The organism is Lentzea sp. HUAS12, assembly GCF_024125735.1.
Taxonomy (GTDB): Bacteria; Actinomycetota; Actinomycetes; order Mycobacteriales; family Pseudonocardiaceae; genus Lentzea; species Lentzea albida.
This window is the reverse complement of the sequence record NZ_CP099738.1, coordinates 5,966,127-6,023,797: the sequence shown is the minus strand read 5'-3', so window position 1 is coordinate 6,023,797 and position 57,671 is coordinate 5,966,127. Positions and strand designations below refer to the sequence as shown.

Here is a 57,671-nt window from a genome sequence, read left to right as displayed (position 1 = left end):
CGGGGAAACCGGTGTCACGCCTCATCGCGTCCTCCTGGGACGTCGAGCACCTTCAGCGGAACGACGTTGACCACGCGGGTGGTGCCCAACGAGCGGTCTGGGCGCACGTGGCCGTGCGGGTGGATGTGGCCGTGCAGCATGAACGAGGGCTGCAAGCGCGAGACGAGCGCACCGAGACATTCGAAGCCGCGGTGCGGCGCGTCGGGTTCGTCGCCGCAGTCGCGCGGCGGTGAGTGGGTCAGCAGCACGTCCACGCCACGTCCGTCCCGCAGCCTGCGCCAGCCGGCCAGCCGGGACACCCGGCGGGCGCGGCGGGCCTGCTGCCGTTCCGTCCACTGGTTCGGGCCTTTGTTGTAGCGGATCGAACCACCGAGACCGGCGATGCGCAGCCCGGCCACGTCGACCACGCGTTCGTCCGCGTTCACCGCACCGGTTGGACCTGGCCAGCGCACCGGCACGCCCGCCTTGGTCCACAGGCCGCGCACGTTCGAGTAGCCGGACAGGTCGGCGTCGTGGTTGCCCGGCACGAACACGACGGGCTTCTCCAGCGCGTTGGCCAGGTGTTCCAGGTAGTCGAACGGCAGGTCGCCCGCCGCGAGCACCAGGTCCACACCCGCGTACTGGTGCACCTGGTCGGTCCACAGCTGCTCGACCACCTCGTCCGCGACCGCCAGAATCCGTGCCATCCCAGCAGCGTAATGAGGTCTTTCACCACATGACGGGCGGCGGAGCTGCCGTTAGCGTGAACACCGTGCTTGCCGAGCTGTTCGCCGCGGCCGCCCACGGCTGCCGCGACCGCAGTCCGCTGACCCAGCGACTCCTCACCGACGCCGCCGCCGACCTGGAGCGGGGCGGTGTCACCGCCAGGATCATGGCGGGCTCCGAACGCGACCGGGAGGGCACGGTGCCGGGCCTGCGGTTCGCGGGCGCCGTCCACCGGCTCGTGCTCGAAGGACGCGCGCCGGCCCTCGCGAAGCACTACCCGACCGCCGGTGGCCGCCCGGACCTGCCCGCGTTGTGGGAGGACGCGGTGCCCGCCCTCACCGAGCACACCGACCTGCTCCGGCAGCGGATCCAGGCCACCGTCGTGCAGACCAACGAACCCGGCCGCAGCGCACCCCTCTACGGAGGACTGGCGGTCGCCGCGCAGGAGGCCGCGAAGGCCGCCGGCCGGCACGTGCCGTTCTGCGTGCGGCTGCTGGAGGTCGGCGCGAGCGGCGGGCTCAACCTGCGCCCGCACCACGTCGGCTACCAGCTCCCGGACAGGGTTCTCGGCGATCCGGACAGCCTGCTGGTGCTCGACCCCGGGTGGACCGGCAGGCCGCCCGCGGACCTGGACCACCGGCTGCGCGTCGTCGGCAGGGCGGGCTGCGACCTGCACCCGGTCGACGTGTCCACAGAGGACGGACGGCTGCACCTGAGCTCGTTCGTCTGGGCGGACCAGGTCGACCGGTGGAACCGCCTGCGCGACGCCCTCGACCTCGCCGCGACCGATCCGGTCCGCGTCGAGCGGTCGCCGGGCCCGGAATGGCTCGCGAAACAGCTCGCCCGGACCGAACACGACGTGCTCACCGTCGTGTGGCATTCCGTGGTGTGGCAGTACGCCTCGCCCGCGGACCGGGCGATGGGCAGGGCCGTGCTGGCCGACGCGGCCGCGAAGGCGACGCCCACGACACCGTTGGCACTGCTGGTCTTCGAACCCCGCAGGAGCGACGACCCGGCCGAGGTGTACCGCTTCGAGCTGCTGCTCAAGCTGTGGCCCGCCGGGCTCTCGCTGAACCTCGGCCACGGCGCGGGGCACGGCACGCCGTTCACCTGGGACGTCACCCCTTGGGAGTGACCACCGGGTTCACCACGTACCGCCCGTCCTGCAGTTCCACGGGCAGCCGGAACTCCGCGCGCGTGCCGGCGTGCGAGTACGCGACGACGATCGCTCCGTCGCGGTAGGTGCCGCTTTCCACCTGCGCGGTCTTGAAGTGGTCGACCGTCGACTTGGCGACGTCCTCACCACCGACCGCGAGCAACGGCTCCAGCCGGTGGAAGTCGTGTGCCCGCAGGGCGTTCGTCACCTCGGCGGCGAGCCGGTCCGGCGACTCCTCGCCGGGCTCCGGCCAGAACGCGATGGACGCGAAGACCATCAGCAGCCAGCCCACGGCGAACACCATGATCCAGAACCGCAGGTTGGTCAGCTGCCTCCGCACGTCAGGGCGTTCCGCTGATCAGCACGAACACGGTGGTGATCCAGCAGAGCAGGAACGCGAGGATCCAGAAGCGGATGTTGGTCAGGATTCTGGTCATGACAGGGCCCTCCTACAACGAACAAAGCGAGCGAAAACGGGGCTACAGCCAGCGATTTCGGCGCAGTATTCGGTAGAGCGTGAGGCAGGCGACGAGGACCAGGCTCATCACCAGGGGATAGCCGAACTTCCACTTCAGCTCGGGCATGTAGTCGAAGTTCATGCCGTACACGCCGACGACCATGGTGGGCACGGAGATGATCGCGACCCACGAGGTGATCTTGCGCATGTCGGTGTTCTGCTGCAGCGTGATCTTCGCGAGCGTCGCGTCGACCAGCGTCGTCAGCAGTTCGTCGAACGCGGTGACGCGCTCGGAGACCTCGGTGAGGTGGTCGTCGACGTCGCGGAAGAACGCCCGCACCTGCTCGGGGATGAGCGGCGTGTAGCCCTCCGCCAGGCGGCGCAACGGGTTCGCGAGCGGCATGACCGCGCGGCGCAGCTCCACGACCTCGCGCTTGAACATGTAGATCTGCTCCGCGCTCACCTCGGTGCGCGGTGCGAAGACCCGTTCCTCCATGCGGTCGATGTCGTCCTCGATGTGGTCGGTGACCTCGAGGTAGTTGTCGACCACCTGGTCGGCGATCGCGTGCATCACCGCGGACGGGCCGATCTCGAGCCGCTCCGGGTCCTCCTCCAGCACGTGCCGGAGCTTGGACAGGCCGGAGTGGTTGCCGTGCCGCACGGTGATGACGAAGTCCTTGCCCAGGAACACCATGATCTCGCCGGACTCGACGATCTCGTTGGCGGTGTCCGGGTGCTCGTTCGTCACGTAGCGCACGGTCTTGAAGACCATGAAGAGCGTGTTGTCGTACCGCTCGAGCTTCGGGCGCTGGTGCGCGTGCACCGCGTCCTCGACGGCGAGCTCGTGCAGTCCGAACGTCTCGGCGATGCCCTCGATCTGCTCCGCGTCCGGCTCGTGCAGGCCGATCCAGACGAAGCCGTCCTTGCGCTTGCGCACCTCTTTGACGGCGTCGGTGTGCGTCCAGCGGCCCGGCAGGCGCTTGCCGTCGACGTACACCGCGCAGTCGACGACGTAGTGCGACAACGGCACGGGGACGTGCGGCACTTGCCCGACGGGGCCGCGCTGGGAGCCTCGTCCGCGGATCGAGGGCAGGCTGGGCATGGTGAGTTCCTCCAGGTACACACGCCGACGTGTTGTGCGGAAGCACGACGGGCGTCCTGACCCGGTGGAACTGGAACGTTCTAGACGAACCTAGAAGGCCACCTCGGTGAGGACGCGCTTGGTACTGGCAGGGTGGGGGTCCTTGCTCATTTAGGGGTCCTCACCTCCTCGGGGCGAAGTCACTGGTGGTGGAAATCCTCACACACCGGTTGCCGAGGGTACTCCCCCCGCGTAAAGACTGTCTCCCCACCTGACACAGATCTCGATCACACGTAGCTGGAGGCGCGGTGCAGTTCGGTCGGTACTACGAGGAGTTCGAGGTCGGCGCGGTCTACAGGCACTGGCCCGGCAAGACGGTGACGGAGTACGACGACCACCTGTTCTGCCTGCTGACGATGAACCACCACCCGCTCCACATGGACGTGAACTACGCGGAGAACACGACGGACTTCGGCAAGAACGTCGTCGTCGGCAACTACATCTACTCGTTGCTGCTGGGCATGTCCGTGCCCGACGTCTCCGGCAAGGCGATCGCCAACCTGGAGATCGAGTCGCTGCGGCACGTGAAGCCGACGTTCCACGGCGACACGATCTACGGTGAGACGGAGGTGCTCGACAAGACGCCGTCCAAGTCGAAGGACGACAGGGGCGTCGTCTACGTGGAGACTCGCGGTTACAAGCAGGACGGCACGGTCGTGTGCATCTTCCGGCGGAAGGTCATGGTGCCGAAGCAGTCCTACGGCGAGGCTCGCGGAGGCGAGCAGCCGGGGCGCCCTGAACCCAAGGAGTGAAGTGACTTCTCTGGATCTGGCACAGCGACGTCTGCGTGAGTTCGCGGAGGAGGCCGCGGCGATCTCGCCGCTCTACAAGCACCTCGCGTCCCGCGCCGCCGCCGATCCGGAGGTCGCCGGCCTGCTCACCGCCGCCAGCGAGGACAACGCCACGGGCGAGCTCCTGCTGGCGGCGGCGCACCGGCTCGTGCAGGCCGAGCCGTTCCATCAGCTCTCGAACTACTACCCGTCGCTCGGCGGGACCTACGGCGCGGACGAGAGCACCTGGCCGTTGTTCCGGGACTTCCTGCTCCAACGCGCCGACCGCGTGCGGGCGCTGGTGAGCTCGCAGGTCGTCCAAGCGAACGAGGTGCGGCGCGCGGCCCTGCTCTACCCGGCCGTCGCGGCCGCGGCGAAGCAGGCGGGCGGGCCGATCGGGCTCGTGGAGGTCGCGACGACGGCCGGTCTGCTGCTCGGGCTCGACCAGTACTCGTACCGCTACCAGACCGCGGAGGCCGGGCAGGTCGTCGCCGGGCCCGCGAAGGCCGCCCTCGGCCTGCACTGCGCCCTGGAGCTCGCTCCCGGCGCCGCGCTGCCGAAGCTGCCCAAGACGGTCAAGGTCGCCGCGAAGGCCGGGATCGGGGAGGCCCCCGCCGACCTCGCCGACGAGGACGCCTACGCGTGGCTGGAGGCCTGCGTGTGGGCCGACCAACCGGAACGGCTGCGTCTGTTCGGGGTGGCGTCCGGAGTCCTGCGCAAGAACCCGCCGCGCCTCGTGGCCGGTGACCCGGTCGCGGACCTCGCGAAGGCCGTCGAGCCGATCGACGCGCCGCTCGTCGTCATCACGAGCGGGTCCGGCCTCGACCTGGTGCCCGCATTGTCGGCTTTGGGCAGACCTGTCTGGTGGGCCGCGCACGAGGCCGGTGAGCTGCGGTTGGTCCGAATCGGTGATTCGGGCGCGGAGACGACCGTTCTGGCGACGACCGAGGCCCACGGGCAACGTCTTGTTTGGCGGTGAACGCCCGTCCCCGATCGCGTGAACCCTGATCAGGCCCTGGGCAGGCAGTTCCAGTCGGAGAGCGCTTCCACGAGCCCGTCGGTGGTCGGAAGTGTGTCCAAGGTCGCACCGTCGACCCAGGCGACATCCGATGCGTCGTCGCCCGCTCGGAGCACACCCGACGTGACCTGGCATTCGTAGTCGAAGATCTGGAAAACCCCGTTCGGGGCCGGTCGCTCCACGTGGCCGACGAGGCGTCCGACGGTGACGGAGAGTCCCGTCTCCTCGACCAGTTCCCTAGTCACAGCCGCCTCATCGGTCTCACCCGGCTCCACGCGCCCACCCGGTATCGACCACATGCCCTCACCAGGCGGATTGGCACGTCGCACGAGCAGCAGTCGCCCGAACGAGTCATGAACGACGGCTCCGACGCAACGGATCGTGCGCTTGCTGCTGGGCGTCACGATCACGAAGCGTAGTCACACCGGAACGGCGGTGCAGTTCGCTACCCCGGCTGCGGTACAAATCTCCCAAGGTGCTGAATCGTGCTGTACAACGGTCACGAACGGCGCCAAACGGGTGCGACGCGGACGGGGTGGACACCGTGAACTTGAAGAAGATTCTCACTTTCGCTGGAATCGCCTTGCTGCTCTTCTTCCTCATCGCGGAGCCCCAGCAGGCGGCCCAACTCGTGCAGAACATCCTCAACTCGCTGCGAACTGCGGCTGAGGCCCTGATCACCTTCGTGCGACAATTGTTCTAGGCCCCACGGGTTCGCCCGGGGCAGGACTGAGCACTGGCTGGCATCGGGAAAGGGCTGGTAGCGCATGTTCGCACCACGTGATCCGGACGACTACCTCCTGCCGAGCGAGCGTCGGGTCATCCGTGTGCGCAGGCACTGGTCCTACCTGATCTGGGACGTCCTGGAGGCGGCGGCGCTGCTCGCCGGCTTCATGATGATCTCCTACCTGCTCCCGGCGGACGCCGGGTTGCTCCAGAACGTGCTCTGGTACGGGGCTCTGCTCGTGCTGCTGCGCGTGGCGTACTTCATCATCGAGTGGTGGGTGGAGCGCATCGTCGTCACCGACAAGCGCTTCATGCTGACCTCGGGCGTCTTCGAGACCAAGGTCGCGATGATGCCCATCACCAAGGTCACCGACCTCACCTACGAACGCACCGTGGGCGGGCGCATGCTCGGCTACGGCACGCTCATCGTGGAGTCGGCGGGTCAGATCCAGGCGCTGAACCGCCTGGAGTTCCTGCCGAACCCCGAAGAGGTCTACGACGCCATCTCGGAGCTGACCTTCGGCGACAAGAAGGCGCAGGCCGAGCGGTTCTCGATGATCAAGGCCCAGCGCGCCGCGCGCGGCAAGAAGATGGTCCCGTAACACCGGTCGTGCACCACGTCGTCCACACTGGACGACGTGGTCATCGATCTGCACACCCATTCGTCCGAGTCCGACGGCACCGACAGCCCCGCAGACCTGGTGAGGGCCGCGGCCCTCGCGGGGCTCGACGCGGTGGCGATCACGGACCACGACACGGCGGCCGGGTGGGCCGAGGCCGAGGCGGCGCTGCCGTCGGGCCTGCGGCTGGTGCGCGGCGCCGAGCTGTCGTGCTCCTCGGCGGACGGCTACGGCCGCACGATCACCGTTCATCTGCTGGCGTACCTCTACGACCCGACGCACGCCATGTTGATGAAGGAGCAGTCACGCCTGCGTGAGGAACGGCGCGCGCGGCTGCAGAAGATGGCCGAGATGATGCAGGCCGACGGCTTCCCGATCGACCCGGTCGACCTGATGTCCCGCCTGCCGTTCGACGCGCCGGCCGGACGCCCGCACCTCGCCCAGGCGCTGATCCGCGCCGGCGTGGTCACGTCGGTCGACGAGGCGTTCGCGACGTTCCTGACCGGCGGCCAGTACTACGTGGGCCGCACCGACACCCCCGTCGAGCGCGCGATCGAGATGATCACCGAGGCGGGCGGCGTGACCGTGCTGGCCCACCCGTTCGCCCGCTCCCGCGGCCCCGTCGTGGCGCCCTCGGTCGTGCAGTCGCTCGCCTCGATCGGCCTGGCCGGCGTCGAGGTCGACCACCCGGACCACGACCTCGAGACCCGGCGGTCGCTGAGGTCGCTCGCGGACTCGCTGGGGCTGATCGTCACCGGGTCGAGTGACTACCACGGCACGAACAAGACCGTGCGGCTCGGCGCGGAGACGACGGCGCCCGAGATGCTGGATGCTCTGGCCGAGAGGGCGACGGGCTGCAAGATCCTCGTCGGATAAGGCGGTGTTCGCGTGTTCAACCTGCGGCTCTTCATCGAGGCCTCGATCACCCTGCTGGTGATCATGGACCCGCCCGGCACCGTGCCCGTGTTCCTGGGCCTGGTGGGGCGCAAGTCCCGCGAGGCCCGCAAGAGGGCCGCACGGCAGGGCGTGCTGGTGTCGTTCCTGGTGATCACGCTGTTCGCCGTCGCCGGCAACTCGATCCTCGCGTACATGCACATCGGCATCCCCGCCCTGCAGGGCGCGGGCGGGCTGCTGCTGTTGCTGATCGCGCTCGACCTGCTGACAGGCAAGGGCGCGACCAACCACCCCGAGGTCGAGGACGTGAACATCGCCCTCGTGCCGCTGGGGACGCCGCTGCTGGCCGGGCCCGGTGCGATCGCGGCGACGATCGTGTTCGTGCGCCAGGCGGACGGTGCGTGGGGTTCCTACTTCGCGCTGGCCGCGGCGATCGTGGCCGTGCACCTCGTGCTGCTGGGGACGCTGCGGTCCGCCGGCCTGCTGATCAAGGTGTTCAAGGAGAGCGGCATCCTGCTGATGGCCAAGATCGCCGGTCTGCTGCTGGCCGCGATCGCCGTGCAGCTCGTCGCGTCGTCCGTGCAGGGCTTCATCACGTCGGGCGTCTAGCGCTCGATGCGCGCGCTGTCGCCGTCGATGATGATCGGCCGTTCGATGAGGCTCGGGTTGGCGACCATGTGTTCGATCCACTTCGCGCGGTCGTGTTCGAGGGTCGCGGGGTAGGCGGCCTCCTTCTTGCGCGCGATCTCCCAGGGCTGCTTGTTCAGCAACTCGAGGACGTGGTCGAGCTCGTCGGGGGTGGGCACGTCGTCGAGGTAGCGCCGTTCGGTGTACTCGACGTTGCTCTCGTCGAGGCGCTGCTTGGCCGCGCGGCTCTTCGAGCAGCGGGGGTTGTGCCAGATCTCCATGCGGTTGATTTTCTGTCAGGGTGGCTGAGTAACTTGGCCGGGGTGGAACAACTCGGCTTCGACTTCGGCACCGCGGCACCACGTCGGCTCGTGCGCGTCACGCCCGCGAAGCTCGCGACGTGGACGGACTGCCCGCGCCGCTTCCGGATGACGTACCTCGACCGCCCCTCACCACCCCGAGGCGGCGCCTGGGCGCACAACACGCTGGGCGCCGTCGTGCACAACGCGCTGAAGGCCCTGTTCGACCTGCCGGCCGAGCGCCGCACCCCGGACCAGGCCGTGGCCTTGGTCAGCCGCCAGTGGAAGTCCGAGGGCTTCCGCGACGTGGACCAGGCCGCCGAGTACCGCACCCGAGCCCAGGGCTGGGTCCACGAGTACGTCTCGTCCCTGGACGTCGACTTCGAACCACTCGGCGTCGAACGCTGGGTGTCCTCCCCGACGGAGCGCATCGTCGCCGAGGGCCGCGTGGACCGCATCGACCACCGCGACGGCGAACTGGTCATCGTCGACTACAAGACCGGCCGCCACGTCCTGACCTCCGACGACGCCCGAGGCTCCCAGGCCCTGGCGCTGTACGCGCTGGCGGCCCGCCGCACGCTGCGCAAACCGTGCCGCCGCGTCGAACTGCACCACCTGCCGTCCGGCTCGATCGCCGTGTGGGAGCACACGGAGGAGTCGCTGGCGCGGCACGTGCGGCGGGCGGAGGAGGCGGCCGACGAGATCGACCTGGCGACGGAGACGTTGAAGGCGGGTGGGGACCGGGAGGTGCTGTTCCCGCCGGTGACCGGGCGGCAGTGCCAGTGGTGCGACTTTCGGCGTAGTTGTGCGGAGGGGCAGGCGGCGGCTCCCTCGTTGGAGCCTTGGGCGCTGTTGGCGCCTTAGTTTGGTGGCGGTCTCCGGCTCGCTGCCGCTCCGCTTGGCTGCCGCTCCTTCTGGGCGGTCGTCCCGGCTTGCCGTCGTGTGGCCCGGAAGGGTGCCTGGAGTGCGGCTTTTGCCGTAGCCGCGGCGGGGGCCGTCCGGGTCATGCCTGCCCGCGCACCCCCAGCCCCGTAGGGTGGCGGGAGTGGACGTGGAAGCAGCAAAGCGGCCGTCGCGGACCTACGGACTCCTGCGCGCCGTGAGCGGTGTGCTCGCGGTGGGCTTGGTGCTGCTCGCCCTGGGGAACATCGGCGTCCAGTTCTACGCGAACTCCCGCGACCTGCCGGGGCCCGGCACGTTGTCCGTGGTCGCGCACGTGGTGGCGGCGTTGCTGGTGGTCGCGGCGCAGATCGTGGCCGACCGGTACGCGGACTGGAAGGCGCCGGTCGCGTCCGTCGTGGTGCTCGTGGTCACGGGCGTGACGTTGTGGACGTTCTGGTGGGCCTAGCCCGAGGTTGAGTCGCGGCGCGCCGCCGGCCGAGGCCGCGCCGCGCCCCAGCAGGTCGGCTCAGGACGTCAGCCACGCCCGCCAGGTCGGCAGGAGCGTGGCGATGAGGTCCAGCGGCGCCTCGGTGTTCGGGGAGTGCATCACGCCCGGCAGCACGGCGAAGTCCGCGTCCAGGCGTTCCGCCATGTCCCGCTGGGCGGCTGGGGTCCAGGCGTCGTCCGCGTCGCCGCACACCACCAGGCACGGCGTGCCCGAGGAGCGGAGGGCTCGGGCCAGTTTGGCCACCTGGTCCGGTTCGAAGCGCAGGCCGTTGGCCATGCCCAGGAGGGCGGCGGCGTTCGACTTGAGGAACCTCGCGCGGTAGAAGTCGCGCAGCTCCTGCGGTAGTGCGGCGTAGGCCGGGTTCTGGTGCGACCGCAGTTCGTTCAGCCTCTGGGTGCCCTCCACGCCCTGTTCGGCCAGGACGTGCTCGCCCACTTCCAGGACGGTGCGGCGTTCGCCTGCCGGGATTTCCGCGGGGCCCGACGACATCAGGGTCAGGCCGGTGATCGGGGCGCCCGCGAAGACCGCGGCGCGTACCACCAGGCCGCCGTAGGAGTGGCCCAGCAGCAGGACTTTCCGGCCGTCCGCGGCGATCTTGCCGATCAGCTCGGCGATGACCGAACCGAGTGGGCCGGGGCGGTAGAGCGCCTCGTCGTCCGGGCCCGCCGAGTCCTGCTGGCCCGGCAGGTCCAGGGCGACGACCTCGAAGCCCGCGTCGGCGATCGGGTCGATCATCGGTGCGAAGTCCTCTTTGGACCCCGTGTAGCCGGGCACCAGCAGCACGGTGGTGCGCATCGCGTCGTCGCCCATCGCGGGCGCGCGCAACGCGGCGATCGTGCCGTGGCGGCCCTGGAAGTCGACGCGTTGCGCTCGGTGCGGACTGATCTGCGAGTACACGAGCTGAACTATCGCAGCGCGACCAGGGTTTCGCCACGCTGCTCGAGGACGACGGAACCCGCTGTGGCGAGTTGCACAGGGCCCGTGTGGCCTTCGCGGTCCAGCTTGACCGTGCCGACGACGGCGCCGGTGGCCTGCTCGAACACGCGCAGGCCCTCCTGCACCGGGATGATCGCGCGGCCCGCGAGAGTGGTGCCGGCGCCCAGCGTGCCGTTGGCGGTCCACAGTGGAGTGAGCGTGTCGAGCGACAGCGCGATCGTGCGCGATCCGGTGAACCAGAAGGCGTTCGTCTTGGTGTTGAAGACGCGGGACACGTGGTTCGGCGGGTCGGTGAAGTCGGCGGCCGGCACGTCGATCGGGGCCTCGTTGACCTGGTTGCCGGTCTCGGCGTCGTAGATCAGCAGCCTGCTCGGGTTCGGCACCGCCACCGCGACGAGCTTCTCGGTGACGGCGACGACCTGCGCGCCCTTGGCGCCGGTGACGGAGCTGCCGAACACCTTGGGCTCGTCGGACTTGTCCGGGTTCGGCTTGAGGATCGTCACGCGGTCCGACGCGTCCTCGGGGCAACGCTCGATCATCGCGAACCTGCCGGACGTGACGGCCACCGAGCCGTACGTGCAGCCGACGCGCGGCTGCTTGCCCGGGTTCACGATCGCCCGCAGGCCGCCGTACTCGAGGGAGCGCACCAGGTCGTCACGCCGGTAGACCTCGACGAACTTCGAGCCCGTCGTGATCAGGTGCGACCCCTCGTTGAGCAGTGCCGTGCCCGGTTCCGCGTCGCCGTTGCGCTGCGCCCGCCGCTCGCCGGTCACGCCGTCGAGCGACGTGAGCTCCGAGCAGTTCTCGCCCTTGGAGTACAGCGCCATGGCCCGGCCCCACGCCGAGCTCACGACGCACAACGGCAGATCGCGCCTGTACGTCCACCGCACGTCCCCGGTCAGCGGGTCGCGCCCGTTGACCTCGCCGCCGTCGCCGGTGACGACCGTCGAGGGCTTCTCCTCGCCGGTGTCCTTCGACGGCGTCAGCACGACCACGGGCGACTGCGACGCGCCGCTGCGCGCCCGCCACACCTCGGAGAGCGACGGCGGCAGCGCGGCCGCCTCGGGCAGCGGGGCCCACGACGACGGCCCGGTGATCGACGTCGTGGCGCGGGCATCGCTGAAGGCCCACGTCAGCACCGACGCCACCACCGACACCACCGCGATCACGGCGACCGCGATGAAGTCGGCGCGGGTGCGCCAGGACCGGGCGGGCGGACGTTCCTCGACGGGCGGCGCTGTCTCGTGCGCGGGCTCGTCGAGGACGTCCTCGACGTCGGTGACGTCGGAACCGGGGGACGACATGTGATCAGTCTGCCGAAGGAGCGGCCTGTTCGGCAGAGCTTCGGCGACGACGGCGCCGGCGCGGCTTGTCCGAGGCGGACTTCTCGGCGCCCTCGGACGCGGACTGCGCCTGCTCACCGGACTCCTGCGACACGCCGGCACGGCTGCGCGTGCGCGAACGGGTCCGCTTCGGCCTGGTCTCCTCGTTGTTCGCCTCCGCGGCCTGGTCGCCCTCGGAGCGGGACGAGCCGGGACGGCGGCTGCGGCGCTTGCGCTTGCCGGCGTCGAGCTGCTCCTCCTCTTCGGCGTCGAGGCCCGCGCGGGTGCGGTGGCTCAGCGGCAGCCGGCCGGTCGAACCGGACGGGATGCCCATGTCGGCGAACAGGTGGTCGGACGTCGAGTACGTCTCCACCGGCAGCGGCGCGCCCAGGCCGAGCAGGTCGTTGACGACCTGCCAGCGGTTCGTCTCGTCCCAGTCGACGAACGTGACCGCGATGCCCATGCGTCCGGCACGGCCCGTGCGGCCGATGCGGTGGACGTAGGTCTTCTCGTCCTCGGGGCACTGGTAGTTGATGACGTGCGTCACGTCGTCGATGTCGATGCCGCGCGCGGCGACGTCGGTGGCCACGAGCACGTCGACCTTGCCGCTGCGGAACGCCCGCAGCGCCTTCTCGCGCGCACCCTGGCCCAGGTCACCGTGCACGGCGGCCGCGGCGAACCCGCGCTCGGTCAGGTCGTCGGCGACCTTCTGCGCGGTGCGCTTGGTCCGCGCGAACACCATCGTCAGACCGCGGTCGCGGGCCTGCAGCACGCGGGCCAGCATCTCCGGCTTGTCCATCGAGTGTGCGCGGTAGACGAACTGCGAGATGTTCTCGTGCGTCTGCGGAGCGTTGTTCTCCTCCGCGCGGATGTGCGTCGGCTGGTTCAGGAACGTGCGGGCCAGCGTGATGATCGGGCCCGGCATGGTCGCGCTGAACAGCATCGTCTGGCGCTTGTCCGGGACCATGGTGAGGATGCGCTCGATGTCGGGCAGGAAGCCCAGGTCGAGCATCTCGTCGGCCTCGTCGAGCACCAGCATGCGGACCTTGCCGAGCACCAGGTGCTGCTGTTCGGCCAGGTCGAGCAGGCGGCCGGGCGTGCCGATGACGACGTCGACGCCCTTGCGGAGCTGCGCGATCTGCCGCTCGTACGGGATGCCGCCGTAGATCGCGGCGACCTTCAGGTCGAGGTGCTTCGCGGCGTCGGTCAGGTCGTGCGAGACCTGGAGGCACAGCTCACGGGTGGGCACGACCACCAGGGCCTGCGGGGTGCCGTCGCCGGGCAGTTCGGTGCGGTGCAGCAGCGGCACGCCGAACCCGAGCGTCTTGCCGGTGCCGGTGCGCGCCTGGCCGATGACGTCGTCGCCGGCGAGCGCGATGGGGAGCGTCAGCTCCTGGATGGCGAACGTGCGTTCGATGCCCGCCTCGCTGAGCGCCTTGACGATCTCGTCGCGCACTCCGAGCTCGGCGAACGTGGGGGATTCGGGTGCCACCGGCGCGTCGGCCAGCAGCGGGTGGGACGTGTCCTCTTCGGGCACTCCGGCCTCGCTGTGCTCCAGCAGGACCGGGTCCAGATGTGCTTCTACTTCAGCGGTCAGGGTGATCAGCCTCTCTCGTACCAAGCGCGTACGAGCCCTGCCGGGCCTCTCGACCGCGCTTGGGAATCAGCTGCGGGAAAGGTGTACGCGCACCATTTCGTGCGCCTCGCGGCGGTTCGTCACACTCGTCACGCCGGGCGTCCAGGCCCATTCTACCTGCCCAGACGCATTTGACCACTAGGCTTGCGTCTCATGGGTGTTGCGGAGGGTGTTGTCGATCTTCTGGGAGCGCTCGCATATGGCGAGCTCTCGGCTTTCGACCGGATGACGGAGGACTCGCGCACGGCGCCGACCCTGGCGGGCCGCGCGGCGCTCGCGCAGATGGCGGCGGCCGAGATCGGGCACTTCACGCTGTTGCAGAAGCACCTCGCCGCCGAGGGGATCGCCGTCGAGGACGCGATGGCGCCGTTCGTGAAGGGTTTCGACGCGTTCCACGAGTCGACGAGCCCCAAGTCGTGGCTCGAGTCGCTCGTGAAGGCGTACGTCGGTGACGGGCTCGCGGCCGACTTCTACCGCGAGGTGGCGAACTGGCTCGACGAGCCGACGAAGGAGCTCGTGCTCCACGTGCTCGCCGACACGGGTCACTCGGCGTTCGCTGAACGCGAAGTCCTGGCCGCCGTCGAGTCCGATCCGCGGGTCCGCGACCGGCTCGCGCTGTGGGGCCGCCGGCTCCTCGGAGAGGCGTTGACGCAGGCCCAGTACGTGGTGGCGGAGCGGGACGGGCTCTCGGAGCTCATCGTGCGGGGGTCGGGAGACCTCGCCGGGATCGGTCAGCTGTTCCGCCGGCTCCAGCAGTCGCACGCGCGGCGCATGACGCAGCTGGGTCTGGGCTAGGTAGGCTCGGCCCTGGATTTTTCTCTTGAGCACGGAGGTCAGCGTGGAGGTCAGGATCGGCGTCGCGGACAGCGGGCGCGAACTCGTCGTGACCAGTGAGCTCAACCCGTCCGAGGTCGAGTCCCTGGTGGCGGACGCGGTGTCCGGCAAGTCCAGCGTGCTGACGCTGGTGGACGCCAAGGGCGCGCGGTTCGTCGTGCCCGCTGGCCGCGTCGCGTACGTGGAGATCGGCCCGCAGGACTCGCGCAAGGTCGGGTTCGGCGCCTGAGTCGTCAGAGCGGAGAAGGGCCCCGGTCGTCACGACCGGGGCCCTTCCCGTTTCGGGAACGGCGCAGTATCGGACAAGGTCCGGCAACCCGCATCCCCGCCGTGCGTCGAGGTCGCCTGAAGCGGTGATTGCGCTGGTAGGAGCGTTTGAGCGCACCTAGCGTGACGGAGTCGTCACGCTGTTGAGGAGTGTTATGCGCGCCGCCCTGCTGGCCCTGTTGCTCGTGGTCTCGGCAACGACCTTCTCGCTGCCCGCGCAGGCGTACCAGTCGCACGCGGCCGGGTCGTGGTCCACGTCCTCCGCGCTGCCCGCGACCAACGCCTCCGCGCGCTCGACGCTGTCGTCCGGCACGCAGGTCACCGCCTCCGTGTCGGGGGCGAACCTGCGGCTGACCACGCTGAACTCCCCTCCCGGCGACCGGGGGGCGGTGCCCGGCAACTTCCGGCCGCAGATCCCGGCGAACACGGCGCTGATCGGCCTGACGGCGGCGGCCGCCGGGTGTGCGGCGTTCGTCGACTGCTTCAACCGGGGCACGCTCACGTTCTCGTTCAACCGGCCGGTGCGCGACCCCGTGCTGCACATCGCGGGCAGCGGCGCGACCGTCGGCAACACCGGCAGCACGCACGTCGCCCACACGCTGACCACGCCGGGGATCACGCTCGACGGGCCCCTCGCGGGCGCGACCAACATGACGATCGGGCAGAGCGGCACCCGCATCGAGGCGCCGAACCGCAACCTCAACGTGCTGTGCAACTCCAACGGCGCGAGGCTGGCGCCCGCGTCGTGCGGCAGCGTGAAGCTCAACGGCACGATCAGCTCCGTGAGCTTCCAGATCGACATGCTCACCAACAGCAGCACGCCGACCGACGACTTCTACGTCGCGGGCGTCTCCGTGGACGAGGACTTCGGCGACGCGCCCGCGAGCTACGACGCCGGTTCCGCCGCGAGCCACACCATCAGCGATCTGGTGCTGGGCTCGGGCGTGTCGGCCGACAACCCGGCGACGATCAACACCGGGTCCGTGACGCCGAGCCCGAAGGCCGTGGCGGCGGGCGCGGACAACAACCTGCCGGGCGGCGACGACCTCGACGACGGCGTGGCGGCGTTCCCGCGCCTCGCCAGGTCGGACGCGGGCGAGGACTACTCGGTGCGGGTCGCCTTGTCCGGCGCCTCGCAACCAGGTCGAACCTGCGCGTGGATCGACTTCAACGGCAACGACACGTTCGACAGCGGCAACGAACGCGCCTGCACGGACTTCCCGGCCGGTGCCACCTCGGTCACGATCACGTGGAAGATCCCCGGGAGCATCAGGTGCGGCACCACCTACGCGCGCTTTCGGGCGAGCTACAACGTCGACCAGGTGCGCAACGAGAAGGGCCTCGCGGACAGCGGTGAGGTCGAGGACTACCGCCTGCCGGTCGAGTGCCTGGACATCAAGAAGTCCACGACCAGGACCACGGCGAACCCCGGTGAGCAGGTGCCGTACACGGTCACCATCACCAACTCCGGCGCCACCGACGTCACCGGCCTGAGCGTGTCGGACGACCTGACGCAGGTGCTGGACGACGCGGCGTTCAACAACGACCAGGCCGCGACCTCCGGCTCGATCTCCTACACCGCGCCGAAACTGACGTGGTCCGGTGACATCGGCAAGGGGAAGACGGTCACCCTCACCTACTCCGTCACGGTGAAGAACCCGATCACCGGCGACCACCAGCTGCGCAACGCCGTCGTCAGCAGCGCGGGCAACTGCCTGGCAGGCTCGACCGACCCCGACTGCTCGACCACGGTGAACACACCGGGCGTGAAGATCGAGAAGTCCGTGGACCGGCAGTCCGCCAACCCCGGCGACACGGTGAAGTACACGGTCAAGGTCACCAACACGGGCAAGACGCCGCTGAACGCGATGTTCGCCGACGACCTGACGAAGGTGCTCGACGACGCGACCTGGGGCTCCGCGACGGCGTCCAGCGGCACGGCGGACTTCGTGTCCCCGACGCTGACCTGGACGGGCGCGCTGGCCGTCGGCGCGTCGGCGACGGTCACCTACACGGTCGTCGTGACCGGCAAGGGCGACAAGCAGCTGACCAACGTCGTCACCTCGGACACGCCCGGCAACAACTGCGTGCCGAGCTGCACGACCGACACCCCGGTCTCCGGCATCACCTTCGAGAAGAAGGCCGACAAGCAGTCGGCGAACCCCGGTGAGACCGTCACGTACACGGTCACCGTCACGAACACCGGCAAGACTCCTTGGCAGGGCGCCACTTTCACCGACGACCTGGCGCGCGTCCTCGACGACGCCGAGTGGGTGTCGGCGGCAGCGTCGTCGGGCACCGCCGAGTTCACCGCGCCGAAGCTGACCTGGACCGGCAACCTGCCGATCGGCGGCTCCGCGACCGTCACCTACGCGGTGAAGGTCACCAACCCCGTCCAGGGCGACTTCCAGCTGGCCAACGCGATCACGTCCACCACGCCGGGCGGCAACTGCCCGCCGGGGTCGACCGATCCGAAGTGCGGCACGACCACACCGGTCGCCGGCTTGAAGATCGAGAAGGCCGTCGACCGGCAGTCCGCGAACCCCGGCGACACCGTCACGTACACGGTGAAGGTCACCAACACCGGCAAGACCGCGCTGAACGCCACGTTCGCCGACGACCTGTCGAAGGTGCTGGACGACGCCGACTGGATCGGCAGCAGCGCGGGCACGTTCACCTCGCCGGTGCTGACGTGGACCGGTTCGCTCGCGGTCGGTGGCTCGGCCACCGTCACGTACTCGGTGAAGGTGACCGGCAAGGGCGATCACCTGCTGGACAACGTGATCACCTCGACCACGCCCGGCTCCAACTGCCCGGAGGGGTCCGCGGACGCGGACTGCCGCACCTCCACGCCCGTGTCCGGGGTGGAGATCAAGAAGGACGTCGACCGGCAGTCCGCGAACCCCGGCGACACCGTGAAGTACACGGTGACCGTGCGGAACACCGGCAAGACGGCGTTGACCCCGTCGTTCACCGACGACCTGACGCAGGTCCTCGACGACGCGACCTGGGGCGGCGTGACGGCGTCCACCGGCACGGCGAGCTTCGCCTCTCCGACGCTGACCTGGAACGGCGCGCTGGCCGTGGGGGAGTCGGCGACCGTCACCTACACGGTCGTCGTGAACGGCAAGGGCGACAAGCAGCTGACGAACGTCGTCACCTCGGAGACGCCCGGGAACAACTGCGTGCCGAACTGCACGACCACCACCCCGGTGTCGGGTGTGGAGTTCGAGAAGGCGGTCGACCGGCAGTCGGCCAAGCCCGGCGACACCGTCAAGTACACGGTGACCGTGCGCAACACGGGCAAGACCCCTTTGCAGGGAGTTACGTTCACCGACGACCTGACGAAGGTGCTGGACGACGCCGAGTGGGTTTCCGCTGAAGCCTCAACGGGTTCGGCGACCTTCACGGCTCCGAAGCTGACGTGGACCGGTGATCTCGCGGCCGGCGGCACGGCGACCGTCACCTATGCGGTGAAGGTCGGCGACCCGGCGGACTTCAGGCTGGACAACGTCATCACGTCGACCACGCCCGGCGCGAACTGCCCCGGCGGCGACAAGTGTTCGACCAGCACGCCGATCGCCGGGCTGCGGATCGAGAAGTCCGACGACCGCGACCAGGTCGTGCCCGGTGACACCGTGACCTACACGATCAAGGTCACCAACACCGGCCAGACCGTCCACACAGGAGCGTCGTTCACCGACGACCTGACGCAGGTCCTGGACGACGCGCGCTACAACGACGACGCGCAGGCCTCGATCGGCGCCGTCACGCTGGTGTGGCCGAGGCTGGAGTGGAAGGGCGACCTGCCGATCGGCGCCACCGCCACGATCACCTACACGGTGACGGTGAAGGACCCGAACCCCGGCGACAAGAGGCTCAACAACAGGATCACCTCGGACACGCCCGGCACCAACTGCCCGCCGGGGTCGAAGGACCCGTCGTGCAGCACGGAGACGCCCGGCCGTGAGCTGACGATCGAGAAGAAGGTGGACCGGCAGTCCGCGAACCCCGGTGACCCGGTCACCTACACCGTGACGATCACCAACACCGGCCAGGTGCCGCTGACCGGCGCGAAGGTGACGGACGACCTGTCCGGCGTGCTCGACGACGCCACGTGGGTGTCCGGGCAGGCGACTCCGGGCGCGGTGGCGCTGGTGGCACCGACGCTGACGTGGACCGGTGACCTCGCGATCGGGGCCACGGCGACGGTCACGTACGTGGTCCGCGTCGACGACCCGATCAAGGGCGATCACGCGCTGGTCAACCGCGTCAGCACCGAGATCCCCGGCAACTGCCCGCCCGGCTCGACGGATCCCCGTTGCGGCACCACGACCCCGTTGCCCGGCATGGAGATCGTGAAGGAGGTCGACCGGAAGTCCGCGAACCCCGGCGACACCGTCACCTACACCGTGACCGTGCGGAACACGGGCAAGACCGAGTTGAACGCGTCGTTCCGCGACGACCTCACCCAGGTCCTCGACGACGCGACGTGGGGCGGCGCGGACGCGGGCACGTTCACCTCGCCCGTGCTGACCTGGAACGGAACGCTGCCGGTCGGCGGGACCGCCACGATCAGGTACTCGGTCGTCGTGACCGGCAAGGGTGATCACCAGCTGACGAACGTCGTCACGTCCGACACCCCCGGCAACAACTGCGTGCCGAACTGCACGACGACCACCCCGGTGTCCGGCGTGGAGATCACGAAGACCGCCGAGCCGTCGTCGGCCAAGCCGGGCGACACCGTGAAGTACGCGGTGACCGTGCGGAACACCGGCAGGACCGTGCTCGACGCGTCGTTCCGCGACGACCTGACCGGTGTGCTGGACGACGCCACGTGGATCGGCGCGAGCGCGGGCACGTTCGCCTCGCCCGTGCTGACCTGGTCCGGACAGCTCGCGGTGGGCGGGACGGCGACCGTCACGTACACGGTGAAGGTGACCGGCGCCGGCGACAAGCGGCTCAAGAACGTCGTGACGTCCGAGACGCCGGGCAACAACTGCGCCGACGGCTGCACGACCGACACGCCGGTCGCCTCGCTGAAACTCGTGAAGAGGTCCGAGCCCGCCACGGCGAAACCCGGTGACACCGTCAAGTACGTGGTGACGATCTCCAACACCGGTCAGACGGTCCACAGTGGAATCTCCGTGGTGGACGACCTGACCGGGGTGCTGGACGACGCGACCTGGAACGGCGATCAGGTCCCCAGCGCGGGCACGCTGTCCTTCGCGGCGCCGAGGCTGACGTGGACAGGTGATCTCGCGGTCGGGGCGTCGGTGACGGTCACGTACTCGGTGAAGGTCACGGGAGCGGGGGACAAGCGGCTGAAGAACGTGGTGTCGTCGGAGACTCCGGGCACCGACTGCTCGGAGGGTTGCACGACCGACACCCCGGTGGCGGGCCTCGCGATCGAGAAGGAGGTCTCGCCGGACAAGCCCGTGCCGGGTGACGTCGTGACCTACACGGTGACCGTGAAGAACACCGGCCAGACGGCCCAGAAGGCGTCGTTCCGCGACGACCTGACCGGCGTGCTGGACGACGCGACCTGGAACGACGACGCGGCGGCGACGGTGGGCGAAGTCGCCTACACGGCTCCGGCGCTGACGTGGACCGGTGACCTGCCGATCGGCTCGCAGGCCGTCATCACGTACTCGGTGAAGGTGACCGGCGACGGTGACCACAGGCTCACCAACGTCGTCACCTCGGACACGCCCGGCGGCAACTGCCCGCCGGGGTCGACCGATCCGCAGTGCTCGACCTCGACCCCGTTGCCCGGCATGGAGGTCAGCAAGTCCGTCGACGTGAAGTCGGCCAAGCCGGGTGACACCGTGACGTACACCGTCAAGGTCGTGAACACCGGCCAGACCGACCTGCTCGGAGCCTCGTTCTCCGACGACCTGGGCAAGGTGCTGGACGACGCGACGTTCGGCACGTGGTCGGCGTCGGGCGGCACGGTGGCGGTCGCCGAGCCGACGCTGACGTGGACCGGCGATCTTCTGGTCGGCACCTCGGTGACCGTGACGTACACGGTCGTCGTGAAGAACCCGGTGACCGGCGACTTCAGCCTGGACAACGTCGTGACGACGAAGACACCGGGCGGCAAGTGCGTCGAGTGCACGACGGTGACGCCGATCGCCGGTCTGAAGCTGGTGAAGAAGTCCGAGCCGGAGTCCGCCAAGCCGGGTGACACCGTCCGGTACACCGTGATGGTCACCAACACCGGCAAGACGGTCCACAGTGGAATCTCGGTCACCGACGACCTGTCCGGTGTGCTGGACGACGCCACCTGGATCGGCACGGACGCGGGCACGTTCACCTCGCCCGTGCTGACGTGGACGGGTGACCTCGCGGTCGGCGCGTCGGTGACGATCACGTACTCGGTGAAGGTGACCGGCGACGGCGACAAGCGGCTCAAGAACGCCGTGACGTCGGACGTGCCGGAGACCGACTGCTCGGACGGCTGCACCACGGACACCCCGGTCGCCGGCTTCCAGATCGTGAAGAAGGCGGACCGGACCGAGGCGAAGCCCGGCGAGAAGGTCACGTACACGATCGTCGTCAAGAACACCGGCGCCACGGTGCTGCAGGACGCCGCGTTCGTCGACGACATGACCGAGGTGCTCGACGACGCCACGTACAACGGCGACGCGGCTTCAACCTCGGGCTTCGCGACCTATGCCGAGCCGAAGCTGACGTGGAAGGGCACGCTCGGGCAGGGCGCCGAGGCGACGGTCCGGTACTCCGTGACGGTCACGAGCAAGGGCGACCTGCGGCTGAAGAACGTCGTCACGTCCGACACCCCGGGCTCGAACTGCCGCGACGGCTGCGCGGTCGAGGTCCTCGTGCCGCGACTGGAGATCGTGAAGAAGGTGGACGTGGCGTCGGCCAAGCCCGGCGACCTCGTCACCTACACCGTGACGGTCACGAACACGGGCCAGACCGCGTTGCCGGCGGCGAGCTTCGTCGACGACCTGAGCGGCGTGCTCGACGACGCGTCCTTCGTGGACACGAGCGCCGGCGCGTTCACCGCGCCGAAGCTCACGTGGACCGGCGAACTCGCCGTCGGGGCCACGAAGTCCGTCACGTACCGGGTGCGGGTGAACGACCCGCCGACCGGTGACTTCCGCCTCCGCAACGTGGTCACGTCCGACACGCCGTCGAACTGCCCCGGCGAGCAGTGCGGCACCGAGACCCCGGTGTCGGGCCTCGAGATCGTCAAGAAGGCGGACCGGACCGAGGCGAAACCGGGCGACCGGATCACCTACACCGTGACCGTCCGGAACACGGGCCGGACGCCGGTCGACGCGTCGTTCAGCGACTCGCTGGCCGACGTGCTGAAGCACGCGACCTGGGACGGCACCGACGCGGGCACCTTCGCGTCACCCGTGCTGACCTGGTCCGGCGAGCTGGCGGTCGGCGCCACGGCCACGGTCACGTACCGGGTGACCGCGACCGGGCCCGGCGAGCTGCGCAACGTCGTGACCTCGGACGTGCCGGGCTCGAACTGCAAGCCGGGCGGCTCCGACCCGAGGTGCTCGGCGACGGTGAAGGTGCGGCAGGACCCGCCGATCGCGTGGACCGGTTTCCCGGCGCTGCCCCTGGCGGCGTTCGGCCTGGTCCTGGTGCTCGCGGGCGTGCTGCTGAGGAGGAGGAACGCGTAGCCGTGGTGGCCCGGCGCTCGTCCGGGCCTAGTGCTCGACCGGCTCCTCGATCTTGTACGGCGGGGTGGACGTGCCACCGACCCGGTACCGGCCCCACGGGTCCTGGTCGGTGAGCGTCCCCTCCGCCTCGCCGGTGGGGGTGCGCAGCACCGCCTTGCGGGCGCCCCCTTCGACGCGGCTCGTGACGTCGTCGCTGGCCTTCACGCGCCCGTACCAGTGGTAGCGGCCGTCGATCGGCTGGAAGTAGCCCCGGAGGTCGACCTCGACCGGGACCTCGTCCTCGCCGAACACCAGGACCGCGGAGCCGCTGTAACCCTCTTCGTCGTGCTCGTGCTCGCTCATCAATCAACCAATCGCAGAGGGGTGAGGGGCTGTCCGGGGTCCGCCTGGATGCCCGCCGACCGCAGCAGCCCGTCGATGGCGTGCCAGATCAGCGTGGCGAGGTAGTCGCTGAGGTTCGCGCGGGACATGGTCTGGCGGTCGAGCCACCAGTCGCCCGCGTTCTGCACCATGCCGACGAGCGCGTGCGCCCAGGGCTCGGCACCGCCGGAGTCCATGTCGAACGAGCGCAGGTAGTCGCCGAGGATTCGGGCCAGGGTCGTCGCGATGAGGTTCTTGTCCTCCGCGACCAGGTCCTTCTCCACCGGCCGGTCGACGAACGAGCCCTTCACCACGAACTTGTAGAGGTTCGGGTTCTCCTCGATCACCGACAGGTAGGCGTCGACGATGCCCGCGATGCGGCCGCGGATCGGCCCGTCGGCGACCAGGGCCGGGCCCATGCGGTCCATCAGCAGTTCGGTGGCCTTCTGGCCCACTGCCAGGTAGAGGTCGGACTTGTCGGTGAAGTGCCGGTACAGCACCGGCTTGCTGACGCCGGCCTCGGCGGCCACGTCGTCCATGCCGACGTCCGGGCCCTTCCTCGCCACGGCGGCGATCGTGGCCTCCACGAACTCCGCCCTGCGCTGTTCGCGGTGACCCTTCCACCGCTCACGTCGCGCGTCCGGCCCCTTGACAGTACGTGCCATGTGACGCACGCTACCAGAAGTAACCGTTACCTCAAGTAACACTTACCGGGGAGGGCAACCGATGAGGGTCGCCGATCGGGAGAAGACCGCGGAGAGGCTGCTCAAGTCGTCCGCCGAGAAGTTCTACGACCCCGAGGTGGACATCGACTGGTCCGCACCTCTGGCCGAGGGCCTCTTCTACATCCCTGAACAGCGCATTTCGCTCTACGGCACGCCTCTCTACGACTCGCTCACGCAGGAGCAGCGCATCGAGCTGTCGAAGCACGAGCTGGCGTCCATCGCGTCCGTGGGCCTGTGGTTCGAGCTGCTGCTCATGCAGATGCTGGTCAAGATGGTCTACAACACCGACCCGACCTCGCGGCACGCCCAGTACGCGCTGACCGAGGTCGCCGACGAGTGCCGTCATTCGACGATGTTCGCGCGCCTGGTCGAGCGGATCGGCTGCCCGGCTTACGGGCCGACGAAGCACACGCACCGCATGGGCAAGCTGCTGCCGGTCATCGGCTACGGCCCCGCGATGTACGGCTCGATCCTGGTCGCCGAGGAGATCCTCGACCGGCTGCAGCGCGAGGCGATGACCGACGAGACCGTCCAGCCGATCGTGCGGATGGTGAACCGGATCCACGTGCTCGAGGAGGCCCGCCACGTGCGGTTCGCCCGCGAGGAGCTCCAGCGCGGCATGGCGGAGCTCAAGGGCTTCGAGAAGCCGTACCAGAAGTGGCTGATCGGGTACGTGTCGATGATGATCACGCGCGCGATCATCAACCCGCAGGTGTACGCGGCCGTCGGCCTGGACGTGCGCGAGGCGCACCGCCAGGCGCTCGGCAACCCGAAGTTCCAGGAGACCATCCGCTGGTCGGGGGAGCGGATCATGTCGTTCCTGGATGAGGCCGGACTCGTCGGAAAGCCGGGGATGCGCTCGTGGCGCCGCTCGTTCTTGATCGGCTGAACGTCGTCACGTCGGGGCCTTCGTCCGCCGACGTGACCGCCGTCCTGCTGCACGGCTGGACCATGGACCTCACGACGTGGGACCGCGTCGCCGCCGCACTGCCCGGCCGGGTCGTGCGCTACGACGTGCGCGGTCACGGGCTCTCGGCCGGTACCGGCACCGGCACCATCGCGGACCTCGCCGACGACCTGGCGGCCGTGCTGGACAGGCACGTCCCCACCGGGCGGATCGTGCTCGCCGGCCACTCGCTGGGCGGCATGACGATCATGGCGCTCGCCGAGCAGCGCCCCGAGCTGTTCGAGCGCGTCTCGGGCGTGGCGCTGATCGCCACGTCGTGCGGGAACCTGCCGCGGCAGAGCGCGGTCGAGCGGCTCGCGGGGAAGTGGCTGGTCAAGCGGCCCAAGGTCGGGTTCGGCCGGGTGCTCGCGCCGGGCCTGCGGGTGACGTTCGGGCGTCGTCCGCGCTGGACCGACGTGCGGGCCGCCGCGGCGATGGCCGGGAACACGTCCGGTGAGGCGTTCGTCGGGATCCGCGAGGAGCTGACGCTGCACCAGCGGCGCGAGGCGCTGGCCGTGCTGTCGGACGTCCCGACCGTCGTGATGGCGGGGTCGTGGGACGTGCTGACGCCCATGCGGCACTCGCGGGTGCTCGCCGAGGCGCTGCCGTCGGCGCGGTTCGTGATCTACCCGAAGACCGGGCACATGCTGCCGCTCGAACGTTCCGAGGACGTCGCCAGACGGATCGCCGCGCTGATGTGAGGAAGGGCCCGCACCTGGCGGGCCCTTTTCGCGTCGTCAGACTGGGCGAACGGCCCTCGCCTGCAGGCGAGGGCCGTTCTGCGTTCGCCACACATCAACTTTTGTGCGGCCTCCTGCGCCAACAGGAGGCCGCTGATCCCCGTGCTCGGCTGAGCCCTCAGCGTGCCTGGGGAAGCTGCGTCGCTGCAGTCGTTTTGGTGTCAAAACAAACTGCTAGCTTACGATAGTCCTGTTTCAGCGGCAGGTAAAACGGACGGTCCGAGTTCTGGACGCTTATGGACTCCGGGTCGCAGGTTGGAAGCGCTCCAAGTGCAATGGCGAGACCTGCGCTTATTGCGCTGCATGGATAGTCCTGGACGGTTCTGGATGTTTCTGTACGCACGTGATGGTGCCGTGTGTTTTGTGAATCGCTTCTATCGGTGTCAAGATCGTGTGTCATCAGGCAGGTCCTGAGCCGGATCGAAGCAGCGCCAACTGCGCCGATTCGGGCACCAGCGTTTCACCAGCCTCGGCTGAGCCCGGTAACCGTGACCCTTCATGCGGATAGGAAGCTCCTTTGGGAACCGCTCTTTCTTCGGTGTGCGCGCCGCGCACTTCTTGCCGTTCCGCCGTCCTGCTGCAGCTCCTGCAGGCGGCAATGGCGTACGTCTTCGTCGTGCTGTTGCTTTCGGAAGGTCACGAACCACAGGTGGTGGGGACGATGGCGGCAGTCCTGCTCGTACTGGTCTCCGTGGTGACCCGTCCCGCGCCGGGTCTTCGCGCGGTTCTCAGCCGGGCGCTGGAGGCGCGGTGAATCCGGATGATCTGAGAAGTCGATTCGTGCCGCTGGCGGCGGTAGTGGCCGCCGCCTACCGCGAGGCGGGCCAAGAAATTCCAGCTCAGATGAAATCGATGCTCGGACGCCGTGGTGCGTCCTGGCCTTGGTTCGCGGCGCAAATGTTCGATCTCGATATTTCCGCGGGAACCAGGAAGCGCCTGAAGGCGGCCTTTCAGCGGGAGGACCTGGTCGAGGAATCGGCTGGACACAGGCCGGCGCGCCCGACATCGGACGAGGAACTGCGTGCGGCGACACCTCTGGGGTTCAACGCCCTGTTGAGGCTGCTGCACCAGCGTTCAGGGGTCAGTCCCGCGGTCCTCGCGAAGCGCGCAGGGCTGGAACTGCCGCGCAGCCAGGCGTACGAGATGGTCAGGGACGGCCGCACCGGCCTGCCGACCAAGCTCGGACAGGTGCGGGCGTTCGCGACGGCCTGCGGCCTGTCCGTGCGCCAGGTCGACGCGCTCGTCAGGGTGTGGGCCGATCTGCGTGACACCTCGTCGACGGGACCGTCGTCGGTCCTCGAACGCGATCTGGCACGGTTCCTGGCGAACTACCGCAAGATCGTCGACAAGCACGACGCGATGGGCGTGGGTGCGATGAAGGTCGATGTCGTTCCGGCGGGTCAGGTCTCGCGAGGGCGGCTGCTCGTGAGTGAAGGCCAACGACGGCAGCGCCGCCGCCTGTAGAGGGCGCGTCCAGGGCTTCGTCGTCGGTCGGGGAAGCCCTGGACGCCACTCGGTCAGTGCTGGAGCGGGAAACCGCCACCGATGCCGCGCCACGCCAGGTTGGAGATCAGCGCGACCGCCTCCTCCTTCGGCACCCGGCGGTTGTCGGCGAGCCAGGACCGGGCGGTGACCTGCGACAGGCCGACGAGACCGACGGCCAGCAGGCGGGCGCGCTCCTCGTCGAGGCCGGCGTCCGCCGTGATGGTCTCGGTGATCGCGTCGACGGAGTCCGTCGTGGCGCGCTCGACCGCGGACTGCACCGACGGCTCCGAGCGCAGGTCCGACTCGAACACCATGCGGAACGCCTGGCCCTCGCCGTCCACGAAGTCGTAGAACGCGGCCACGGCGGCACGCACGCGCAGCTTGTTGTCACTCGTGGAGCCGATGGCGGTGCGCACGCGGCCGACCAGCTCGTCCACATGGGACTCGAGCAGTGCCATGTAGAGCTCGAGCTTGCCCGGGAAGTGTTGGTACAGCACAGGCTTGGACACGCCGGCACGTTCGGCGATCTCGTCCATCGCCGCGGCGTGGTAGCCGTTGGCGACGAACACGTCCTGCGCCGCTGCCAGCAGTTGCGCGCGGCGGGCGGTGCGCGGCAGTCGAACGCCCCTTCCTGCGGGTGCGCTCTGCGCCGTCTCCGTCATTGGTGCCTCCAGCACGAGTGATGCGCCGTCGGAGAGGGGTTGCCTGACCGGGGCTGAGCGCAACCTTACTCGCTGGTAGCCCACATGCGGGAACCATCTGGGCCCGATTTCCCGCATCCTGGTCCGGTGAGCACGTTCATCCCCGCCCCGCTGTCCACCGTCGCGCTGCCGCCGCTGGACACGTCCCAGACGCCGTGGCCCGGCGAGTTCCAGCAGGTCGACGGCCACGAGGTGCACATCAGGACCACCCCCGGCGACGGTCCTCCCGCCGTGTACGTGCACGGCCTCGGCGGGTCCGCGACGAACTGGACGGATCTCGCGGCCCAGCTGCGCGACCACGTCACCGGCCACTCGATCGACCTGCCGGGGTTCGGGCGGTCGGAGCCGATCCCGGGCTACGACTTCAGCCTGGCCACGCACGCGCGCACGGTGACCAAGTACCTGGAAACGCTCTCACAGCCCGTGCACCTGTTCGGCAACTCCATGGGCGGCGCCATCTCGGTCATCGTCGCCGCGAGCAGGCCGGACCTCGTGAAGACGCTCACACTGGTCTCCCCGGCCGTGCCGGACTTCCGGCCCCGCCTCGACCGCATGTCCGATCCGCGGATGGCCCTCGCCGTCCTGCCGGTCGTCGGCGCCAGGGTCCGCCGCGAGCTCGCGAAGCTCACGCCGCACCAGCGCACCAGGCAGATGCTGGAGCTGTGCTTCGCCGACCCGAGCGTCGTACCGGACAACCGCATCGAGGAGTCGATCGCGGAGAACGAGGAGCGCGCCCGGCAGAGGTGGGCGGGGCACGCCCTCAACCGCAGCACGGTCGGTCTCGTGCAGAGCTGGCTCACACCCGGCGCGAGGTCCCTGTGGCGGCTCCTGCCGCTGGTAGAGGCGCCGACGCTGGTGCTGTGGGGCGAGAACGACAGGCTCGTCAGCGTCCGGAAGGGCCCGCGGACGGCGCGGGCGCTGCCGAAGGGGCGACTGCTGGTGCTCCCGAAGACCGGCCACGTCGCCCAGATGGAGCGGCCCGCCACCGTGGCGAGGGCCGTGCTGGGCATGTGGGAGGCCGTCGACCAGAACGCATGGTGACGAACGACGGCCATACGGGGGATGTGGGACCCTGGACCACGTGAATCGCGCCCCCGAGCGAGGACGCTCTGCTCCGCCCGCTGACCGCTACCGCCGCGGCGAGCGCCGGACCAGCGCGGAACCGCTCGCGGCCTCCTGGGAACCGGACGCCACGCAGGCGATGCGGCGGCCCCGCAAGGCCCGCGGCGTGAAGAGGCTCGTCGCCAACTACGGGTGGCGGATCTACGCGATCCCCGTCCTGCTCGTGCTGACGGCTCTGGTGGTGCTCGACACGGTCCAGCCGAAGGCGCCCGCGACCGGGAGCGACGGCACCAGCACGAACGCCGCCGAGACGCCCGTGAGCACGCCCGAGGTTCCCCCGTCGGAGCTGCCGGGCCGCAAGCCCGACCTGAAGATCCCGACCGCCGAGCTGCCCGCCGGTCCGGACTTCTCGCAGGACGGCGTCGGCACGTTCAAGGTCGTCGCGGGCAGCGGCCCCCGCGTCGGCGAGGGCGGCGCGCCGAAGTTCCGCAGGTACGCGATCGCGATCGAGGACGGCGTCAAGCCGGCCGACTACAACGACGACGCGGCCGCGTTCGCCCGCACGGTCGAGGGGATCCTCTCCGACCCGCGCAGCTGGATCGGCACCAAGCAGGTCGCGCTGCAGCGCGTCGAGGCGAACCAGAACCCGGACTTCGTCGTGGCGCTGACCACGACGAAGACGACGCACACGCTCTGCGGCAAGGAGATCCCGTTCGAGACCTCCTGCTTCAACCCCGGCCAGAAGCGCGTGATCATCAACGTCGCGCGCTGGGTCCGCGGTGCCATGGTCTACGGCTCCGACCTGGCCGGATACCGCACGTACGTGATCAACCACGAGGTCGGGCACGCCCTGGGCAGCGGCCACGCGGCGTGCGCCGAGAACGACGCGCCGGCCCCCGTGATGATGCAGCAGACGTTCGGCGTCTCGAACGACTTCGTCTCGCAGCTCAACGCGGGCCAGGACGTCGTGCCGGCCGACGGCAAGGTGTGCAAGCCGAACGCGTTTCCCGCTGGGTGAGACGGCTTTCCAACGGGGAAGAGCCGAGGCAGGGTAGACGTTGTCTCGGACACGGAGACATTCGTCGAGGAGGACCAGCATGGCGCTTCCGCCGCTCGTTGAGCCAGCCGCGGAGCTGACCAAGGAAGAAGTCGCGCGCTACAGCCGGCACCTGATCATCCCGGACGTCGGGGTGGACGGGCAGAAGCGCCTGAAGAACGCGAAGGTGCTCGTCGTCGGCGCGGGCGGCCTCGGCAGCCCGGCGCTGCTGTACCTGGCCGCGGCCGGGGTCGGCACGCTCGGCGTCGTCGACTTCGACGTCGTGGACGAGTCGAACCTGCAGCGCCAGGTGATCCACGGCCAGTCCGACGTCGGCCGCCCCAAGGCGGAGTCGGCGCGCGACTCGGTCGCCGAGATCAACCCGTTCGTCAAGGTGGTCCTGCACCAGACGCACCTCAACTCCGAGAACGCGCTGGAGATCTTCCGCGACTACGACCTGATCCTCGACGGCACCGACAACTTCGCCACCAGGTACCTGGTGAACGACGCCGCGGTGCTGCTGGGCAAGCCGTACGTGTGGGGTTCGATCTTCCGGTTCGAGGGCCAGGTCAGCGTCTTCTGGGAGGACGCCCCGAACGGCCAGGGCCTCAACTACCGCGACCTCTACCCGGAGCCGCCGCCTCCTGGCATGGTCCCCTCCTGCGCCGAGGGCGGCGTGCTGGGCGTGCTGTGCGCGTCCATCGGCTCGATCATGGTGACCGAGGCGATCAAGCTGCTCACGGGCATCGGCGACCCGCTGCTGGGCCGCCTGATGGTCTACGACGCGCTCGAGATGTCGTACCGGACCATCAAGATCCGCAAGGACCCGGAGTCACCGAAGATCACCGAGCTGATCGACTACGAGGCGTTCTGCGGAGTCGTGTCCACGGACGCGCAGCAGGCCGCCGCGGGCAACACGATCACGCCGCTCGAGCTCAAGCACAAGCAGGAGTCCGGTGAGGACTTCCTGCTGGTGGACGTGCGCGAGCCGCACGAGTACGAGATCGTCAAGATCCCGGGCTCGGTGCTGATCCCGAAGGACAGGATCCTCTCGGGCGAGGCGTTCTCGGAGCTGCCGCAGGACAAGCCGCTGGTGCTGCACTGCAAGTCCGGTGCCCGGTCCGCCGAGGCCCTCGCCGCGCTGCACAAGGCGGGGTTCAAGGACGCGGTGCACGTCGGTGGCGGTGTGCTGGCGTGGGCCCGCGAGGTCGACCCGAGCCTGCCCACTTACTGACGCGAGTTCGTGCCGGTCGTCCGGTCAACCGTTCTCGTCGAATTCGGCGTAGCCCAATTCGACGAGAACGATTCGGCCGGACGACCGGCTTCTCGACGAACTCGCCGCCACCTGCGGAGCAGTGGCCGTCGAACACTGGTGCATTCGGGTGCTTCGGTGCCCGAATGCACGTACCAGCTGATGCGCTGTTCGGGTGGCGGCGCGAATCACGGCGTGTCGTGATCCACCACCCGGACGGTCTAAGCAGGTAGCGTGCCCGACCGTGACCCGGTCCCCCGAACCGCCCCCTGCGCACGTGCGTGCGGCGTTCGGGGCACGTGACGCCGAACCCGAACTCATCGACGGCGGTCCCGCCTGGCGCTGCGGCGACGCCACGATCAGGCCCGCGCCCAAGCCCGCCGAGGCCACCTGGATCGCCAAGACCCTCGACGGCCTCGACGTGCACCACCTGCGCATCGGCCGTCCGCTCAGATCGACCGACGGCCGGTACGTCGTCGGCGGCTGGTCCGCCACCAAGTTCCTCGCCGGCCGGGCCGAGTCGCGTCACGACGAGGTCATCGCCGTCGCGCAGCGCCTGCACCAGGCCACGGCCGAGCTGCCCAAACCCCGGTTCCTCGACGCCCGCACGGACGTGTTCGCCGTCGCGGACCGCAAGGCGTGGGGCGAGGAGGACGTGCCGCTCGAAGCCGACCTCGGCGGGCGGACGTTCGACGCGCTGAAGGAACTGCGCAAGCCGATCAACCTCAGACCGCAGGTCGTGCACGGGGACCTGTTCGGCAACGTGCTGTTCGCGGGCAACGCGCCGCCGGCCGTCATCGACTTCACCGCGTACTGGCGCCCCGCCGAGTGGGCCGCGGCCGTGATCGCGGTGGACGCCGTCGCGTGGGGCGGCGCGGACTCCGGCCTGTTCCACCGGTGGAGCCACCAGGCCGAATGGGAGCAGGCGCTGCTGCGCGCGACGCTGTTCCGCCTGGCCGTGCACGCGTTGCACCCGCTGTCGACACCGCAGTCCTTCGCGGGTCTGGAGCGGGCGGCTCACCACGTCACGACCCTGCTCTGAGCGGGCCAATTAGCAGGTACGAAACATTGCGGAGCATCGGGTTAACGCGCGGTTCCTAGCGTCAGCGGCGTGACCCATTGCCCCTACTGCGCGCTGCAGTGCTCCATGAGCGTCATCGACGGCCAGGTGACTCCTGGTCCCGGTGGGCTGTGCCAGAAGGGCTGGACGGCGGGCGAGCTGCTGCGCCATCCCGGCCGGCTCACCACGCCGTTGCTGCACGGCCGGCCCGTGTCGTGGGACGAGGCGCTGGACTTCGTGGCGTCGCGGATCGCCTCCTTCGAGCCCGACGAGGTCGCCGTGTTCGGCGGCGGCGGGCTGACGAACGAAAAGGCCTACGCGCTCGGGAAGTTCGCCCGCGTGGCGCTGAAGACCTCGCAGATCGACTACAACGGCCGGTTCTGCATGTCGTCCGCCGCGGCCGCGGGCAACAAGGCGTTCGGGCTGGACCGCGGCCTGCCGTTCCCGTTGACGGACCTGCGTTCCGCCGACACCGTGCTGCTGGCGGGCTCCAACCCGGCCGAGACGATGCCGCCTTTCCTGCGGCACCTGGAAGGCGCGCGGCTGGTCGTCATCGACCCGCGCCGCACGCCCACCGCCGAACGCGCGACGCTGCACCTGCAGCCCGCACCGGGCACGGACCTGGCGCTGGCACTGGGGTTGTTGCACACGGCGGTCATTGAGGGCGTGATCGACAAGGAGTACATCACCTCGCGCACCACGGGTTTCGACGACGCGTGGCGGATCGCGGCGCAGTGGTGGCCCGAGCGGACCGAGCGCGTGACCGGTGTCTCCGCCGCCGACCAGCGCGCCGCCGTGCACATGCTGGCCGGGCGGTCGTACGTGCTGACCGGGCGCGGCACCGAGCAGCACGCGTCCGGCACCGACACCGTCTCGGCGTGGATCAACCTGGCGCTGGCGCTGGGACTTCCCGGCCGCGTGGGCTCCGGGTACGGCTGCCTGACCGGGCAGGGCAACGGCCAGGGCGGCCGCGAGCACGGGCAGAAGGCCGACCAGCTCCCCGGTTACCGCAAGATCGACGATCCCGTGGCACGCAGGCACGTCATGGACGTGTGGGGTGTGTCGTGGCTGCCCGGACCGGGCCGCAGCGCCTACGAACTGCTCGTCGCCGAGGACGTCAAGGCGATGCTGGTGTTCGGCAGCAACCCGGTGGTGTCGGCGCCGCGCGCGTCCGGTGTGGCCGACCGGTTGCGGTCACTGGACCTGCTGGTGGTGGCGGACTTCGTGATGTCGGAGACCGCCGCGATGGCCGACGTCGTGTTCCCGGTCACGCAGTGGGCCGAGGAGGACGGCACGATGACCAACCTCGAAGGCCGGATCATCAGGCGCCGCAAGGCACTCGACCCACCGCCCGGAGTGCGCAGCGACCTGGAGTTGCTGCAGGGCCTGGCTTCCCGGCTCGGCGTGCCGAACGGGTTCCCGGCGGAACCGGCCGAGGTCTTCGAGGAGCTGCGCCGCGCGTCCGCCGGCGGGCTCTCCGACTACTCCGGCATCACCTACGAGCGGCTCGACTCCGAGCAACTGCACTGGCCGGTGCCCTCGGTGGAACATCCAGGCACACCAAGGCTCTTCCTCGACCGGTTCGCGCACGCCGACGGCCTCGCGCGGTTCGTCCCGGTCGACCACCGCGGCCCCGCAGAACCGCCCGACGGCGAGTTCCCGTTGCAGGCCACCACGGGACGCGTGTTGCAGCACTACCAGTCGGGCGCGCAGACGCGGCGCATCGGCGAACTGCTGGCCGCCGTGCCCGAGATGTACGTGGAGGTGCACCCGGACACGGCGTCCCGGGCGGGACTGGCCGCCGGCGAGTCCGCGCACGTCGTGTCCCGGCGGGGAACCGTGACCGCGGTCGTGCGGTGCGTGCCGAGCATGCGCCCCGACGCGGTGTTCCTGCCGTTCCACTTCCCCGGTGACGGCCGGGCGAACCTGCTCACCAACCCCGCGCTCGATCCCACGAGCCGGATGCCCGAGTTCAAGGTCTGCGCTGTGCGATTGGAGCCGGCATGAGGCGAGTGGTGGTCGTCGGGTACGGCATGGCGGGGGCACGACTGGCGGACGAGCTGCGCCGCCGCGATCCGGACGTGTCGGTGACGGTGGTGGGCGCCGAGCCGCACGCCGCGTACAACCGGGTGCTGCTGTCGACGGTGGTGGCGGGCACGATGACGCCGGAGTCGACGCGGCTGCACGACGAGCGGTGGGCGGCGGAGCACGACGTCGACCTGCGGGTGGGCTGCGAGGTGCTGGAGATCGACCGCGCCGCGCGGACCGTGGAACTCGATTCCGGTGAACTCGTTCCCTACGACGCCCTCGTCCTCGCCACCGGCAGCACCCCGTGGGTCCCGCCCGCAGAAGGCCTGGTCGAGGACGGTGGACTCGCCCCCGGCGTCGTCGCGTTCCGCACGCTCGACGACTGCGCCGAGATCGAGGCCAAGGCCCACCGGGGCGCTCCCGTGGTCGTCCTCGGCGGCGGCCTGCTCGGCATCGAGGCCGCCCGCGGCCTGGCCGGCCGGGGCTGCCTCGTCACGGTCGTCCACCCCGTCGGCCACCTCATGGAACGCCAGCTCGACCCCGGTGCGGGCCACGTCCTCGCCCGCACGCTGGGCGGCCTCGGCATCGAGTTCCGGCTCAACTCCACGGCCGCCAAGTACCTCCCCGGCGACGGCCTGGTCCTCGACGACGGCACCCACCTCCCCGCCGAACTGGTCGTGGTCTCCGCCGGTGTGCGCGCCGAGACGTCGTTGGCGCGCAAGGCGGGCCTGACCGTCGACCGCGGCATCGTCGTGGACGACGCGTTGCGCACCAGCGACCCGCGCGTCCACGCGATCGGCGACTGCGCCCAGCACCCCGGAACGGTGTCGGGCCTGGTGCAACCCGCCTGGGACCAGGCCGCCGTGCTCGCGGACCGCCTGACCGGCGCGAACCCCGCCGCGCGGTACCGGGGGACGTCCGTCGTCACGCGGTTGAAGGCGCGGGACGTGGACCTGGCGGCGCTGGGGGACGTGCACACCGGCGTCGACTGCCCCGACTCCGAGGTCCTGTGCTTCCAGGAACCCTCGCGCGGCCGGTACGCCAAGCTCGTGCTGCGCGACGACCGGGTCGCGGGGGCGATCGTGCTCGGCGCTCCCGACGCGGCGGCCACGATCACGCAGCTCTACGACCGCGGCATCCCCGCGCCGACCGACCGGCTCGCGCTGCTGCTCGGACGGGCGCTGCCGGCGGAGGCCGCGTCCCCCGCCGACCTGCCGTCCAGCGCGGTGATCTGCCGCTGCAACACCGTCTCCAAAGGACAGATCGTGTCGGCCTGGCGGGCGGGTGCGGAGTCGTTGCCGCAGCTCGCGGAGGCCACGCGGGCGACGACCGGGTGCGGCGGCTGCAAGGACGCGGTGTGCGGGCTGCTCGACTGGCTCGGCGCCTCACAGCCCGCCCCGGCGTGATGTGCGGCTTAGTTGCCTCCGCCGTCACGCGCCAGAACGCCCTGGTAATGCGCGGTTCCTAGGTTCTGCGGCAGTCGCCGAACCCTTGTGGAGGACGTTCATGAGCTGGATCGACCACTGGGAACCGGAGAAGCCCGAGTTCTGGGAGTCGACGGGCAAGCGGATCGCCCGCAAGAACCTCGCGCTCAGCATCTTCGCGGAGAACCTCGGGTTCAGCGTGTGGGTGCTGATGAGCATCGTGGTGGTGAGCCTGAACTCCGTCGGGTTCGCCTTCAGCGTCGGCCAGCAGTTCTGGCTGCTGATCGTGCCGAACCTGGTCGGCGCCGTGCTGCGGGTGCCGTACACGTTCGCCGTGCCGCGCTTCGGCGGGCGGTTGTGGACGACGATCAGCGCCGGGTTGCTGCTGATCCCGTGCGCGATGCTCGCCTACGCCGTCTCCACCCCGGGCACGCCGTTCTGGTTCTTCCTGCTCACGTCGGCCGCGATGGGCCTCGGCGGCGGGAACTTCTCGTCCTCGATGGCGAACATCTCGTTCTTCTACCCGGAGGGCAAGAAGGGCCTGGCGCTCGGCATGAACGCGGCCGGCGGCAACCTCGGCGTCGCGGTCACGCAGCTCATCGTGCCGTTCGTGATCACCCTCGGCACCGGGATCAACCTGGCCTACGCGGCGCTGATCTGGATGCCGTTCATCGTGCTCGCGACCGCGCTCGCGTGGTTCTTCATGGACAGCCTCACGCAGGCCAAGCCCGACGGGCAGTCGTACAAGCTGGCGCTGTCGAACCAGCACACGTGGGTGATGTCGTTCCTGTACATCGGCACGTTCGGGTCGTTCATCGGGTACTCGTTCGCGTTCCCGTCACTGATCAAACTGAGCTTCGTCGACTACAAGGGCTGGGTGGCGCTCGCGTTCCTCGGCGCGCTGATCGGGTCGATCGCCCGCCCGTTCGGCGGCTGGCTGGCCGACCGCGTCGGCGGTGCGAAGGTGACGCTCTGGACGTTCCTAGGGCTCGCCGCCGGCACTCTCGGCGTGATCGTCAGCGTGGACACGCGGAACTTCGCGCTGTTCTTCGGTTCGTTCATCGCGCTGTTCGTGCTGGCGGGCGTGGGCAACGGCTCCACGTACCGGATGATCCCGGCGATCTTCCGCACCCAGTCCGAGGACGACAAGTCCGCCAAGCGCCAGGCCGCCGCCGTGGTCGGCATCGCGGGTGCGATCGGCGCGGCCGGGGGCGTGCTGGTGAACCTCGTCTTCAAGTTCTCGCTGGAGGGCTCGAAGACCCTGACACCCGCGCTGACCGCCATCCTCGTGTTCTACGCGCTCTGCCTCGGTACGACCTGGTGGTTCTACCTGAGGCGCACCGTGTTCGCCGCTCGTCCATCGCTCGCCTACGCAGGCGTTTAACACCGCGGACACGCGGCTGACCCAGGCACGACACACCGCCCGGTGACGATGCCGGGCGGAAGGAGGGGTTCCGATGACTCGAACGCTCGTCGTGATCGGCTACGGCATGGTCGGCCACCGGCTCACCGACCTCCTGCGCGACTCCGGGTGGCGGATCGTGGTGTTCGGCGAGGAATCCCGCCCCGCCTACGACCGCGTCGCACTCTCGTCCTATGTGGACAGTTGGAGTTCCGCCGACCTCGAACTGCCCGCCCTGACCGGATGTGAGCTCCGCCTCGGCGAGAAGGTCGTGTCCGTGGACCGCGACCGCCGGGTCGTGGTCGGTGCCTCCGGCATCGAGGTGACGTACGACGCCCTGGTGCTGGCCACCGGATCGGTGCCGTTCGTACCCCCGGTCCCCGGCCGCGACCTGCCCGGCTGCCACGTCTACCGGACCATCGACGACCTCGACGAGATCCGGGCGACGGTCGAGTCGGCCTCACGTCCCGGCCGGAAGTCCGGCATGGTGCTCGGCGGTGGCCTGCTGGGGCTGGAGGCGGCCAACGCGTTGCGCGGCATGGGGGTCTCGCCGCACGTCGTCGAACTCGCGCCGCGGCTGATGCCGATCCAGGTGGACGAGGGCGGCGCCGGGTTGCTGAAGCGGCTGGTCGAGAAGCTCGACCTGACCGTGCACACCGGCACCTCCGCCTCCTCGATCGAACGCGACGGGTCGCGGTTGATCGCGAAGCTGGCGTCCGGTCTCGAACTGGACCTCGACGTGGTGGTGTTCAGCGCCGGCATCCGGCCTCGCACCGACCTGGACCTCGGGCTCCCGCTCGGGCCACGCGGTGGGTACCTGGTCGACGAGGCCTGCCGGACGTCCGATCCGCACGTGTTCGCGATCGGCGAGTGCGCCGCGGTCGACGGCGTGACGTACGGACTCGTCGCTCCCGGCTACTCGATGGCCGAGGTGGTCGCGGACCAGCTCGCCGGTGGTGCGCGGGTGTTCCCGGGCGCCGACGTGTCGACCAAGCTGAAGCTGCTCGGGGTGGACGTGGCGTCGTTCGGCGACGCGCACGCCACCACCGAAGGCGCTTTGGAAGTGGTCGTGAACAACGCCGTCGCGGGCACCTACAGCAAGCTCGTGGTGTCGGACGACGCCCGGATCCTGCTGGGCGGCGTGCTCGTCGGCGACGCTTCCTCGTACCTGTCGCTGCGGCCGTTGGTGGGCAAGGAGGTTCCCGCCGCCCTGCTGCAACCCGGCGGTGCCGTGGACGTGGAAATGCCCGCTGACGCGCAGGTCTGCTCGTGTCTCGCGGTGACCAAGCAGACGATCACGGACGCGATCGTGTCCGGCGTGGCCTGCGACGTGGCCGAGCTGAAGGCGTGCACCAAGGCCGGCACGGGCTGCGGCTCGTGCGTGCCGATGCTGAAGAAGCTGCTGACGGAGTGCGGTGTCGAGCAGTCCAAGGCGTTGTGCGAGCACTTCACGCACTCCCGCGCGGAGCTGTTCGAGATCGTCCGGGCGACCCGAATCACGACGTTCTCCGCGCTCGTGGAGAAGCACGGCACCGGACGTGGCTGCGACATCTGCAAGCCCGCGGTGGCCTCGATCCTGGCGTCGCTCGGCAACGGGCACATCCTCGGCTCGGAGCAGGTGTCGTTGCAGGACACCAACGACAGGTTCCTCGCGAACCTGCAGCGCAACGGCACGTACTCGGTCGTGCCGCGCATCCCCGGTGGCGAGATCACGCCGGAGAAGCTGATCGTCATCGGTGAGGTCGCCCGCGACTACGGGCTCTACACCAAGATCACCGGTGGCCAGCGCATCGACCTGTTCGGCGCGACCGTCGACCAGCTGCCCGAGATCTGGCGCCGGCTCGTCGATGCCGGGTTCGAGTCCGGGCACGCGTACGGCAAGTCGTTGCGCACGGTGAAGTCCTGCGTCGGCACGACCTGGTGCCGTTACGGCGTGCAGGACTCCGTCGGCCTGGCGATCGAGCTGGAACTGCGCTACCGGGGTCTGCGGTCGCCGCACAAGCTCAAGTCGGCGGTGTCCGGTTGTGCGCGCGAGTGCGCCGAGGCGCGCAGCAAGGACTTCGGCATCATCGCCACCGAGAACGGCTGGAACCTGTACGTGGCCGGCAACGGCGGCTTCACCCCGCGCCACGCCGACCTGCTGGTGTCCGATGTGGACACCGAGCAGCTGATCCGGGTGATCGACCGGTTCCTGATGTTCTACATCCGCACGGCGGACCGCCTGCAGCGCACCGCGGCGTGGCTGGAGGGGCTCGACGGCGGGCTCGACCACCTGCGCGAGGTCGTCGTGGACGACAAGCTCGGCATCTGCGCCGACCTGGAGGCCGCGATGGAGTCGCACGTCGCCGACTACGCCGACGAGTGGCGCGGTGTGCTGGAGGATCCGGAGAAGCTGGCGCGGTTCACGTCGTTCGTGAACGCGCCCGGCACCCCCGACCCCACGATCTCGTTCCGCGCTGAACGCGGTCAGCGCGTCCCCGTCTCCCTGGGCATCCCGGAGGTCGTCAGGTGATCGTCTGTGACTTCGACGTGTTGAGGCCGGACCAGGGCGTCGCGGCGTTGCTGCCCGACGGCTCGCAGGTGGCGGTGTTCCTGACCGCCGACGGCTCGGTGCACGCGCTGGACAACATCGACCCGTTCAGCGGGGCGGCCGTGCTGTCGCGCGGCATAGTGGGCGACCGCGGCGGCGTTCCCGTGGTGGTGTCACCGGTCTACAAGCAGGCGTTCGAGCTGGCGACCGGCAAGTGCCTGGACCAGCCGGACGTCTCCGTCACCGTGCACGGCGTGCGCGTGCGCGACGGTGTCGTGGAGCTGACGTGACGGGCCCGCTGGCGGGCTTCACCATCGGCGTCACCGCGGCCCGCCGCGCGGACGAGCTCATCGCGTTGCTGGAACGCAAGGGCGCCGCCGTCCTGCACGGCCCGGCCCTGCGGATCGTGCCGCTGCCCGACGACGCCACCCTGCACGCGGCGACGCTGGAACTCGTGTCGTCCCCGGTCGACGTGGTCGTCGCCACGACCGCGATCGGCTTCCGCGGCTGGTTCGAGGCGGCCGAGGGGTGGGGACTCGCCTCGCGGCTGCACCGCGCGCTGGAAGGGGCGGTGGTGCTGCCGCGCGGCCCCAAGGCGAAGGGCGCGGTGCGGGCGGCCGGCCTGACCGAGACCTGGTCGCCCTCGTCGGAGTCGAACGCCGAGCTGTTGCAGTACCTGCTGCGGATGGGCGTGTCCGGCAAGCGCGTCGCCGTTCAGCTGCACGGCGAACCGCTGCCGGACTTCGTGAACACCCTCGCCGCCGCCGGAGCCGATGTCGTCGAGATCCCCGTCTACCGGTGGGAGCCGCCCGCCGATCTCGGCCCGTTGCAGCGGTTGATCGACGCCGTGGTGGCCGGGCAGGTGGATGCCCTGACGTTCACCTCGGCACCGGCGGCTGCCTCCGTGCTGCGGACCGCGCCGGACTTCGGTGCTCTGGTTTCGTGTTTGCGACGCGATGTCCTGGTCGTCGGGGTCGGAGCGATCACCGCCGGGCCGCTGGTGGCCGCCGGTATCCCCGTGGTGCAGCCCGCCCGGTCCCGGATCGGGTCGATGGTGCGGGAGTTGGCCCTGGAGCTGCCTTCCCGTGCGCTGCGGTTGCGGATCGCCTCGCGGGACATGGAGATGCGGGCTCAGGCCGTGTTGGTCGACGGCGAGCTCCGTCCGGTGGCCCCGGCTCCCATGGCCGTGTTGCGCACGCTGGTGGCCGCTCGTGGCCGGGTGGTGTCGCGGCAGGACCTGTTGGCCGCCTTGCCGTCCGGCGGGGAGGAGCACGCCGTCGAGACCGCTGTCGGACGGCTGCGGACCGCCTTGGGGTCGCCGCAGATGGTGTGCACCGTGGTGAAGCGCGGGTACCGGCTGGCGATGGAGCCCGCATGAAACTGGTGCTGGCGTTCCACGGGACGCGCGATCCCCGTGGGCTCGAGGTGTGTTCCGCGATCGCGTCCATGGTCGCTGCCTCGGTCGACGTGCCTGTTGCCTTGGCCTACGCCGACGTGGTGCAACCGGACGTGCGGTCCGTTGTGGACGGACCTTGTGTGGTGGTGCCGGTGTTCCTCGCCGCCGGCTATCACGTTCGAGTGGACATTCCCGCGCAGATCGGCGATCGCGCCGGAGTGGTGCTGACGCCGCCCTTGGGGCTGGACGCGGTACCGGCCGTGCTCGACCGGCTGCGCGAGGCAGGTGTCCGCCGCGGTGACGCAGTAGTGCTTGCCGCGGCGGGATCCTCTGACGCGCGGGCGTTGGCGACCGTGCGGAGGGCGGCGGCTCTGGTGGGAGCCGAGGCCGTCGGGTACGTGACCACCGCGACGCCCCGCGTGGCCGATGTCGTGGGTGCCGTGCGGGGGCGTCGGGTGGCCGTGGCCTCGTGGCTCCTGGCACCGGGGGCATTCCACGGGGTGCTGGCCGGGTGCGGTGCGGACGTCGTGTCCGAACCGGTCGGGGCGCATCCTCTGGTGGTCGAGGCTTTGTTGCGCAGGTACTACGAGGCTCTTCGGGTGTTGCACCGGTCAGCTTGAGCCCCGGTGGTCGAGTTTCGCTCGCGGATCGTGCCGGTTTTGGCGGGGTTGGTCGCGTTTGTGGGTTCGGGTCGCGTTGCGCGGGTCTTGACGAGTTCGGGGTGTGATCGGGGCCAATGCGGGTGTGCACCGGCTCCCATCGCGTCATAGTTCGGACGGCTCGCTGCGCATCGCCACGCCAGGCTGCGTTGGGTGGGCGAGTGCGGTTGGCACCGCACCCCTGCGTTCCCCGGCGTCACCAGAGGCCCGGCGGCTCGGCCGGCGCTTCCTTGCGGGCGTCCTCCCAGCGGTAGTCCCGCAGGTTCACCTTGCCGTCGAGGTTGGGCACGCCCTCCTCGTGCAGCATCTGGAGCTGGGTGTCGCGCAGGTGCGGCGCGCAGGTGCCGTCGGCCTTCAGGACTCGTTGCCACGGCAGGTCGTGGCCGTCCTCGTTGAGGATGCGGCCCACCAGACGTGGTGACGGGGCCTTGGCGAGGTCCGCGATGTCGCCGTAGGTGGCGACTCGTCCGCGGGGGATGGCCTTGATGAGTTCGCGGACTCGCTCGTGGATCTCCTCGTCCATCCCGCGAGTCTAGCCAGACGGTGTTCGGCCGCGGGGGCGTAGCGGTCGCCGCATCGGCCGTGTGGGCGCCGGTCTCCGTCGGGGCGGGCGTCTCGTCGACGATCGTGACCGTGAAGTGCTGCAGGTGGTCGTCGGCGACGTGGATCTGGCCGGGGCTCCGCCGCGCAGCCAGCGGAGCAGCAGCACGAGCCATCGTCGGGGCATGGGTTCCATTCCATTCGCGAGAGCTCGGACTCCTGCGGGACAAGAACTTCGTGAGTCGGCGAAAGAGTCGTCACGAGGTGGGGCCGGTTGGGGACGGACCACCCTAGGTTCCGTTTGGGGCGAGACGACAGTGCCTGAACGGGTGGTTCGGCGTCACTCCGATGGTGGCTGAGCGGTCGGACTCCGGGGACTTCGCTCACGAGGCGGTCGTGAGCGTGTTCTTGTACGCTGACATTGGTCGTAAGGACTGAAACCACGCGGTAGTGTCGGAGGATCACACGGTTGGCGCAATGGGCGTCGACCGCCGGTAGGTAAACTCCCGGACACTCTCCAACCCATACAGGGCAACGGGAATGACGAAACCGAGCCGAAGACCCGATGCCGCTCCACCCGCGGACACCGCCGCCGCCGCCCGCGCGCGAGAAGCCTTGTCGCGCAAGTGGAGCTACCTGCTCAGCAGCGTAGTTGTGGTCGCGCTGAGCAGGGAGGAGCTGGACGCCGAACTGGGCGCCCAGCTCGACGCGTTGTGCGCGGCGCTGCACCGCGCGCCGTTCGACCCTGCGCCTTTCGAGGCGGTGGGTGAACGGCTCGTCGCTCTGGGTCACGTGAACGAGCCCGGTCTCAGACGCACGGTCGACGTGCTCGGAAAGGGCTTGCTCGCGCTGGCGGAGTTCCGCTCGCACGACCAGCACACGGTCCACGTCGTCGGCGGCATCGGAGCCCTGGCGTGCGGTTTCGCCGCGGCGCGGGCGCGGTCGATCCTGGACCAGCAGGAGAGCATGCAGCGCTCGCTGCTCAAGGCCGCCCACGACGCGCAACGGGACCAGCGGCAGAGCGAGGCGAAGTTCGAGGGCATCGCGTCCTCGTCCACCAACGGCGTGCTGATCGTCGGTCTCGACGGCCGGCTCGCCTGGAGCAACGAGTCGATCCGCGCGATCATCGGCCGCGAGCCGGAACCGGGCACGCGGCTGGTCGAGCTCATCGCGCCGACCTCGATCGTCGTGTTCCGCGAGATGATGGAACGAGTCCTCTCCGAGCGCGGTGAGTTCGAACGCGAGCCGATGCAGCTGGTGCGCGGCGACGGCGACTTCGCCAAGGTCACGCTCACCGCGTCCCTGCTGCGCGACGACGACGGCAAGGCGAGCCACGTCCTCGTGATGGCGGACGACGACACGGAACTCGCGCTGCTGCAAGGAGAACTGCGCCGCCAGTCACTGCACGACGTGCTGACCGGCCTGCCGAACAGGCAGTTCTTCACCACGCACCTCGAGACCGTGCTGCGCAGGGCGGATCCCGAGTTCGGCGTGACGATCTTCCATCTCGACCTCGACGCGTTCGGCCTGGTGTGCAACAGCCTGGGCGCACGGGTCGGCGAACACCTGCTCCAGCACGTCGCCCGCAGGCTCCAGACCCTGATGTCCCACGAGAGGGCCATGGTCGCCCGGTTCGACGGCGACGAGTTCGGCATCGTCGTCGAGAACACGGCTCTGACACCGGACGTCGCGACCACGATGGCGACCATCAACGCGGACCTGGGCGAACCGACCTATGTGGACGATCACGGCCTCGCCGTCTCGGTGAGCGCGGGCGTCGTGCACAAACCGGCCCCCGACGTGGACCCGGTGGAACTGCTGCGCACCGCGGACATGGCCCTGCGCCAGGCGAAACGCGACCGCCGGGGCCAGTGGGAACTGTTCCACACCAACGAGGACGCCGCCGGCCGCCGGGACGCGGCACTGGCCGTCGTCATGCCGGGAGCCTGGGAACAGGGTGACATCGGCGTCGCCTACCGCCCGGTGCGGGAACTGGCGACCGGAGCCCTCGCGGGCGTGGAAGCCCTGCTGCACTGGGAACTCTCCGACCGCTGCGCCGCACTGGCCGACGAGAGCGGCCTGATCCTGCCGATGGGCGAGTGGCTCATCAGGATCGCCGCGGGCCAGGCGCAGTGGTGGCGCCAGCGGGGCGAGATGGACCAGCAGTTCGGCATCCGCCTGACCCACCACCAGTCGACCGACGCGGACCTCGTGTCCCGGGTGGCGCAGGTGCTGGAGGAGACGGCGATGCCCGCCGCCAGGCTGACCCTGACCATGCCGGTGGGCGTCTTGGGCGTGGCCGACGCGGCCGACAACCTCGGCACCCTCGCCGACATGGGTGTCCGCATAGCGTTGGACGACTTCGGTCTGGGCCCGCGAGACCTGGCGTGGCTCTCCGAACTGCCGATCGTGTCCGTGCTCGTGCCGACGGACCTGGTGAAGCTCCAGGACCCCCGCTCGGCCGCGCTGATCCCGGCTGTGCACGAACTCGGTGTGAACCTCTGCGTCGACGGCATCGAGACGGCGGAGCAGGCGGCGTGGTGGCAGGAGAGGGGCGCAGACCTGGCGATCGGCCCCCTCTACGGCCCGCCGCGCGACGCGGGCGAGTTCCTGCGCAAGCTCAACTGACAGAACGCTTGTGGCGCCTCAGGCGAGGCGCCACGAGTTCGCCGGCTAGAAGCCGCGCTGCCACCCGACGACCGCCGCGTGGTACTGGTCCGCGGTCCGCGTGTCGAAGTTGAACACGTGCCCGTACCCGTTGACGACGAACCCGTCCACCCGCGGAGCCTTGGGGTAGAACGGCTTCTCCGAACGGACGAGTGCGTCCGCGGACGAGCAGTCGGCACCGAGGGGCGGGGTGCCGCAGAAGTAGTCCGCCGACGTCTGAACGGTCATCACCGGCACGTTGATCAACGCGCTGACGGGCAGCACCAGGTTCGACATCAACGTCGTCGTGACGAACTCGCCCGCCGAGACGACGTCCTTGGTGGCCTCGTCGAGGTCGATCACGTCGGGGATGTTCGGCCCCGGCGCGTGGAACATGGTGTAGCGCGTGCCCGGCACCGTCGTCAGGTAGCCGACGTCGAGGCCGCGCAGGCTGAGCCTGGAGTCGAGCGGCGCGGGGATCAGGTTCGTCAGCGCGGGCACGGCCCGCAGGTAGTCCCACTGGTGCGTCATCCCGGTCACCAGCACACCGTCGACGTCGCGGTAGGTGCCGGCCTCCGCCATCGCGATGGCCGAGCCGATGGAATGCCCGCCCACCAGCACCTTCGAGAACCGCGGCCGCAGGTTCTGGATCACCTGGTGCACGGCCTGGGCCTGGTTCGGCACGTCGACGAGGATGCTGAGCGGCTTCGAGCTCTTGCCGGAACCGATGCGGTCCACCGTCATCGTGGCGATGCCCGCGCTGTTCATGGCCTTGGTGACGGAACGGGTCTCGCCGTCCACCGGGATGTCCCAGTAGCCGCTCGTGTACGTGCCGCCGGGGACGAGCACCTGGACGGTCGTGGCTCCCCTCGGGACGCAGAGCCTGCCGTACATCGTCTGCCGGATGAGCCCGAACTGAACGGGTGTGTAGACGTCCTCGCAGGTGGTCGGAGCGGCGGCGTTCGCGGGCGTGGGGACCGGCAGGAACGCTGCGAGCAGCACGGCGGCACAGAGCCGGCGGAAACGCATGGGGGAACAACCTCCAGCTAGCGGGGGACGACCTTCATCATCAGGTCGTTGGGGTAGGCCGCGTTCGTGAACCTGGTGCGCACGGGCCGGTCGGGGACCAGCCGGTGGCGCGAGCAGACCGTCGCCACGACGATGGCGATCTCGGTCAGGGCGAAGTGGTTGCCGATGCACTGGTGGATGCCGCCGCCGAACGGCACGAACGCGCCCTTGGGCAGCTGCTTCGCGCGTTCGGGCAGCCAGCGGTCCGGGTCGAACCGCTCGGGGTCCGGGAAGTGCTCCGGGTTGTGGTGCATGGTGTGCGGGCTGACGATCACCTCGGTGCCCGGAGGCAGGACGGCGTCGCCGAGCCGCACCTCCTCGGCGGTGCGGCGCATGACGAGCCAGAGCGGGTACTTGCGCAGGACCTCCTGCGCGACACGACCGACGTACGTCAGCCTCGGCACGTCGTCGACGGTGACCTGACGACCCGCCAGCACCTCGTCGACCTCCGCCAGCACCCGTCGTTCGACCTCGGGGTCGGCGGCGATCTCGTGGAAGATCCAGGCGAGCGCGAGCGCGGTGGTCTCGATGCCCGCGGTCAGCAGCGTCACGACCTCGTCGAAGACCTGCTCGTCGGTCATCGGTTCGCCGGTCTCGGGATCCCTGGCCTGCACCAGGGTCGACAGCAGGTCGCCGTGGTCGGTGTCGTCGCCGCGGCGGCTCTCGACGACCTCGTGCACGATCGCGCGCATCCGGGCGATGGCCTCGTCGAACTCGCGGTTCGCGGGGATCGGCAGCTTCTCGACGAACCCCGGCGACAGCGCGCGCAGGATGCCGTTCTTGATGATCACGAACACCGAGCGGCGGGCCTCGGCGATCGCCTTCTGGCCGATCTCGGTGGAGAACAACGACTCGCCGACGATCGTGACGGCGAGGCCCTGCATGTCGGCCTCCAGCTGCCGCACCTCACCGGGCCGCCAGCTCTCGACGAGGTCGAGGGTCGCGCGGACCATCGTGGTCGCGTAGCCCGCGATCCGGTCGCGGTGGAACGCCGGCTGCATCATCCGGCGCTGGCGCAGGTGGAAAGCCCCGCTGGAGACCGCCAGCCCGTTGCCGACGAACGCGCGGAACTTGTCGTACATCCGGCCTTTGTGGAACTTCGGCGCGTCCGTGACCAGCACTTGGTGCGTCAAACGGGCGCTGGCGACGAAATAGGCGCGCATCGGGCCGAGGTGGACTTCGACGAGTTCGCCCTGCCCCCGTAAATTCCCGGTGAAAGCGAATCTTTTCCTGAGCATCGGTAACGAATGCCCGAGAAATGGCAGCCGGCCGGGCGCCACCGGGACGGACATCATCGCTCCTCGTGAGCCGGAAAGAGACCGAGCCACCCTATGAGTCGTTCGGGGGACCGTAACAGTGCCCGATCGGGTGGTGCGCGTTCACACTAGCGGCGTAGTCGAGCGCGCTTTGTGCATGACTAAGCTAGTGCGTCCGCAACCTTAAGAGGTGGGTCGTCGTGTCCGACGGGCAGAGCTGGATTCCGCAGAGCGTCGATGTTTCCGTGCCCAGTGCGGCGCGCGTGTACGACTACCTCCTCGGGGGCGCGCACAACTTCGCGGTCGACCGCCTGATGGGCGACAAGGCCGAGGAGATGATGCCGAACTCGCGCAACGCGGCCAGGCTGAACAGGGCGTTCCTGCGGCGCGCCGTGCGGTTCATGACCGACCAGGGCGTGCGCCAGTTCCTCGACATCGGCTCCGGCATCCCCACCGTGGCGAACGTGCACGAGGTCGCGCAGGACGAGGCGCCCGAGTGCCGGGTCGTGTACGTCGACCGCGATCCCGTCGCGGTGGCGCACGGTGAGCTCATCATCGCGGGCAACGACCGCGTCGGCGTGCTGCAGGCCGACATGCGCGACCCCGAGAGCATCCTGGCCAGCGGCGAGGTGAACCGGCTGCTCGACTTCGACCAGCCGATCGGGCTGCTGATGCTGTTCATGGTGCACTGGGTGCCGGACGAGGCGGACCCGCAGGGGCTGCTCAAGCGCTACCGCGAGGCGTTGCCGAGCGGGAGCTACCTCGCGATCTCGCACATGGCGGGCGACCACGTGAACGAGGACGCCAGGTCCGTGACGGACCGGATGTCGAAGTCCGGCGGTGGTGACGTCACCTATCGGGACCGCGCCGAACTCGAGTCGTTCTTCGGTGATTTCGAACTGGTCGAACCCGGACTCGTCAAGTTCGCCGAATGGCGTCCGACAGGTCCCGGGGACATCTCGGACGACCCGGCTGTGAACAAGATCGCGTTCGCGGGTGTCGGTCGAAAGCCATAGGAGTTGTCGATAGGGTGAAGTCGATTCACGCTGCCGGTTGAGGTGGGATCGACTGTGCGTGGGTAAGCTCCCTGTCCTCAGAGCCGATGTGAGGCTGCCCCGAATGTCCAACCCGAGTCGAATACCCGGCGCATCGCCCTCGCCTCAGGACAATGAGCGGGCGCGGGAGACACTTGCCCGGAAATGGTCGTATCGCCTGCTCGGAGCAGTCGCGATTCCGATGGGGCGAGAAGATCTGGACGCGGAACTGGGCGTCCGATTGGACGCGTTGTGCTCGATGCTGCACGCGGAGCCGTTCACCACGGCCCCGATCGAGGCGGCGGGCGCGGACTTCGCGACACTCGGTCACCTCGGCAGGCTCGGCCTGCGGTGCACCGCGGAGGTGCTCGGCAAGGGCCTGCTCGCGCTGCCGGAGTTCCAGCCGCTGCAGAAGTACGCCGAACGGATCGCGCTCGCCCTGGGCGCGCTCGGCGCCGGTTTCACCGCGGCCAACGCCGAGTCGGTGCTCGCGCAGCAGGAGAGCATGCAGAAGTCTCTGCTCAAGGCCGTGCGCGACGCGAACTGGAACCTGAGGGAGAGCGAGGCCCGCTTCAACGAGGTCGTCACGTCGTCCACCAACGGTGTGCTGATCGTCGACCTCGAAGGCCGGCTGCTGCAGGTGAACGCGGCCATCGGACAGATCCTCGGCCGCACTCCGGAGGAGCTCACCGGCACACCGCTGCTCGACCTGATCGAGCCCTCCTTCACCGAGATGCTGCGGGAGGCGCTGACCGACCTCGCCGCGGGTGCCACGGACCGGGTCCGGCAGTCGCAGCGGCTGCGGCGCGACGACGGCGAGTCCGCGCGGGTGACGCTCACGGTGTCGTTGCTGCGCGGTGCCGACGACAAGCCGATGCACTTCGTCGTGGTGGTCGAGGACGGCACCGAGCTCGAGCTGCTGCAGAGCGAGCTCCAGCGGCAGGCGCTGCACGACCCGCTGACCGGTCTGCCGAACCGCCAGTTCTTCACCACCCAGCTGGAGATCGCGCTGCGCAAGGCCGATCCCGAGCACGGCATCACCGTCTTCCACCTCGACCTCGACGCGTTCGGCATGCTGCGCGACACGTTCGGCGGCCGGGTCGTCGAACGGTACCTGCAGCACGTCGCGGGCAGGCTGAAAGCGTTGCTGGCGGGCGAAAAGGTCATGATCGCGCGCTTCGGCGGCGACGAGTTCGGCGTCCTCGTGGAGAACTCGGCGACCACGCCCGGCATCGACACGATCATGAAGAGCATCAACGAGGACCTGATGTCCGAGCCGACCTTCGTGGACGGCCACGGGCTCGCGGCGTCGATGAGCGCGGGCGTCGTGCACCGGCCGGCGGGCGGCGTGGAACCGCTCGACGTGCTGCGCTCGGCGGAGAGGTCGTTGCGGCGCGCCAAGAAGGGCAGGCGCGGCCAGTGGGAGCTGTTCCACGCCGGCCAGGACGCCGAAGAGCGCCGCGACGACGCGCTGGCCGTGGCGATGCCGGCCGCGTGGGAGGACGGCGAGATCACCGTGCGCTACCGGCCCGTCGTCCGGCTGTCCAGCGGTGAGGTCACGGGCGTCGAGGCCGAACTGCACTGGGACAGGCCGGATTCCGGTGCGCTGGACCACGACCGGTGCGCGGGCCTCGCCGAGCAGACCGGGCTCATCCTGCCGCTCGGCGGGTGGCTGCTGAAGGTCGCGGGCGGCCAGTCGGCGTGGTGGCGGCAGCGCGGCCAGTTCGACCTGCCGCTGGCCGTGCGGCTCACCGCGCACCAGGCGTCCGACGCGGACCTGGTCTCGCGGGTGGTGGCGGTGCTCGACGAGATCGGCGTGCCTGCGGAGAAACTGATGATCAGCGTCCCCGGCGGCGTGCTGGTGCTGGCCGACGCGGTGGACAACCTCGCGGTCCTGACGCGCGTGGGCGTGCTGACGGCGATCGACGACTTCGGCATGGGACCGCTGGACTTCGGCCTGCTCGCGTCCGACGTGCCGGTGCGCGCCGTGCGGATCGCTCGCGAGCTCGTGGCGTCGCGATCCCTTTACGTGGCGGCGTTGTTGCCGTTGCTGCGGGAGCGGGGCGTGCGGATCGCCGTCGAGGGCATCGACAGCGCCGAGCAGGCGTCGTGGTGGCGCGTCGCGGGCGCGGACTTCGCGACCGGTGACCACTTCGGGAAGGCACGCACGCCGGGAGACTTCCTGCAGACCTTGGAACTCCGGTGACCGGACGGGGTCGGGGTCACGTCCGGCCACCGGAGCAGATCGTCAGCCGCTGAACTTCGCCAGCGCCTTGGTGAACTCGTAGGTCTGCTGGTTGATGCCGCTGCACGAGGAGCTCATCGCCCCGCAGTTGCCGCGGTCCCGGTTCACGGCCCAGAACGACACGCGCGAGAGGTGCTTGGAGTTCGCCCACGTCACGATGTCGCGGAAGTTCTGCGGGGTGACGGTCTCGCCGGTGTCGGTCTTGCCGTTCATCGACGACAGGCCGCTGCGCCGGTACGCCGCGTCGTCGGAGAGGCCGAACGTCGACTTGACGTGGTTCTTCAGGCCGTCGACCGCGCTCTTGGTGAGGGCGAGCATGTCACCGCCGCTGCCCCAGTCGAACGGCATGACGGCCCACGTGTCGATAGGCGCGTTCAGCTCCTTGGCGCGCGTGACCAGGCGCTTGCCCCACGAGTTCGGGCCGGTGCGGTCGGTCGGCATGGTGATGACGGTCTTCACGCCGGGGTTGTTCTGCTTGATGATCTTCAAGGCGCCGAGCACGCGGTCCTGCGTGGTGGTGTTCTCGAACTCGGCTGCCTCGATGTCGATGTCGATCGCCTTGAGCGCGTAGGCGTCGATCACCTTCTGGTAGGCGCCCGCGAGTGCTTGCGGGCTCGTGCAGAACTGGCCGAGCTTGTTGCCGGACCAGCCGCCGACCGACGGCACCGCGTCACCGCCGGCCGCGCGGATCGAGTTGATGAGGGTCTTGTCCGACCCGGTCAGGGAACGGCTGCCGTCCCACTTGGGGTTGCACGTGCCGTCGCTGAGGATGAACGCGAGGGTGAACGACTTGATGCCCGTCTGCTGCATGACCGCGGCGGGGTTGGGCTGACCGCCCCACTGGTAGAGATAAGGCGCCGCGAGCACGGGGTCGACGGCCGCCTGGGCGGTCGTGGGCAGCATGATCGCCGCGCACGTGGCGGCGACCGCGCCGACGAGGAACCGCTTCATCAGTCCTCCAAGAACTGCTCGGTCCAGGGCGGCGGAGCTGGCAGTGAGGGGGCTCACAACGTCTTCAAAAGTGGACTGGACCACCTCTCTCTGTCAAGAAGGTAGACGAAATCGGTCCTCGGGTTCGGCTTGATGGTCGCGTGGTGCGTTCACGGCTCTGAACAGCGCCGATCCGCGTGCCGCGGCGGCCCTGAACGATCTTGTCGGTGCCGCGTGGTGCAATCGATGCGTGGCACTTCCACCCCAGCTGATCCGCCGGAAGCCGGAGACGCGCCCGCGTCCCCGGTGGGACGCCGCTGCCCAGCGGGTCTTCGAGCACGAGGGCTTCGTCCGCGTGCTCGGCGGCCCCGGCACCGGCAAGACGACGCTGCTCGCCGAACTGGCCGCGCACGTCGTGCTGGAGGGCGGGGCCGATCCGGAGAACGTGCTCGTGCTGACGGCGAACCGGCGCGCATCGGTGGCGTTGCGCGCGCAGATCACGTCGTTGCTGACGGGGCACCTGTCGGCGATCCGCGAGCCGTTGGTGCGGACCGTGCACTCCTACGCGTTCGCGGTGCTGCGCAACCAGGCGGTGCTGCTGGGCGAGCCGCCGCCGCGGCTGCTGTCCGGGCCTGATCAGGACGCGATGGTGCGCGAGCTGCTGGCCGGTGACGTCGAGATGGGCGCGGTGAAGTGGCCGGAGAGGCTGCGGCCCGCCCTGGAGCTGCCGGGCTTCGCGCACGAGTTGCGGGATCTGCTGCTGCGGGCGGCGGAACGCGGTCTCGGGCCGGAGGACCTGGTCGAGCTCGGCGAGCGGCACGGGCGTGACGAGTGGGTGGCGGCCGGGCGGTTCGGGGCGCAGTACGAGGCCGTGAACCTGTTGTCGGGCATGGACTCCGCGACGGCGTACGCCCCGGCCTACGACGCGGCGGAACTGGTGTCCTCGGCCTACGCGGCGTTCGTCAACGACGAGGACCTGCTGTTCGCCGAACGGCGGCGGGTGCGGTACCTGCTGGTCGACGACGCGCAGCACCTCGACCCGATGCAGTACTCGCTGGTCCGCACGCTCGGGTCCGGTGCCGCGCGGTTCGTCCTGGCGGGCGACCCGGACCAGGCGATCTTCACGTTCCGCGGCGCCGATCCGGAGATCCTGCGGGACGCCGGCGGCGAGACGGTCGTGCTGCGGCAGTCGCACCGGATGATGCCGGAGATCCGGGACGCGGTGGCGCGGCTCGCGGCCCGGCTGCCCGGCGCCTCTCCCGCGCGGGTGGTGGACCCGGTCGAGGGCGAGGGGTCCGTGCAGGTGCGGTTGCTCGCGTCGTCCGCGCAGGAGGCGACGTGGGTGGCGGACCAGTTGCGGCGCTCGCACCTGGCCGACGAGGTGCCGTGGTCGCGGATGGCCGTGGTGGTGCGGTCGGCGACGTTGTCCCTGCCCGTGCTGCAACGGGCTCTGCTCGCCGCGGGCATCCCGGTGTCCGTCTCGTCGGACGAGTTGCCGTTGGCGCAGCAGCCCGCCGTGCGTCCGTTGCTCGCCCTGGTTCGCGCGGCCGCCGTGCCGGGGTCGTTGGACGAGGACACGGCGGCGATGCTGCTGTCCTCTTCGTACGGTGGCGCGGATCCGCTGGCGCTGCGGCGGTTGCGGCGAGGACTCCGGCGGCTGGAGATGGCCGCCGGGGGTGACAGGCCGAGCGGTGACCTGCTGGTCGAGGTCGTCGAGACGGCGGACAGGCTGGCGGCGCTGGAGGACGCGGAGTCGTTGCCCGCGCGCCGGATCGGCCGCCTGCTGTCGCTGGCGCGCAAGGCGATCGGGGCCGGGAAGTCCGTCGAGGTCGTGCTGTGGGACCTGTGGACGGAGTCGGGCCTGCAGGAGCGCTGGGTCGGGCAGTCGGCCCGGCGCGGGATGCCCGGCATGCAGGCGGACCGCGACCTCGACGCGATCGTGGCGCTGTTCGAGGCCGCGGCGAAGTACGTCGACAGGCTGCCGGGGTCCGGTGTGGCCGGGTTCGCGGACTACCTGGAGTCCCAGCGGATCGTGGGCGACACGCTGGCCGCGTCGGCCCCGACCGGTGAGGCGGTGTCGGTGCTGACGGCGCACTCGGCGGCCGGGCGCGAGTGGGAGGTCGTCGCCGTGCCGGGCGTGCAGGAGGGCAGCTGGCCCGACCTGCGGCTGCGCGGCACGGTCCTGGGCGTCGAACGCATGGTGGACGTGCTGGCCGGGCTCGAGCCCTCGGTGTCGGCGGTGGCGCCGATCCTGGCCGAGGAACGCCGGCTGCTGCTGGTCGCGGCGTCGCGGGCGCGGTCGAAGCTGCTGATCAGCGCGGTGCGGGGCGAGGACGAGCAGCCGTCGCGGTTCCTCGACGAGATCGAGTCGTCCGCCGAGGACGAGCGCAAGCTGCACCGGCCGCAACGCGGTCTCGTGCTCGGCGAGCTCGTCGGCGAGCTGCGCCGGGTGGTGTGCTCGGACTCCGAGGACCCGGACCGCCGCTCGCGGGCCGCCGTCCAGCTGGCGCGGCTGGCCGAGGCAGGCGTGCCCGGCGCACACCCCGAGTCCTGGTACGGCCTGGCCGAGGTGTCCGTCGACGCTCCACTGTGGACGGCAGACCAGAAGGTCAGCGTGACGCCGTCGACCATCGAGGTGATCACGAAGTGCCCGCTGCGCTGGGTCGTCGAGCGGCACGGCGGGCAGGACCCGGCGGAGCTCGCCTCGGTGACGGGCACCCTCGTGCACGCGCTGGCTCAGGCCGCCGCCTCGGGAGCCGATTCCGCGCAGCTGCGGGTGAAGCTCGACGAGGCGTGGGCCGCGGTCGACGCCGGAGCGCCGTGGTTCTCCCGCCGCGAACGGATGCGCGTGGAGAAGATGCTCGACACGTTCCTCGCGTGGCTGACGATGAGCCGCGGCCAGCTCACCCAGGTCGCGGTCGAGGAGGAGATGGTCGTCGAGGTCCCCAAGCGCGACGGAGGCCCGTGGCTCCAGGTCAGGGGCCGCGTCGACCGCCTCGAACGCGACGAGGACGGCCGCCCGATCGTGATCGACCTCAAGACCGGCAAGAGCCCGGTGTCGAAGGAGTCGGCGCAGGAACACCCGCAGCTGGCCGTCTACCAGCTCGCGTCGTCCCTGGGCGGCTTCACCCACATCGGACTGGGATCGGAGCCAGGCGGTGCCCGCCTGCTCTACGTGGCGAAGGAGGACAAGAAGACAGGAGCCGTCGAACGCACCCAGGCGCCCCTGGACGAACAGGGCGTGCAGGCGTGGCTGGAGGTCGTGCAGGGCGCCGCGGAGTCGGTGCTCGGCCCCGAGTACACCGCGCGCGAGAACGCGGACTGCGACCGGTGCCCGGCGCGCACGACGTGCCCGGTCCACCCGTCCGGGCGGCAGGTCAGCGAGTAAGTACTGTTGACCTGCGTGTTTCTCGCGTTGGAACTGTCGGCGAACACACCGTCCCGGGTGGTGCGGGCGCCGATGTACCGGGTAGGAAGATGTACTGGTGACCGTCAGCCCGTTTGAGATCGCTGAGGCGCTCGGGCTGAACAAGCCGACCCCCGAGCAGGCCGAGGTGATCGCCGCACCCGCGCAACCCGCGCTGGTCGTGGCGGGCGCCGGCGCGGGCAAGACCGAGACCATGGCCGCGCGCGTCGTCTGGCTGGTCGCGAACGGGCTCGTGCAGCCCGACCGCGTGCTCGGCCTGACGTTCACGCGCAAGGCCGCGCGCCAGCTCGCGGACCGCGTGCGGGCCCGGCTGCGCAGGCTGGCGGGATCGTCCCTGCTGGACGAGCTCGACCCGTCCGGCGAGCGCAAGATGTCCGTGCTCACCGGCGAGCCCGTGGTGCTGACCTACCACGCCTACGCGGGGCGCCTGGTGACGGAGCACGGGCTCCGGTTGCCGGTGGAACCCGGCGTGCGGCTGCTGACCGAGACGGCGTCCTGGCAGCTCGCCCACCGGGTCGTGTCGACGTGGGCCCGTGACCTCGACACCGACAAGGTGCCGGCGACGATCACCGGATACCTGCTGTCGCTGGCCGGTGAGCTGGGCGAGCACCTCGTGACGCCCGAGGCGTTGGAAGCGCACGCCCTCGAGTTCTGCGCGCTGGTCGAGAACGCGCCGCGCGCACCCCGCCAGCGGGACGCGTTGCCGGAGAAGCTCCGCGAGATCGTTGCGGCACAACGGTTGCGCGTTGCGCTGCTGCCGTTGCTGGACGCGTACCAGCAGCGCAAGCGCAAGGAGGCGGCGCTGGACTTCGCGGACCAGATGTCGCTGGCCGCACAGCTCGCCGCCTTCGACGAGGTGTCCTCGGGTGAACGCGAGCGGTACGGCGCGGTGCTGCTCGACGAGTACCAGGACACCGGGCACGCGCAACGCGTGCTGCTGAGGTCGTTGTTCGGCGACGGCGCGCCGATGCCGGTGACGTCCGTGGGCGACCCGGCGCAGGCCATCTACGGCTGGCGCGGCGCGTCGGCCGCGAACCTTCCGCGCTTCGTCGACGACTTCCCGCCCGCCCGCAAGTACGGGCTGCTGACCAGCTTCCGCAACCCGCCGGAGGTCCTGGAGCTCGCGAACGCGGTGTCGCTGCCGTTGCGCGAGGCCGGCCTCGACGTCGAGGAGCTGCGGGCCCGCCCCGGTGCCGGCGCCGGTGACGTCCGCCTGGCGCTGCACGCCGACATCCGCGCCGAGCTCGACTGGATGGCGGACAACGTTGCGGCGCAATGGGAAGCGCACCTCGACGCCGAAGGAGTCCCGCCGACGGCAGCGGTGCTGGTGCGCCGCCGTTCGGACATGGCCGCCATCGCCGCCGCCCTGCGCGAACGAGGCCTGCCGGTCGAGGTCGTCGGCCTCGGCGGCCTGCTCGACGAACCCGAGGTGCGCGACCTAGTGTCGGCGTTGAGGGTCCTGGTCGACCCGCTCGCGGGCACGGCCGCCGCCCGCCTGCTCACCGGCTCGCGCTGGCGCCTGGCGGCGGTGGACCTCGCCGCCCTGTGGTCCAGGGCGCGCGAACTGGCGGGTGTCGCACCGCGACAGTCCGTTGTGGACGATCCACTCATGGTGCTGGCGGACGCCCTGCCCGGCGAACACGCCGAACAGGCGGGCCTCGCCGACGCGCTCGACGACCCCGGAGACCCCGACGCGTACTCGGCCGACGGCTACCGGCGCATCCGCAGGCTCGGCGGCGAGCTCGCGGCGTTGCGGCGCAGGCTCGACCAGCCGCTGCCCGAACTGGTCGCCGACGTGGAACGCACCCTCCTGCTGGACATCGAGTCGATGTCCCGCCCCGGCATGGTCGGCCGCGCACACCTCGACGCCTTCTCCGACGTGGTCATGGACTTCGCCGCCGCCTCCCCGTCCGCGACGCTCCCGTCGTTGCTCGACTACCTCTACACCGCCGAGCACGCCGAGGACGGCCTGGAACCGGGCGAGGTCGAGGTCTCCGAGGACCGCGTGCAGATCCTGACCGTCCACTCCGCGAAGGGCCTGGAGTGGCGGATCGTCGCACTCCCGCACCTCGTCCGCGACGTGTTCCCGGGCCGCAAGAAGTCCTCCTGCTGGCTCAAGAACGTGACCGACCTCCCCGCCTCCCTGCGAGGAGACTCGGCAGACCTGCCGACGTTGAAACTGACCGCCGGCTACAACCGCAAGGAGGTCGACGAGGCCCTGACCGTCCACGCGGAGGAGTTCGAGGAGCGCCGCCTCGTCGAGGAACGCCGCCTCTTCTACGTAGGAGTCACGCGAGCCGAACACAGCCTCCTGATGTCCGGCCACTGGTGGGCCGAGGCAGGCGACAAGCCGAAGGGCCCGTCGGTCTTCCTGCAGGAGATGCACGAGGTCCTGCAACGCGACAACGCCCCGGGCGACATCTCGGTCTGGGCCCCGGAACCCGACGCCGACACCCCGAACCCGCTGGCCGAGGACGTGAAGTCGTCGATCTGGCCCTCCGACCCCCTGGGCAAGCGCCGCGACGCCGTCGTGGAAGGCGCCAAGATGGTCCTGACCGCCCTCGACGAGCTGCGCAACGCCCCACCCGAGCCGCTGGCGCTGATCTTCGACGAGCCAGAACCAGAACTGGTGGACGAGGACTACCCACCCCCCACCGAAGAGCCGCCGGACGACGACTTCCCGCCCGAACCGGAACCACTCCCGGACGACGTCGTCCCGGACGACCCGGAAATGCCGCCGGACGAGGACCCGGAAGGCTGGGCCCGCGACGTCGACGTGCTCCTGGCAGAACGCGCCGCCTCCCAGACCCGCCGGGAACAGGTGGAACTCCCGGGCCACCTCTCCGTCTCACAACTGGTGGAACTGGCCAAGGACCCGGACCTCCTGGCCCGCCGCCTGCGCCGCCCACTCCCGTTCCCCCCGAACCCGCTGGCCCGCAGGGGCACCGCCTTCCACACGTGGCTGGAGAACCGCTTCGGCGCCACCCGCCTCCTGGACATAGACGAGCTCCCCGGAGCAGGCGACGCGGACGCGGCCCCGGACGCGGACCTGGAACGCCTGAAGCAGGCGTTCCTCGCCAGCGCCTGGGCAGACCGCACACCACACGACGTGGAGGTGCCGTTCGAGGCGGAGTTCGACGGAATCTCGGTCCGAGGCCGGATGGACGCCGTCTACCGCGACCCGGACGGCTGGACCGTCGTGGACTGGAAAACCGGCGCCGTCCCGGACGCCGACGCCCTACCCGCGCTCTCGGTGCAGC

47 protein-coding genes (2 of these 47 cut by a window edge) are annotated in these 57,671 nt (G+C 70.0%); 31 read left to right on the top strand and 16 right to left on the bottom strand.

Annotation, left to right across the window (positions count from 1 at the left end; all coding sequences use genetic code 11):
* A protein-coding gene (locus ND450_RS27360; protein WP_253321454.1) for a chromosome partitioning protein ParB crosses the window boundary here: on the bottom strand, positions 1-25 show its 5' portion. 842 nt of this gene lie to the left of the window's left edge; 25 of the gene's 867 nt are visible here — the first part of the coding sequence; its start codon is at positions 23-25; the stop codon falls past the left edge of the window.
* Entirely contained in the window at positions 15-686 is a 672-nt protein-coding gene (locus ND450_RS27355) for a metallophosphoesterase (RefSeq protein ID WP_089909853.1), read from the bottom strand. The genes ND450_RS27360 and ND450_RS27355 overlap by 11 nt, the downstream gene beginning before the upstream one ends.
* Positions 687-742: 56 nt before the next feature.
* On the opposite strand from ND450_RS27355, the gene ND450_RS27350 reads away from it, so the two are divergent.
* Complete coding sequence (locus tag ND450_RS27350; protein ID WP_253321453.1) at positions 743-1,840, top strand: DUF2332 domain-containing protein; 1,098 nt, start codon at positions 743-745, stop codon at positions 1,838-1,840.
* On the opposite strand, the gene ND450_RS27345 is transcribed toward ND450_RS27350, so the two are convergent.
* Positions 1,824-2,201, bottom strand: coding sequence for a hypothetical protein (locus ND450_RS27345; RefSeq protein WP_253321452.1), 378 nt, complete (start codon positions 2,199-2,201; stop codon positions 1,824-1,826). The genes ND450_RS27350 and ND450_RS27345 overlap by 17 nt on opposite strands.
* Before the next feature lie 139 nt (positions 2,202-2,340).
* Entirely contained in the window at positions 2,341-3,420 is a 1,080-nt protein-coding gene (corA, locus tag ND450_RS27340; RefSeq protein ID WP_253321451.1) for a magnesium/cobalt transporter CorA, read from the bottom strand.
* A 287-nt stretch (positions 3,421-3,707) separates the two neighbouring features.
* Here corA and ND450_RS27335 point away from each other — a divergent pair, with 287 nt between their 5' ends.
* On the top strand, positions 3,708-4,211 hold the full coding sequence (locus tag ND450_RS27335) for a MaoC family dehydratase (RefSeq protein ID WP_253321450.1): 504 nt from the start codon (positions 3,708-3,710) through the stop codon (positions 4,209-4,211).
* A 1-nt stretch (position 4,212) separates the two neighbouring features.
* On the top strand, positions 4,213-5,208 hold the full coding sequence (locus ND450_RS27330; protein ID WP_253321449.1) for a DUF2332 domain-containing protein: 996 nt from the start codon (positions 4,213-4,215) through the stop codon (positions 5,206-5,208).
* Positions 5,209-5,237: 29 nt separating this feature from the next.
* Here the strand turns inward: ND450_RS27330 and ND450_RS27325 are convergent, their stop codons facing one another.
* A complete protein-coding gene (locus ND450_RS27325) occupies positions 5,238-5,651 on the bottom strand; it encodes an NUDIX hydrolase (RefSeq protein WP_253328009.1) in 414 nt (137 codons plus the stop codon).
* Between the two features lie 140 nt (positions 5,652-5,791).
* Between ND450_RS27325 and ND450_RS27320 the strand changes: the two genes are divergently transcribed.
* The 4 genes from ND450_RS27320 to ND450_RS27305 all read left to right on the top strand — a co-directional run bounded on the left by ND450_RS27320 (position 5,792) and on the right by ND450_RS27305 (position 8,096).
* A complete protein-coding gene (locus tag ND450_RS27320; protein ID WP_170067890.1) occupies positions 5,792-5,950 on the top strand; it encodes a hypothetical protein in 159 nt (52 codons plus the stop codon).
* Between the two features lie 64 nt (positions 5,951-6,014).
* Positions 6,015-6,575: a PH domain-containing protein gene (locus ND450_RS27315; protein ID WP_253321448.1), complete on the top strand. Its 561-nt coding sequence runs from the start codon at positions 6,015-6,017 to the stop codon at positions 6,573-6,575.
* Between the two features lie 36 nt (positions 6,576-6,611).
* Complete coding sequence (locus ND450_RS27310) at positions 6,612-7,469, top strand: PHP domain-containing protein (RefSeq protein WP_371927419.1); 858 nt, start codon at positions 6,612-6,614, stop codon at positions 7,467-7,469.
* 12 nt (positions 7,470-7,481) lie between these two features.
* Positions 7,482-8,096, top strand: coding sequence for a MarC family protein (locus tag ND450_RS27305; RefSeq protein WP_256557314.1), 615 nt, complete (start codon positions 7,482-7,484; stop codon positions 8,094-8,096).
* On the opposite strand, the gene ND450_RS27300 is transcribed toward ND450_RS27305, so the two are convergent.
* A complete protein-coding gene (locus tag ND450_RS27300) occupies positions 8,093-8,395 on the bottom strand; it encodes an ArsC/Spx/MgsR family protein (RefSeq protein ID WP_253321447.1) in 303 nt (100 codons plus the stop codon). The two genes, ND450_RS27305 and ND450_RS27300, sit on opposite strands and share 4 nt — an antisense overlap.
* Positions 8,396-8,437: 42 nt before the next feature.
* On the opposite strand from ND450_RS27300, the gene ND450_RS27295 reads away from it, so the two are divergent.
* Both ND450_RS27295 and ND450_RS27290 read left to right on the top strand, forming a co-directional pair.
* The gene (locus ND450_RS27295; protein WP_253321446.1) at positions 8,438-9,277 is read left to right on the top strand and encodes a PD-(D/E)XK nuclease family protein; all 840 of its coding nucleotides are present in this window, start codon (positions 8,438-8,440) and stop codon (positions 9,275-9,277) included.
* A 187-nt stretch (positions 9,278-9,464) separates the two neighbouring features.
* Positions 9,465-9,761 (top strand): hypothetical protein, encoded by a 297-nt coding sequence (locus ND450_RS27290; RefSeq protein WP_143091445.1) that lies wholly within the window; start codon positions 9,465-9,467, stop codon positions 9,759-9,761.
* A gap of 60 nt (positions 9,762-9,821) precedes the next feature.
* Here the strand turns inward: ND450_RS27290 and ND450_RS27285 are convergent, their stop codons facing one another.
* From ND450_RS27285 to ND450_RS27275, 3 genes are read right to left on the bottom strand one after another with little or no spacing between them, the layout of a single operon-like run.
* Positions 9,822-10,700, bottom strand: a complete 879-nt coding sequence (locus ND450_RS27285; RefSeq protein ID WP_253321445.1) for an alpha/beta fold hydrolase — start codon at positions 10,698-10,700, stop codon at positions 9,822-9,824.
* Between the two features lie 8 nt (positions 10,701-10,708).
* Entirely contained in the window at positions 10,709-12,043 is a 1,335-nt protein-coding gene (locus ND450_RS27280; RefSeq protein ID WP_253321444.1) for a hypothetical protein, read from the bottom strand.
* 4 nt (positions 12,044-12,047) lie between these two features.
* Positions 12,048-13,667, bottom strand: a complete 1,620-nt coding sequence (locus tag ND450_RS27275) for a DEAD/DEAH box helicase (protein WP_371927790.1) — start codon at positions 13,665-13,667, stop codon at positions 12,048-12,050.
* Between the two features lie 183 nt (positions 13,668-13,850).
* Here ND450_RS27275 and ND450_RS27270 point away from each other — a divergent pair, with 183 nt between their 5' ends.
* The 3 genes from ND450_RS27270 to ND450_RS27260 all read left to right on the top strand — a co-directional run bounded on the left by ND450_RS27270 (position 13,851) and on the right by ND450_RS27260 (position 22,459).
* Positions 13,851-14,492 (top strand): ferritin-like fold-containing protein, encoded by a 642-nt coding sequence (locus ND450_RS27270; RefSeq protein WP_089909890.1) that lies wholly within the window; start codon positions 13,851-13,853, stop codon positions 14,490-14,492.
* A gap of 43 nt (positions 14,493-14,535) precedes the next feature.
* The gene (locus tag ND450_RS27265) at positions 14,536-14,760 is read left to right on the top strand and encodes a DUF3107 domain-containing protein (protein WP_253321443.1); all 225 of its coding nucleotides are present in this window, start codon (positions 14,536-14,538) and stop codon (positions 14,758-14,760) included.
* Between the two features lie 193 nt (positions 14,761-14,953).
* Positions 14,954-22,459, top strand: coding sequence for a GEVED domain-containing protein (locus ND450_RS27260; protein WP_253321442.1), 7,506 nt, complete (start codon positions 14,954-14,956; stop codon positions 22,457-22,459).
* A gap of 27 nt (positions 22,460-22,486) precedes the next feature.
* Here the strand turns inward: ND450_RS27260 and ND450_RS27255 are convergent, their stop codons facing one another.
* Positions 22,487-22,801, bottom strand: coding sequence for a DUF4873 domain-containing protein (locus ND450_RS27255; protein WP_253321441.1), 315 nt, complete (start codon positions 22,799-22,801; stop codon positions 22,487-22,489).
* Positions 22,801-23,484 carry a TetR/AcrR family transcriptional regulator gene (locus ND450_RS27250; protein ID WP_089909899.1) on the bottom strand — a complete coding sequence of 228 codons (684 nt, stop codon included), beginning with the start codon at positions 23,482-23,484 and terminating at the stop codon, positions 22,801-22,803. The genes ND450_RS27255 and ND450_RS27250 overlap by 1 nt, the downstream gene beginning before the upstream one ends.
* Before the next feature lie 61 nt (positions 23,485-23,545).
* Here ND450_RS27250 and ND450_RS27245 point away from each other — a divergent pair, with 61 nt between their 5' ends.
* From ND450_RS27245 to ND450_RS27235, 3 genes are all read left to right on the top strand, one after another.
* The gene (locus ND450_RS27245; protein WP_253321440.1) at positions 23,546-24,433 is read left to right on the top strand and encodes a diiron oxygenase; all 888 of its coding nucleotides are present in this window, start codon (positions 23,546-23,548) and stop codon (positions 24,431-24,433) included.
* Positions 24,406-25,191 (top strand): alpha/beta fold hydrolase, encoded by a 786-nt coding sequence (locus tag ND450_RS27240; RefSeq protein ID WP_253321439.1) that lies wholly within the window; start codon positions 24,406-24,408, stop codon positions 25,189-25,191. Before ND450_RS27245 ends, ND450_RS27240 begins: the two co-directional genes overlap by 28 nt.
* Positions 25,192-25,980: 789 nt before the next feature.
* Positions 25,981-26,694 (top strand): helix-turn-helix domain-containing protein, encoded by a 714-nt coding sequence (locus ND450_RS27235; protein WP_253321438.1) that lies wholly within the window; start codon positions 25,981-25,983, stop codon positions 26,692-26,694.
* Between the two features lie 53 nt (positions 26,695-26,747).
* On the opposite strand, the gene ND450_RS27230 is transcribed toward ND450_RS27235, so the two are convergent.
* Complete coding sequence (locus ND450_RS27230) at positions 26,748-27,377, bottom strand: TetR/AcrR family transcriptional regulator (RefSeq protein ID WP_089909905.1); 630 nt, start codon at positions 27,375-27,377, stop codon at positions 26,748-26,750.
* 126 nt (positions 27,378-27,503) lie between these two features.
* Between ND450_RS27230 and ND450_RS27225 the strand changes: the two genes are divergently transcribed.
* From ND450_RS27225 to ND450_RS27175, 11 genes are all read left to right on the top strand, one after another.
* Positions 27,504-28,457, top strand: coding sequence for an alpha/beta fold hydrolase (locus ND450_RS27225; RefSeq protein WP_253321437.1), 954 nt, complete (start codon positions 27,504-27,506; stop codon positions 28,455-28,457).
* Positions 28,458-28,497: 40 nt separating this feature from the next.
* Positions 28,498-29,496: a DUF3152 domain-containing protein gene (locus ND450_RS27220; RefSeq protein ID WP_253321436.1), complete on the top strand. Its 999-nt coding sequence runs from the start codon at positions 28,498-28,500 to the stop codon at positions 29,494-29,496.
* 79 nt (positions 29,497-29,575) lie between these two features.
* Positions 29,576-30,748 carry an adenylyltransferase/sulfurtransferase MoeZ gene (gene moeZ, locus ND450_RS27215; RefSeq protein WP_089909914.1) on the top strand — a complete coding sequence of 391 codons (1,173 nt, stop codon included), beginning with the start codon at positions 29,576-29,578 and terminating at the stop codon, positions 30,746-30,748.
* A 262-nt stretch (positions 30,749-31,010) separates the two neighbouring features.
* Positions 31,011-31,808: a TIGR02569 family protein gene (locus tag ND450_RS27210; protein ID WP_089909917.1), complete on the top strand. Its 798-nt coding sequence runs from the start codon at positions 31,011-31,013 to the stop codon at positions 31,806-31,808.
* A gap of 105 nt (positions 31,809-31,913) precedes the next feature.
* Positions 31,914-33,833, top strand: a complete 1,920-nt coding sequence (locus tag ND450_RS27205; protein ID WP_253328007.1) for a molybdopterin oxidoreductase family protein — start codon at positions 31,914-31,916, stop codon at positions 33,831-33,833.
* Entirely contained in the window at positions 33,830-35,260 is a 1,431-nt protein-coding gene (locus ND450_RS27200) for an FAD-dependent oxidoreductase (RefSeq protein WP_253321435.1), read from the top strand. The genes ND450_RS27205 and ND450_RS27200 overlap by 4 nt, the downstream gene beginning before the upstream one ends.
* A 100-nt stretch (positions 35,261-35,360) precedes the next feature.
* On the top strand, positions 35,361-36,662 hold the full coding sequence (locus ND450_RS27195) for an MFS transporter (RefSeq protein WP_253321434.1): 1,302 nt from the start codon (positions 35,361-35,363) through the stop codon (positions 36,660-36,662).
* A gap of 73 nt (positions 36,663-36,735) precedes the next feature.
* Positions 36,736-39,192, top strand: a complete 2,457-nt coding sequence (gene nirB / locus ND450_RS27190; protein WP_253321433.1) for a nitrite reductase large subunit NirB — start codon at positions 36,736-36,738, stop codon at positions 39,190-39,192.
* On the top strand, positions 39,189-39,500 hold the full coding sequence (gene nirD, locus ND450_RS27185) for a nitrite reductase small subunit NirD (protein ID WP_253321432.1): 312 nt from the start codon (positions 39,189-39,191) through the stop codon (positions 39,498-39,500). The genes nirB and nirD overlap by 4 nt, the downstream gene beginning before the upstream one ends.
* A complete protein-coding gene (locus ND450_RS27180; protein WP_253321431.1) occupies positions 39,497-40,588 on the top strand; it encodes a uroporphyrinogen-III synthase in 1,092 nt (363 codons plus the stop codon). Before nirD ends, ND450_RS27180 begins: the two co-directional genes overlap by 4 nt.
* Entirely contained in the window at positions 40,585-41,226 is a 642-nt protein-coding gene (locus tag ND450_RS27175) for a sirohydrochlorin chelatase (RefSeq protein ID WP_253321430.1), read from the top strand. Before ND450_RS27180 ends, ND450_RS27175 begins: the two co-directional genes overlap by 4 nt.
* Positions 41,227-41,461: 235 nt before the next feature.
* Here ND450_RS27175 and ND450_RS27170 read toward each other — a convergent pair whose 3' ends face one another.
* Entirely contained in the window at positions 41,462-41,788 is a 327-nt protein-coding gene (locus ND450_RS27170) for an MGMT family protein (protein ID WP_253321429.1), read from the bottom strand.
* A gap of 557 nt (positions 41,789-42,345) precedes the next feature.
* Here ND450_RS27170 and ND450_RS27165 point away from each other — a divergent pair.
* The gene (locus ND450_RS27165) at positions 42,346-44,433 is read left to right on the top strand and encodes a bifunctional diguanylate cyclase/phosphodiesterase (protein ID WP_253321428.1); all 2,088 of its coding nucleotides are present in this window, start codon (positions 42,346-42,348) and stop codon (positions 44,431-44,433) included.
* Between the two features lie 45 nt (positions 44,434-44,478).
* On the opposite strand, the gene ND450_RS27160 is transcribed toward ND450_RS27165, so the two are convergent.
* Together ND450_RS27160 and ND450_RS27155 are read right to left on the bottom strand one after the other, a co-directional pair.
* The gene (locus tag ND450_RS27160; RefSeq protein ID WP_253321427.1) at positions 44,479-45,480 is read right to left on the bottom strand and encodes an alpha/beta hydrolase; all 1,002 of its coding nucleotides are present in this window, start codon (positions 45,478-45,480) and stop codon (positions 44,479-44,481) included.
* Between the two features lie 17 nt (positions 45,481-45,497).
* A complete protein-coding gene (locus ND450_RS27155; RefSeq protein WP_253321426.1) occupies positions 45,498-46,811 on the bottom strand; it encodes a cytochrome P450 in 1,314 nt (437 codons plus the stop codon).
* A 164-nt stretch (positions 46,812-46,975) separates the two neighbouring features.
* Here ND450_RS27155 and ND450_RS27150 point away from each other — a divergent pair, with 164 nt between their 5' ends.
* A complete protein-coding gene (locus tag ND450_RS27150) occupies positions 46,976-47,791 on the top strand; it encodes an SAM-dependent methyltransferase (protein WP_253321425.1) in 816 nt (271 codons plus the stop codon).
* A 220-nt stretch (positions 47,792-48,011) separates the two neighbouring features.
* Positions 48,012-50,015 carry a bifunctional diguanylate cyclase/phosphodiesterase gene (locus ND450_RS27145; protein ID WP_253321424.1) on the top strand — a complete coding sequence of 668 codons (2,004 nt, stop codon included), beginning with the start codon at positions 48,012-48,014 and terminating at the stop codon, positions 50,013-50,015.
* Between the two features lie 42 nt (positions 50,016-50,057).
* Here the strand turns inward: ND450_RS27145 and ND450_RS27140 are convergent, their stop codons facing one another.
* The gene (locus ND450_RS27140) at positions 50,058-51,005 is read right to left on the bottom strand and encodes a chitinase (protein WP_253321423.1); all 948 of its coding nucleotides are present in this window, start codon (positions 51,003-51,005) and stop codon (positions 50,058-50,060) included.
* A gap of 229 nt (positions 51,006-51,234) precedes the next feature.
* Here ND450_RS27140 and ND450_RS27135 point away from each other — a divergent pair, with 229 nt between their 5' ends.
* Entirely contained in the window at positions 51,235-54,372 is a 3,138-nt protein-coding gene (locus tag ND450_RS27135) for an ATP-dependent DNA helicase (RefSeq protein WP_253321422.1), read from the top strand.
* Between the two features lie 97 nt (positions 54,373-54,469).
* Positions 54,470-57,671 carry the 5' portion of an ATP-dependent DNA helicase gene (locus tag ND450_RS27130; RefSeq protein WP_253321421.1) on the top strand. It continues 158 nt past the right edge of the window, so the window shows 3,202 of its 3,360 coding nt (coding positions 1-3,202); the start codon lies at positions 54,470-54,472; its stop codon lies beyond the right edge, outside the window.

What these genes read in the sequence shown, in the direction of transcription:
- ND450_RS27355 (WP_089909853.1), bottom strand. Translation starts at nt 686, where the DNA reads ATGGCACGGATTCTGGCGGTCGCGGACGAGGTGGTCGAGCAGCTGTGG.
- corA (WP_253321451.1), bottom strand. Translation starts at nt 3,420, where the DNA reads ATGCCCAGCCTGCCCTCGATCCGCGGACGAGGCTCCCAGCGCGGCCCC.
- ND450_RS27315 (WP_253321448.1), top strand. Translation starts at nt 6,015, where the DNA reads ATGTTCGCACCACGTGATCCGGACGACTACCTCCTGCCGAGCGAGCGT.
- ND450_RS27300 (WP_253321447.1), bottom strand. Translation starts at nt 8,395, where the DNA reads ATGGAGATCTGGCACAACCCCCGCTGCTCGAAGAGCCGCGCGGCCAAG.
- ND450_RS27280 (WP_253321444.1), bottom strand. Translation starts at nt 12,043, where the DNA reads ATGTCGTCCCCCGGTTCCGACGTCACCGACGTCGAGGACGTCCTCGAC.
- ND450_RS27270 (WP_089909890.1), top strand. Translation starts at nt 13,851, where the DNA reads ATGGGTGTTGCGGAGGGTGTTGTCGATCTTCTGGGAGCGCTCGCATAT.
- ND450_RS27260 (WP_253321442.1), top strand. Translation starts at nt 14,954, where the DNA reads ATGCGCGCCGCCCTGCTGGCCCTGTTGCTCGTGGTCTCGGCAACGACC.
- ND450_RS27255 (WP_253321441.1), bottom strand. Translation starts at nt 22,801, where the DNA reads ATGAGCGAGCACGAGCACGACGAAGAGGGTTACAGCGGCTCCGCGGTC.
- ND450_RS27250 (WP_089909899.1), bottom strand. Translation starts at nt 23,484, where the DNA reads ATGGCACGTACTGTCAAGGGGCCGGACGCGCGACGTGAGCGGTGGAAG.
- ND450_RS27245 (WP_253321440.1), top strand. Translation starts at nt 23,546, where the DNA reads ATGAGGGTCGCCGATCGGGAGAAGACCGCGGAGAGGCTGCTCAAGTCG.
- ND450_RS27230 (WP_089909905.1), bottom strand. Translation starts at nt 27,377, where the DNA reads ATGACGGAGACGGCGCAGAGCGCACCCGCAGGAAGGGGCGTTCGACTG.
- moeZ (WP_089909914.1), top strand. Translation starts at nt 29,576, where the DNA reads ATGGCGCTTCCGCCGCTCGTTGAGCCAGCCGCGGAGCTGACCAAGGAA.
- ND450_RS27205 (WP_253328007.1), top strand. Translation starts at nt 31,914, where the DNA reads ATGAGCGTCATCGACGGCCAGGTGACTCCTGGTCCCGGTGGGCTGTGC.
- ND450_RS27200 (WP_253321435.1), top strand. Translation starts at nt 33,830, where the DNA reads ATGAGGCGAGTGGTGGTCGTCGGGTACGGCATGGCGGGGGCACGACTG.
- ND450_RS27195 (WP_253321434.1), top strand. Translation starts at nt 35,361, where the DNA reads ATGAGCTGGATCGACCACTGGGAACCGGAGAAGCCCGAGTTCTGGGAG.
- nirB (WP_253321433.1), top strand. Translation starts at nt 36,736, where the DNA reads ATGACTCGAACGCTCGTCGTGATCGGCTACGGCATGGTCGGCCACCGG.
- ND450_RS27175 (WP_253321430.1), top strand. Translation starts at nt 40,585, where the DNA reads ATGAAACTGGTGCTGGCGTTCCACGGGACGCGCGATCCCCGTGGGCTC.
- ND450_RS27170 (WP_253321429.1), bottom strand. Translation starts at nt 41,788, where the DNA reads ATGGACGAGGAGATCCACGAGCGAGTCCGCGAACTCATCAAGGCCATC.
- ND450_RS27165 (WP_253321428.1), top strand. Translation starts at nt 42,346, where the DNA reads ATGACGAAACCGAGCCGAAGACCCGATGCCGCTCCACCCGCGGACACC.
- ND450_RS27160 (WP_253321427.1), bottom strand. Translation starts at nt 45,480, where the DNA reads ATGCGTTTCCGCCGGCTCTGTGCCGCCGTGCTGCTCGCAGCGTTCCTG.
- ND450_RS27155 (WP_253321426.1), bottom strand. Translation starts at nt 46,811, where the DNA reads ATGTCCGTCCCGGTGGCGCCCGGCCGGCTGCCATTTCTCGGGCATTCG.
- ND450_RS27145 (WP_253321424.1), top strand. Translation starts at nt 48,012, where the DNA reads ATGGGGCGAGAAGATCTGGACGCGGAACTGGGCGTCCGATTGGACGCG.
- ND450_RS27140 (WP_253321423.1), bottom strand. Translation starts at nt 51,005, where the DNA reads ATGAAGCGGTTCCTCGTCGGCGCGGTCGCCGCCACGTGCGCGGCGATC.